Below are 56,611 nucleotides of genomic sequence, written 5' to 3'. Positions count from 1 at the left end.
TTCACGCTCGTCGATGATCTCGACATAGGCATAATATTGGCACAGGCGCATCAGGTGGTCGCGAAGCAGCGCCGCGCACCGTTCGGAATCCCCACTGATGTTGTCGCCGTCGGACGCTTGAGCGGCGTAGATGTTCCACAGATGTGCCGGATAGCGTTCCTCGATGACACGAAGCATTTCCTCGAGGGCAGTGGAAACGACCGTGCCGCCGCTCTGCTTGCTGTAGAAGAACGTCTCTTCGTCGACCTCGCGCGCCTCGTCGGTATGACGGATGAAAACGATATCGATCCGCTCGTAACGGCGGGTCAGGAAGAGGTGGAGCAGCACGAAGAAGCGTTTAGCGAGGTCCTTTTCGCGTTCGCCCATCGAGGCTGACACGTCCATCAGGCAGAACATCACCGCGCTGGCATTGGGAAGCGGCTGGCGCTCGAAACGGTTGAAGCGAATATCAACCGGATCGACATAGGAGATGCGCCGACGCCTGCGTTCCAATTGTTCGAGCTCCTCGCGCAATGCCTGCAGGCGCCGCCGCTCCTGTGCCGACAGGTTCGGTTCGGCCTCCAAGATGGCGATCTGGTCCGCAATCGCCTTCACCGCCGCTTCGCTCGGGCGTTGCAGCGCGATCCGGCGGCCGAAGCTGTTGCGCATCGTGCGCCCGACATTGATGTTCGTGGGGGTGCCGGCCGTGCTGAAGCCGACGCGGTGAGGCTTGTAGGTCACCGTCTCCTTCAGGTTCAACTTGACCATGTCGGGCAGTTCCAGATCCTCGAAGAAAAGGTCGAGAACCTCGTCGCGGGACAGGATGAACTGAAAGTCATCCTCGCTCTCGCCGCGGCCGGCGCCCTTGCCACTTCCACCGCCACCGCCTTGCGGTCGCGAGAGCTTGTCGCCCGCCATATATTCCTTGTTTCCGGGCAGAATATACTCGCGCGATCCACTCCCGGAGGCAGGCTGAAAAGTCGGCTCGCCGGCGCCGCGTTTCGGCATCGGAACGCCATGGGCGGCGTCCACGTCGGCAATCCTATCCGATTTGACCTGCTCCTTGATCGCCCGCTTGAGCTCCTCGCGGGCGCGGTTCAGGAAACGCTGCCGGTTGCCGAGGCTCTTATCCTTCGGGTTGAGCCGGCGGTCGATAAAATTCGCCATCTGCCAATCCCCCGGTTCGGCATCGTCAGCCGGCCTTGTTGACCCGCATATACCAATCGACGAGCCGCCGGACCTGGCGAACGGTGTAGCCGCGTTCCGTCATGCGCTCGACGAATTCCGCGTGCTGTTTTTCCGTTGAGCTGTCCTTCTTGGAGCCAAAGCTGATGACGGGCAGGAGGTCTTCGACCTGGCCAAACATGCGCTTCTCGATCACTTCGCGAAGCTTTTCATAGCTCGTCCATGACGGGTTGCGCCCATGGTTCTTGGCGCGGGCACGCAAGGTGAACTTCACAACCTCATTTCGGAAGTCCTTGGGGTTGGCAATACCCGCCGGCTTCTCGATTTGCGACAACTCGCTGTCGAGAATTTCGCGGTTGAGGATCTGGCCTGTGTCGTAGTCCTTGAAGTCCTGGTCTTCCAGCCAGGCATCGGCATAGGCGATGTACCGGTCGAACAGGTTTTGTCCATACTCGCTGTAGGATTCCAGATAGGCTTTCTGGATTTCATGACCGATGAATTCGGCATAGCGTGCTGCAAGCTCGGACTTGATGAAATCCAGGTAGCGCGCTTCGGTTTCCTTCGGGAACTGTTCGCGCCGAATTGCCTGCTCCATGATGTACATCAGGTGTACCGGGTCGGCGGCGACCTCCTTTGTATCGTAGTTGAAGGTTTCCGACAGCACCTTGAAGGCAAAACGCGTGCTGACGCCTGTCATGCCCTCATCAACACCGGCAGCGTCGCGATACTCCTGCACAGATTTGGCCTTGGGATCGGTGTCCTTCAGGTTCTCGCCGTCATAGACGCGCATCTTCGTGTAGAGCGGCGAATTTTCATGAACATGGAGGCGTGTCGCAACAGTGAACCGGCTAAGATTCTCGAGCACTTCAGGGGCGCATGGGCTCTTTGCCAGCTCGCTTTCGCGAAGCAGCTTTTCATAGATTTGCCGTTCTTCGGTGACCCTCAGGCAATAGGGCACCTTGACCACGAGAATGCGGTCGAGGAATGCCTCGTTGTTCTTGTTGTTCTTGAATTGCAGCCACTCGGATTCGTTGGAGTGAGCGACGACAATGCCCTGGAAGGGGAAGGCGCCGAAGTTCTCCGTACCGTTATAGCTGCCCTCCTGGGTGGCGGTCAGCAGGGGATGCAGCACCTTGATAGGCGCCTTGAACATTTCGACGAACTCAAGAAGCCCTTGCGTCGTTCTGTTCAGCCCGCCACTGTAGGAGTAGGCATCAGGATCGGCCTGACTGAAGTTTTCAAGTTGACGGATGTCCACTTTGCCGACGAGCGCAGACACATCCTGGTTGTTTTCGTCACCCGGCTCGGTCTTCGCAATTGCTATTTGTCGCAGACGCGAGGGCGTCAGTTTGACCACACTGAATTTCGAAATGTCGCCGCCGATCTCGTCGAGCCGTTTCGTCGCCCAGGGCGAGATAAGGCCCGTAAGCCTTCGCGGCGCAATCCCGTACTTGTCTTCCAAGAGACCCGCCATCCGTTCCGGGTGGAACAGGCCGAGAGGGGACTCGAAGACGGGGCTGACCTTGCCATTGACGGCCAAAGTGTAGATCGGGCGCTGCTCCATCAGTCTCTTGAGGCGCTCGGCGAGCGACGATTTGCCGCCTCCCACAGGACCGAGAAGATAGAGGATCTGCTTTCGCTCCTCGAGCCCTTGCGCGGCGTATCTGAAGTAGCCGACAATCCGCTCGATTGTATCTTCCATTCCATAGAAGTCGGCGAAGGACGGGTAAATCTTGACTGTGCGGTTGGCGAAAATCCGCCCTAGCCGCTCATCGGCGCTCGTATCGATTAATGTCGGCTCGCCGATCGCTTCGACCATTCGCTCTTGCGCGGTCGCATAAAGGCTTTTGTCATCACGGCAGGCTAGCAGGTATTCCTGTAGACTTAGTTCTTCTTGCGCGGCGCTTGTGTAAATCTCCGAGAAAAGATCAAAGACGTCACTTTCACCTTTTTGCATGATGCTCTCCCGCGGCCTGTCGGTTGAGGCGGGATTGCCGCCCCGTCGGCGCGCTCATTGAGACAACGGCACAAACTAGCATTCGTTCCTTCAAATACTTACAGGAATTCGAATTTGGCTCGAGTAGGCCATGTAGCATCTCATCGTCTCCATTCTTGCGCCAGATTGCGACTCAAATGTTGAACTGTGCTGATTGCTAATATGGCACGAAAGACGTGCAATAACCATGGCTAAGGTAATCACGCTATCGCTATGAACAGCGCATTTCATCCCGAGCCAATGCTATGTCGGCGAACAAAATCGCAGCGCTGAGCGATCATGCGCCGATGGACGGCTGCTCCAGAACCCGTGCCGCCCATGGCGAAGGAGCGGTAAAGGAAATTGCGAGCTGGCCCCCGTCGGGCGCTAGCTGATGCCGCCGAGGCAGACGTATTTAATTTCCATAAATTCTTCGATCCCGTATTTGGAACCCTCACGGCCAAGGCCGGAGAGTTTGACGCCGCCGAAGGGAGCTTCCGCCGTCGAGATCAATCCTGTGTTGACACCAACCATGCCGTATTCGAGGGCCTCGGCGACGCGGAAAACGCGAGCGAGATCCTTCGCGTAGAAGTAAGAGGCCAGGCCAAACTCGGTATCGTTTGCCTGCTGGATGACATCGGCCTCATCCTTGAAGCGGAACAGCGGCGCCACCGGCCCGAAGGTCTCCTCGCGGGCAACGGCCATCTCCCGCGTGACATTTGAAAGCACGGTCGCCTCGTAGAAAGTGCCGCCGAGCACGTGGCGCTTTCCGCCCTGTACGACGCTCGCACCCTTGGCGAGCGCATCGGCAACGTGTTCCTCGACCTTCTCCAGCGCTGGCTGGTCGATCAGCGGTCCCAGAATGACACCCTCGTCGAAGCCATTGCCGGTCTTCAATTTGCCGACGGCTGCCGCAAGCTTCTGTGAGAAAGCATCATAGACACCTTCCTGCACGTACAACCGGTTTGCGCACACACAAGTCTGGCCATTGTTGCGGAACTTGGCGATCAGCGCACCTTCGACAGCGGCATCAAGATCAGCGTCGTCGAAGACGATGAAGGGTGCATTGCCGCCGAGTTCCAGGCCAAGTTTCTTGATTGTCGGAGCACTCTGCTTGTAGAGCTCGGCGCCGATTTCCGTGGAACCGGTGAAGGTCAATTTGCGGACGGTCGGATTGGCGGTCATTTCGGCGCCAATCTCGCGTGCCGAGCCGGTGACAACCGAAAACAGGCCCTTCGGAAGCCCAGCGCGTTCCGCAAGCACGGCAATCGCAATGGCCGAGAAGGGCGTCTGGCTGGCCGGCTTCAGCACCATGGCGCAACCGGCAGCAAAGGCAGGCCCCGCTTTTCGCGTGATCATGGCGTTCGGGAAGTTCCAGGGGGTGATCGCGGCAACCACGCCGATAGGCTGCTTCATGACCATGATGCGCTTGTCGGGCTGGTGGCCGGGAACCAGGTCGCCATAGACCCGCCGTCCTTCCTCTGCGAACCATTCGACGAAGCTTGCGCCATAGACAATCTCTCCGGTCGCTTCGGCAACCGGTTTGCCCTGTTCAAGCGTCAGGATACGGCCGAGATCGTCCTTGTTTTCGACCATCAGCTCGAACCATTTGCGAAGAATGCCCGAGCGTTCCTTGGCGGTGCGTGCTGCCCAACCCTTTTGGGCGATGCGTGCCGCCTCGATCGCGGCTTTTGTCTCGGGCGCTCCCAGCTTGGGCACGCGGCCGATGATTTCACCGGTCGCCGGATTGTTGACTTCGATCGCATTCGCCGGATCGGCCTCGATCCATCTGTCGCCGATCAGGGCTGCCTGCCGAAAGAGTGTGGGGTCCTTGAGGTTCATGTTGTCCATCCCATCGAGAAATTGTGCCGTTCCGCATCTCCGCGGCCGCCTCGGCCAAGCCTTACGACAATGTCGCCATCCTCTTCCGCCCTGTCAAACGCGTTGTGGTAAAAGGTCGCGGACAGTGCCGAGGCGCAATCTCGAAAATGGTTGGAGGTTTCCAACACCGGCGCGCAATTTTCGGGAACCTTTGCCGTCGAGCTCCATCTATATCAATGCCGAGGAAATGACATGAAAGAGGTGACGATGTCGCAGATTCAAGCAGATGGGGCCGAAGCACTCGATACGCTCGCCGATGTCGAGCTGGCGCGCCGCGCGGTCGCCCGCGATCGCCACGCTTTTCGCGCGATCATGAAGGCTCACAATCAGAGGCTCTACCGTCTGGCAAGAAGCATTGTTCGCAATGACAGCGAGGCGGAGGACGTTGTTCAGGAGGCCTATGTGCTCGGATTTGCGCATCTCGATCGTTTCCGGGGAGAGTCCTCGCTCGGGACCTGGCTTTCGCGCATCGTAATCAACGAAGCTCTCGGACGTCTGCGCAAGAAACGGCGGGCGGCGAACGTCGCGCGTTCTGCCGACGAAAACAGAGGAGCGATGATCCTCCGATTTCCTGTCGACAACACCGGCGATCCGGAGCGCACCATGGCACAGCGGCAAATTCTGCAATTGGTCGAGCAGGCGACCGACGCCCTGCCGGATATCTACCGAACCGTCTTTGTCGCAAGAGTGATCGAGGGGCTGAATGTGGATGAGACCGCGGCGTTGCTCGGCCTGCGGGCCGAGACCGTCAAGAGCCGGCTGCATCGAGCCAGGCGCCTGGTAAGGGAGCGCCTCGACGAGCAGATCGGTCCCGTGCTCCTTTCCGCATTTCCCTTCGCGGGCCGCCGTTGCGAACGCCTGACGACGGCGGTGATGAGCCGTCTCGGGTTTCTCGACTGAATCCGGGAACCTTCTCATTCGGCTGACATCCAATGTCTGTTCCAGAAAAACAATGCCCGGCCATGCCGGTTCGGGCAAAGGAGGTTCCTATGCAGACTCGACAGATTGCGACCCTGACCGCGCTTTGCCTGTTCGGACTTGCGCCATCCGCATGGGCGGCGGACAAGCCGACGGACCCGCAGATCGCGCATATCGCCTACACGGCCGGTACCATCGATATCGAGGCCGCAAAACTCGCGATCTCGAAATCCAAGAACAAGAACGTCGTCGCCTTCGCGCAGGACATGGTGCGAGACCACGAGGCTGTGAACAAGCAGGCTCTTGCACTGGTCAAGAAGCTCAAGGTTACGCCGGAGGACAACGAAACGAGCAAGACGTTGACCAAGGCTGCAACCGATGAGCGAGCAAAACTTGCCAAACTCAGCGGAGCGAGCTTCGACAAGGCCTATGTCGACAACGAGGTCGCCTACCACAAACAGGTCAATGGCGCGCTCGAGACGCTATTGATCCCGTCGGCGAGCAACGCGGAGCTCAAGGAGTTGCTCCAAACCGGCCTCAAGGTCTTCCAGGGCCATCAGCAGCATGCCGAGCATGTCGCTGCCGAGCTTAAATAGGAGATACCAGCATGCTGAGACGGCATCTGTGGATCGTTGCGGTACCTGCGTTGACCATCGGTGTCGTTCCGGTACGGGCGGAAACAGTCACGGTAACAATCGAGAAGATGATGTTTTCGCCCGCGGAGATCAGCGCAAGGCCAGGCGACACGATCGAATGGATCAACAAGGATCTTCTTGCCCATACGGCGACCGTGAAGGGTGACTGGGAGGTGGTCATTCCTCCCGGGAAATCCGCAAGTGCCGTGCTGAAGGCGACCACGTCGGTTGATTACTATTGTCGCTTTCATCCGAACATGAAGGGTCGTATCTCGATACCCTCTCAATAGTAAGGCGGCGCAGCGCTGCGTGGAGACACCCTCCGCCGCCATATCCGACAATCGGCGGATAGAATCCGTCTTCGCTCGGCCTTCGCGCTGCCCTATACAGCTTTCATGTATTCGCTGGAACGCCCTGTAGCCCTTGAGCAAATCGTGAAGAAGAGCCGGTTTCTGGCGATTGGTGTTCCGATCGCCAGCGAGCTCGACGCGAAGGAGGCGCTTGCTGTACGCAGCCATGGCGACGCCAACCATAATTGTTGGGCCTGGCGCATCGGCCAGACCTACCGTTTCAGTGATGACGGCGAGCCAAGCGGAACAGCAGGAAAACCCATACTGCAGGCGATCGATGGCCAATCACTCGACAAGGTCATTGTCATCGTGACGCGCTGGTTCGGAGGTGTGCTTCTTGGCACCGGTGGTTTGATCCGCGCCTATGGCGGTGCGGCGGCCGCCTGCCTCCGGTCCGGCGATCTCATCGAACTCGTTCCAACTTTGGAAGGAACGATCCGCGCTGGATTTTCCGACCTTGCGATCCTCAGGGCAAGGCTCGCCGCCTTCGAAGGGGTGCACGTCCTGAGCGAGGTTTTCTTCGAGGCTGGCGCGGAGATCGCGGTGAGCTTTCCGCAAGCACGGTCGGATGAGATTTCCCGTTTGATTGCCGACACCACAAGCGGACGCAGCGCGCTCGCCCTCAAGCAATAGGGCGAGCGCGAGCCTTCAGGTCAGCATCGCGTAAGCGCTCGAGCAAGCAATCCGGTGCCTGACTTAACGCCAGCCTAGCGCCGGTGCCACATATTTGAGGATCGCCTCGATCACATGAGCGTTGTATTCGACGCCGAGTTGATTGGGGACTGTCAGCAACAGGGTGTCGGCTTCGGCAATGGCTTCGTCTTCGGAGAGCTGCTTGACCAGAGCCTCAGGTTCGGCCGCATAGGAGCGACCAAAGATCGCCTTGGTGTTTTCGTCGATATAGCCGATCGAATCCTGTTCCTTGCCGCCGCGGCCAAAGTAGGCACGGTCGCGATCGTCGACGAGCGCGAAGATGCTGCGGCTGACTGACACGCGTGGGGTGCGAGTATGGCCGGCTGCCTTCCATGCCTCCCTGTAGGCGCGGATTTGGGCGGCCTGCTGGACATGGAAGGGTTCGCCGGTTTCGTCGTCCTTCAGCGTCGAACTCTGCAGGTTCATGCCGAGCTTGGCTGCCCAGATTGCAGTTGCATTGGACCCCGCGCCCCACCAGATGCGCTCGCGCAATCCTTCCGAATAGGGTTCAAGGCGCAGCAGGCCGGGTGGGTTAGGAAACATCGGACGCGGGTTCGGTTGGGCAAAACCTTCGCCTTTAAGTGCTTCCAGGAACACCTCGGCATGGCCACGGCCCATGTCTGCATCGCTCGAACCATCCTGTGGCTGGTAGCCGAAATAGCGCCAGCCATCGATGACCTGCTCCGGAGAGCCGCGGCTGATCCCCAGTTGCAGGCGGCCACCGGCAATGAGATCGGCAGCACCGGCGTCCTCAGCCATGTAGAGAGGGTTCTCGTAACGCATGTCGATGACCGCGGTGCCGGTCTCTATGGTCTTCGTCTTCGCGCCGACTGCCGCCAGGAGCGGAAAAGGCGACGCCAGCTGCCGCGCAAAATGGTGGACGCGGAAATACGCGCCGTCCGCACCGAGTTCTTCGGCGGCAACGGCAAGATCGATGGATTGGAGCAGCGCATCACCCGCGGAGCGGGTTTTTGATTGAGGCGAGGGCGCCCAGTGGCCGAAGGAGAGAAAGCCGATTTTCTTCATGATTTTACCCGTTGGATATCGCGGTTTGCGGTGGGAATTTTGATGGGCATAACATGGGGAGCAGCGTCTGCCACGAAAAGACGATTGAACGCTCTGTTCATCCTTTAAGATTGACGTCCACCAAATGAGCGGCCGCTACGGCTGCGATGCGGTCAGCCGTCTTGCAAAAGGCAGGAAGAGCAACGCGCAGCCTGTCAGTATGGCGACGATCAGCCAAGCCTGGTTGATCGCCTGGACGCTTGCTGCCGTCTGTACGAGCGGATCCAGCGCAGCGATCGTGTCCGGTGCGAATTCGCCGGTGCTGCCGGTGATCGTTCCCGCCGGAGCCCCGATAAACGCCGCCGTGGCTGCATCGCCGGCCCGCAGTTGATCCCATAGTCTCTGCCCAAGCGGTTCCGACCTCGTGTAGATGATCGTATCGATCATGGCGATGCCGATCGCCCCGCCCAGATTGCGCATCAGATTGAAGAGGCCGCTTGCGTCGGGCACCCGCGATGCCGGCAAGGTTCCGAGGGCGAGGCGTGTCGGCGGCAAAAGGCAGAACATGATCGCGGCACCGCGCACGACCTGCGGCCAGAACATGGCATCGAAGTCGGAGCGCGGATCATGGAATGCGCTCATCCCCAGTCCGATCGCAAACAACCCGAAGCCTGCGGCCGAGAGCAGACGCGGATCGGTCCGCTTTTCCAGCGCAACGGCGATCGGTGCAGTGAGTAGCTGCGTTATGCCTGTGACCAGCATCGTCATCCCGATTTCCAGGGCATTGTGCCCCCTGACGAAGGCAAGGAACACCGGCATGAGATAGACCGAGCCGAACAGGCCGATCCCGAGCACGAAGCTGAGGGCCGACCCGACCAAGAAATTCCGATCTCGGAAATGATGCAGGTCGACGATGGGACGCGTTCTGCGCAGCGACCGGGATGCGAATGCGGACCCCGATACCAGGCTGAATGCCAGCAAGCTCAGGACGTAAGGCGAGATCCAGCCACTCGTCGGCGCCTCCTTCAATCCCAGTTCCAGGCTCGCCAGCGCCAGCGCCATCATAAGGAGCGACAGACCATCGAGGTGCCGCAGTTCGGACACGTCGCCCTTCTGCCGGGGCAGGAACTGCCACGCCACCAGCGCCGAGACAATGCCGGGAACGATATTGATGAGGAACAGCCAATGCCACGAATAGGTTGACGTCAGCCAGCCGCCGATGATCGGTCCAACCGTCGGTGCCAAGACCGCCAGCACGCCAGCGATTGTCGTGGCGAGTGCCTGCCGCTCATTGGGAAAGAGGATGAAAACGGCCGAAAAAACCGCCGGGATCAGCGTTCCACCGGAAAAGCCCTGTACGACCCTCCAGGCCACCAGTTCGCCAAAGTCGTTGCTTGCCGCACAGCCAGTGGAAGCGACGACAAACAAGCCTATGGAGGCGACGAACAGCCATCTCATGGTCAGGACACGCGTCAGCAAGCCGGTCAACGGTATCGCGATCACCTCTGCGATCAGATAGACGGTCTGGATCCAGCTCATCTGGTCAGGATCGATATTGATGGCCTGCTGAATTGTCGGCAGGGATGTCGCGACCACCTGGATGTCCAGGATCCCCATGAACATCCCGATGCACATCGCAATGAAGCCCACCCAGATCACCGCCGAAGGCGGATGAGAGGAGGCGGGCTCAAGGTGTTGCGACATGCGGTTGCCTTGGGATCGGGATGGTTCAAGACGGCCCGCGCTGCGGGCCTTCACTCAGGGCGGCGGAAAAACGCTTCCAGGCGATAGCCGTCCGGATCGATGACAAATGCCGCGTAATAGAATGATCCGTACTCGGGGCGTATTCCCGGTTCTCCGTTGTCCGTCCCGCCGCCGGCCATGGCGTTTGCGTGGAAGGTCCTGACGCCTTCCTCGTTGGGGGCAACAAAACAGAAATGCAGGCCCGACTCCATGTCGGGAACGACAGGCCGCTCGGCGAGCTTTATCCAGAGCTGGGGCTGTTCAGCACCGTAGCCCAGCCATCTGTCACTCGTTGAAAGCCTCGTATAGCCCAGCGGCTCAAGTGCTGCGTCGTAGAATTTTCGTGCACGCTCGAGATCGGACACGCCGATAGAAACATGATGAAACATCATTCCTCCTTCTATGCTGGCGCTCGTGTTTGATAAGCCGCAGCCAATCGGGCCGCTCGCGACTGTACAGCGTCGCATCAGTAAAGCAAATGATGGAGCTCAATTGTCGAGCCCGGTGCTACCCCGAGGACCGACGGGCAGCCAGGAACATTGCCAAAGCAGGCTGAAGTCTTTGAAAAGAAACTGATGGATTGTGACGCCAAGCGAGTCTGACAAGTCGTCAGGAGCGCTTAGCGTCGGCTCAACGACCGAGGCCCACCGCTTGCAACAGTGCAAAGCGGTGGGCCCCGGACACGCTGAAGAGATGCTGGCATTTCGCGTTCAGGTGGTGCTGCACGCGAAAGGTACTCGATGCTAGTTCGCCTTAACCCTTCGCGCGAGAGCCATTACGTAATCGTCGGCGATATCGGCCAAGGTCAGAGCGACCTCGGTTTCCTTCCATCCCGCAGCAACGGCTCGTTGCACGAAAGCTCGAAAAGCCTGTGCAAGGACTTCCTCACGCTCGACGACGCGGTACGGATCATTCGTAGAATATTGAGGGTTGCTGATCTGGATCGTAGGGTTGGTCGGTTCCATGATATGCCCCTGAAAGTTGCCCCATCTGATGACGGGCGCATTTCCTTGTGCGTTCCGTCTCACTGCCTGCACTGCGATTATGCTTCTTTATTAAGGGGTTACCGGGATCTTGTCGTTAGCTACGCATCCGGAAACTTGCAGCAGCGTACATTTCTGCGGGCTCAAGGGACTCCCAGGTGCTCTCGCTCTTGAGCGATATTGGCACAGCCGTGGGTGCTCGCCTTGCACGAGGCATGACCCAAGAACGCGGGAATTTGCGGTAGCGGGCATTCAGCGCGAAAGGGTGGCGATCGACGAAAGGCGTTAACGCGAGGACCGCGCTCAGGCTCGACGGTTGTGCCCAAGCGTTCTCAGCCATGTGTCGAAGGACTGACCAGTTTCAGCCTCGGCTACCGGCTCGACGGAATAGCCAATATTGGACGGCATGCCCGAAGTCCTCGCCTCACGCGGGCTGTAGCCGAATTCCTTGCTGAAGGCGCGGCTGAAATGTGCGGCTGAGGAAAAGCCAGCCGCGAAGGCGATATCGCCGATTTGTTGCCGGTTGGAGGTATCGCTCAATGCGGCGTGCGCGGACAAGAGCCGGCGTCGCTGGATATAGTGATGCACACCGCCGTCTGTCTCGAATGCCTGGTAGAGCCGCGTGCGGGAAACGCCCAGTTCCCGGCACAAACGGTCGGTCGTCAGGTCGGGTGACATCAGATTGTGCTGGACGAAGCGGTGGACGCGTTCCTTCAGTGGCAAGGCGCTGCTTTGTTCTGGCGACGAGACATGTGCTGACGATGATGCAACACAGGCCAGGATCAGATCGCGGACGGTCTGTACCACGTGAGAAAGATCCGCCTCAGCAAGCAGCGCCAGCTTCGTCTCGACGCCATCCAGATAGTCGATCAGCAGTTTGGCGCGTGTTCCGACGAGCGCGATGTTGTTCTTGATTTCGACAGCGGAGGCGGGATGGAGCAATTCGCGAGGCAGGTAGAGGGACAGGGTTTGGGCGTCCGTCGATCGACCGCGAAAGGGATGCCCCAGACTGCGCAATTCGACATTTCCAGGCTCGCCCTCGGAAACATGTCCGCCAACTTCCGTCCATGTTCGGCCGCCGCGCAATACAGAGATATGCCAGTGATCGATCGGGCTTGATCGAACCTTCGCTTCCGAACGCATATAGCTATGGGCGGGCGTGCTTTGCTGAACGACAAGCATGCCGCCGAGGTTCCAGACTGCATGGTCGGCCACAAAACCCGTATCGGTGGGAATGCTGTCCGGGCGCCTGATATCGACAAGTGGCGCGACATAAGACTGCCAGGCGGAAAATTGCTGTGCCGGCTCAAGGTCGCGCGTGGAAAATCGCAGAGGTTTCAATGCCGGAGGAGGCGCAGGGTGCTCGTCCGACGGTTTGGTTTCGCGAGGAAAGCGACGGCGTTCCACCTGCACGGTCTTGCTATCGTCGTGCTTGCCGCCATCAGCGTGTGGAGGGAAGGGGCGAGATCGTTCATCGTCCGGCAATTCGGTCTCCATAGCGGATCAGGGAGCACGGCCTAGCTATCCCACCAGAATTGAATCAACTGTTTGCGTCAAAGCTAGCGCATGCCGCGTTGTAGTCAATGAAAACGCTACCATAGGACGCTGTTATGCACACTCGCGCGATTGTGGATGCGTGCTGCATACAACGGTGCCGTTTCGGTGATACGTGGGGGACGCCAGTCGAGCTGACGGGCGCGGCTATTTGCGAGCCGCCTGCGCTATTCCTGCCAGCCCTCCAGGGTCTGAACGAAAGACGTCAACCAGGCATTTGTCTGGTGGGCGTCCAGCGCGCGATGATCGATAGTCAACGAGACATAAGCCATTGGTCGAATCTGGATGGTGTCGACGCCGTCGATCTCTCGTACGACGACGCGCTTCTCCATTTTTCCGACGCCAAGAATTGCCGACTGCGGCTGATTGATGACGATGGGCGTAGCGACCAGCGAGCCAGACACGCCATGGTTTGAGATGGTGAAGGTGCCGCCGCGCATGTCGGCGTTGGTCAGGCCACCCGAACGCCCGCGATTGGTCAGGTCTTGAAGTCTGGCGGCGACAGCCGGTAACGCGAGGCTCTGCGCTTTCTGGATCACCGGGACGACCAGGCCCCTGTCGCCGAGGGCCATGCCGACGCCGATGTTGATATCGTCGAAGACCTCCAGATGATCCTCATGCCAGCGGCTGTTGATCTCCGGCACTGCCCGCATCGCCACGACGCAGGCGACGATGATGTAGGCCGTATAGGAAAGATTGATGCCATCGGCGGCCATTGCCGCCTTGTTCCTTTCGCGATGCCTGATGACTGCCGTGAAATCGGCCTCGAAGATCGACGTGACATGGGGGGCGGCCGTAAGCGACTCCAGCATGTGCCGGGCGATGGAAAGCCGCATGGGCGTATGGGCGACCATACGCGATCCGTGACTGATCTGATCGCGGGCGAGAATGGTCGGCTCGGAGCCGGTCGGTGTGTTCACGGACGACGGTACCCCGTCGCGTCGCTGTTTTTTTTCGAACGCGGCATCCATATCCGTACGCGTGACACGTCCGTCCCTGCCGGTGCCAAGCACCGCAGCCGGGTCGATGCCGTATTGCTCGCCGGCACTGCGAACCGCCGGCGAGAACCGGTCCCCGCCTGCATCGCTTGTCTCGCGGGACGGAAAGCGTGGAGCATCCCGCGCACGGTCATCACCGGGAGCGGTAGCTATCAGGCGAATACGGCCGAGAACTGCGCCAGGCGTCGCATCCGTGCCCGATCCCATGACGATCTCGTCAAGTATCCCGGCTGCGGGTGCGGAAATCTCCTGCGTCACCTTGTCCGTCTCAAGCTCGACGAGGGGATCATCCAGGGCGACAGTCTCACCCGGTTGCTTCAGCCAGTTGCGAACGACCGTCTTCGTGCCCTCCTGTTCGACGGGAACGAGGACTTCGGCGAAATCGACCATGATCTAGTACTCCACCAGGGCGGTGATCTTCTGCCGGATGCGGTCCACGGACGGCAGTGCCCATTCGAGCAGGGACGGATTGTGCGGGCTTGGGATGTCAGGCATCGTCAACCGCGAGACCGGGGCGTCGAGATCCAGGAAAGCCTCGTCAGCAACGACGGCGGCGATTTCTGCGCCGAAGCCGGCTGTTCCAAGATCCTCATGGACGACAAGGCAGCGTCGTGTGCGACGAACCGACGAGATGACGCTCTCGCGGTCCCACGGCATCAATGTACGCAGATCAATGACATCGGCGGATATGCCTTCTGCCGCTTCCTCGCAGCGTGGAACCATGGCACCCCAGGTCACGATCGTGATTGCGTCGCCCCTTTGTGTAAAGCGTGCCTTGCCAAAGGGAAGCGCGAAGTTGTCGCCGGGGTAGGGGCGACGGGCCCATGGATGGTCGAGCATGGCGCGATGCTCGAAGTAGATCACCGGATCGTTCCCGCGCAGGGCCGTTCGCAACAGCCCGACGGCGTCTTCGGCGTTCGAGGGAACGGCAACCTGCCAGCCTGGTTGATGGACGAAGGCGACCTCGTTCGTCTGGCTGTGCCACGGATCCCCACATTTGAAAAAGCCGCCGGGCACGCGCAGCACGACCGGCGCGGCGAACCGGTTATTGGTGCGCCAGCGGATCGTGCCGCAATCGTTGATCTGTTCCGTCGCGGGCTCGGCGTATTTGCGGAACTGGATCTCGGGAACGGGAACGAGGCCCGCGAGCGCCATCCCGACGGCGCGACCGACGATGCCTTCTTCCGACAGCGATGTGTCAAAGACACGGTCCTTGCCGAATTTCTCCTGGAGTCCAAGCGTGACCGCGTGAACGCCGCCCTTCGGACCAATGTCCTCGCCAAACAGCACCACGCGTGGGTTGGTGGCCAATTCGTGGTCCAGTGTGCGCCTGATCGCGGTGACCATATTGATGCGTTGGCCATCTGGCGCGGCCTCGTTGCTGCATTCCGGAGCCTGGTAGCCGTCGCAGTGCTGACCGCCCATCGACTGCATTTCCCCGTCGAAAAACACATGACGGGTGACGGTTTCGGGAGACGAAAAGGCGCGGCTTTCAGCCTCGGCGCGTGCCTTTTCCGCGGTGTCGCCGGCCTCAAGCCTGCAGGCTTCCCACTCGTCAGCGCTGATTGCCAAGGGAACCAGATAGTCTCGCAGACGGGGCAACGGATCGCGGGCCCATTCCGCCTTTACCAGCTCTTCACTCTTGTAGGACTGGGTGTCCTGGAAGCTATGACCCTCCAGCCGCGGAACCGTCAGCCGCAGGAGAGCCGGCATTCTCTGCTCGCGGACGAAACCGACGGCGTTTTGCGTGAGGCGAGCCACGTCAGCGGGATCGCAGCCATCACCTTCAAATATGGCAAGGCCGCGCCAGCTCGCGAGATTGGCTGCAATGTTTCCGCCCGGCGTTTGCATATCGGAGGGAACTGAGATGCCGAAGCCGTTATCCTCGACGTAAAACAACATCGGCAGCTTCTGCGTTGTAGCGATTGTCAGCGCCGACCAGAAGCCATTCGAAGCGACCGAACCATCTCCACCAAGGACGACCGCTACCGCGTCACTGTAGTCATGCTCCCCGAGGACCGTTGCATGGTAGTGAATAGCCTGGGCCCAGCCCGCGGTCGGGGTGTACTGGGCTCCGACACCGCCGCACATCGGCAGAGCAGAGGCGCCGTCGCGGTTCGGATAGTTGAAGACGACGCCGATATCGCGACCGTCCGAATAGCCGCCGGCGCGCGCCATCGCCGAGCCGAGCGCATCGGCCGGATCGACGCCGAGCGACAAAAGCAGCGGCCGTGACCGATAGTAGCCGCAGGTAGCATCGTGGCGGTTCGTCAGCTGCAGCCCGAGCATGATCTGCGCCATGTCGTGGCCGCGGGCGGAAAACTGATAGAGGATCTTTTTCTCGGGAACGAGCCGTGTTTCCTCCATCTCATCAAGGATGCGCGAGAGATGCAGGAGATAGGTGACGCGTTTCCAGTCTATTCCCTCATCGGGTGCGTTCCTGCCATGCATCAGAAGCGCGGTCGCCTGTGCCATCTTCGATCCTCCCAAATCTCTGATCCACGGGGAGGTTAGTACAGCCTTGGAGAAATTTCGTTTCAGCTTTCCACGAAGGGAACGGTGATGTGAAACATTCATTTCACCAGACGGCGATATTTCACACCATCAATTCGGCACTCTCGATAAGGTTCCGATTTGGCCGGTATTGCCGGTGGCTGCGTATCGAATCGCCGGGCAGATGTGCGTGTCGCCGAGGGGATCGTGCAAGTTTCCTTCGCAACCTGCATCTCGAGGCTGCAAATTCCAGATGCCTCATATGCACTTTTCGAAATGCTCATTCATGAAGCAATGAGCTATATAATTGTGCATCGCACAAGGAGATATGACATGAAAATCGGCAACAAGATCGGAGAGTTCCTTCAGCTCCGCAAGGCATACAGAGATCTTTCCAGACTTGACGACTCGGCGCTGAAGGACATCGGCGTCAGCCGTGGCGACATCAAGCGGCTGGTTTACGGTCGCTAAGGCGCCGAACGAGATCCAGACCTCAAGGCCCGCCCAAGCGGGCCTTTATTGTTTCAGGGATTGCCTGGCAGGTTCTTGGCGTCCGCTGCCAGCGACACCAGCCCCCCTTTGTGAGAAGGCATCCTCGCTTACCCCAGAGTGGCGATCCAAGATGCCTGCTGTCAGCGCATCAGGGGCTAGTGGCTTCGAATTTGCGGTGAGAGGATTTGCGATCTGTTAATGATCTGGGCGCCCGAAATTAACTATTTGTTAACCAAATCAGACATAGAAATAGTCAACGATTTCTTAACATAGATGACCAAAGTGCTAACTGACGCTCGCTCGATCCGTATCAAGGGCCGCTCTTTTCTGGCGGTCATGCTTTCGCCAGATCTTCCCTTCGATGACTGGCTCGTAAGACTAGATGATCTTGCCGCGCGCTCCGCCGGCTTCTTCCTGGGGCGACCGGTCGTGCTTGACGTCGGCGATCTCCAGATCGACCGGGCGCAGCTGAAGGGCCTGATTGCCGAGCTGGCGCAGCGCAACGTCAGCATCATGGGCATCGAGGGCTGCCGCCCGTCGCTGATTGGCCCCGGCATGCCCCCAGCCCTCAAGGGCGGGCGCCCGGTCTCGGATTTCGAGGTTCCGCAGCAGGAGCCGGTCATCGATGTTCGCGCCACCCAGCCCGAAGCCGTCGAGGCCCGACCTGCGCTGCAGTCGATCGTCATCCGCGAGCCTATCCGTTCAGGCCAGTCGCTGATCTTTCCAGAAGGCGATGTCACGGTCATCGGGTCAGTCGCTTCCGGTTCGGAAATCATCGCCGGTGGCTCGGTTCATATCTACGGGACACTGAGGGGGCGGGCCATGGCGGGCTCCGTCGGAAATACATCGGCCCGAATCTTCTGCCGCAAGCTTGAGGCAGAGTTGGTGGCGATAGATGGCATCTACAAGATGGCGGAAGACATTGCGCCGAACCTTCGCGGACAGCCCGTTCAGCTTTGGCTGGAAGGCGAATCGATCAAGGCAGAGAAACTTATCTAGGCCCGAAGCTGGCTATCACACAGGAGAGAAAGATGGGGAAAGTCATCGTCGTCACTTCGGGCAAGGGCGGAGTGGGCAAGACCACATCCACCGCAGCCCTCGGAGCAGCCTTGGCTCAAAGAAACGAGAAAGTCGTTGTTGTCGACTTTGACGTCGGACTGCGCAATCTCGATCTCGTCATGGGCGCTGAACGAAGGGTTGTTTACGATCTGATCAACGTCATCCAGGGGGACGCGAAGCTTTCGCAGGCGCTGATCCGTGACAAGAGACTTGAGACGCTCTTCCTGCTGCCGGCATCCCAGACGCGCGACAAGGACAACCTGACCGCCGAAGGCGTGGAGCGCGTTATCAACGACCTGAAGCGTCATTTCGACTGGATCATCTGCGACAGCCCGGCCGGGATCGAGCGCGGTGCAACGCTTGCCATGCGCCACGCCGACGTCGCCGTCGTCGTGACCAATCCCGAAGTCTCTTCAGTGCGTGATTCCGACCGCATCATCGGGCTGCTCGACTCGAAGACCGCGAAGGCCGAAAGCGGAGAACGGATGGAAAAACATCTGCTCCTGACGCGCTACGACCCCAACCGTGCAGAACGCGGTGACATGCTGAAAGTCGATGACGTGCTGGAGATCCTCTCCATCCCACTTCTCGGCATCATCCCAGAAAGCTCGGATGTGCTTCGCGCATCCAACATCGGTGCCCCCGTGACCCTGGCCGATAGTCGCAGCGCGCCGGCGATGGCCTATTTCGATGCTGCGCGCAGGCTGGCGGGCGAGGAGCTTCCAGTCGTAGTTCCGGGAGAAAGGCGGGGCATCTTCGGTAAAATCTTCGGACGGAGGGCCGCTGCATGAGCATCTTCAGCATCTTTGGCAAGCAAAGGACCGCGCCAGCGGCCCGGGAACGACTACAGATTCTACTCGCGCATGAGCGCGTTTCGGCAGGATCCGATCTCGTATCGTTGCTGCGCGAGGAGATCCTCGCCGTTATCGCCAAACACGTGCAGGTCGACAGCGAGCGGGTTCGTGTGACGATGGATCGCGACGAGCATATGTCGATCCTCGAGATCGACGTCGAAATCCCACTGGGCGCGACCGTCCGGGCAGCATGAGCAAGGGGCGGCGCCACGAGCGCCGCCTCCCGCCTGGCGCAAAGCCTGGCAAGGGCATTACCTTTTCGTCCGCAACCCATCCATCAAGAGACCGATAAGCCGGTTCGAGCGATCCCGCCACTCCGCAGATGCCGGTAGCGAATAGATGCTCGAAAGGGCGTGCAGAAGGTCGCTCGTGTCGATATCGTTTCGAATGAAGCCCTGATCGGCTGCCGCTCTCAGGAGCCGTTCAACGGCGCCGCGCAGGATGCCGCTGCCTTCGGCAAACAGCGAGGCGTTGGAGTCCATCAGGATTTTCAAGCTGCTTGCCATCCCCCGCTTTGCGGCAATGTAGCCAACAAAGCGGCGCATCCATTCTTCCAGCGCAGCGTCAGGCGCGTGGCTTGCCGCGAGATCCTCCGCCGCCGCGGCGAGGCTTTCCAGTTCCCGCCGATAGACCACCTCAACAAGATGCTCGCGCGTTGGAAAATGCCGGTAGAGCGTTCCAATGCCGACGCCGGCCCGGCGGGCAATGTCTTCCAGCGATGTTTCAACGCCAGCTTCCGCAAAGACTGCGGCGGCGACTTCGACGAGCTTCTCACGATTACGGCGGGCGTCGGCGCGCAGTGGTGGCGGTGTCGAGTGTGCTGTCTTCGGCGGTGCCGAGGCCAAAATAAGCTCCAAGCGCATTCCGGACTTGACGGCAACCGGCAAGTCACTAGATTAAACGGAGGCTCCTCCGTTTGTGAGGAGGTGCCTTTTACCTCTTAATCCAGAAGGGAGCAGGATGTCATGTCGAAACGTGCCCAGACTTGCTTCCCGCGAGTTTAGGTAGCGCTCCTATTCCCGGCGGCCACCCTCTTTCTGGATTTACATCCAATCTCGTGACGATAGCAGGAGCTTATCATGACACGAACGGTTCATCTTTCCCTGGACATCAACGGACGGCGGCATGATCTCGATGTCGAACCGCGCGTGATGTTGCTCGACGCACTGCGGGAGCAACTTGGCCTTACTGGCACGAAGAAGGGTTGCGACCAGGGGCAGTGCGGCGCATGCACCGTCCACGTCGACGGCAAGCGCGTGCTCGCCTGTCTGACGCTCGCCGCCCAGGTCGAAGGGCGAAGCATCACGACGATCGAAGGACTTGCGGCCGAAAGCGGCGACCTGCATCCGGTACAGACCGCCTTCCTGGAACATGACGCCTTCCAGTGCGGCTATTGCACGCCGGGCCAGATCATGTCGGCCGTCGCCTGCATCCGCGAGGGGCGAGCGGGCTCGGACGACGAGATCCGGGAATACATGGCCGGCAATCTCTGTCGGTGCGGCGCCTATAATCATATCGTGGCGGCGGTCCGCGAAGCGGCGGAGATGGTGTGATGAGGGACTTCAGCTATTTCCGGGCAGGTTCGCTCGACGACGCCCGCCAGCACGCCACGCAACCAGGCGCGATGCTGCTTGCCGGCGGCACGACGCTTCTCGACCTGGCAAAATGTGGTGTTGCGGAACCCGATTCAGTCGTCGATATCAGTCACCTTTCGGGTCTGTCGCAGATTGCGGCGGATGCTGATGGGGTTACCATCGGCGCGCTGGCGAAAATGGAAGATGTGGCCCGCAGCCCAGGGATACGCGCCGACTATCCGGCCGTTTCGCAGTCGCTCTTGCTGGCGGCCTCTCCACAGTTGCGAAATATGGCGACGATAGGCGGCAATCTTCTGCAGCGGACGCGGTGCCCCTATTTCCGTGACCCTGCGACGTTTTCTGCCTGCAACAAGCGCAACCCCGGTTCCGGCTGCGCGGCGATCGGGGGAGTGACCCGAAATCATGCGGTGCTGGGAACGAGCGAGGCTTGCATTGCTGTCTATCCGGGGGATCTCGCCGTTGCGCTGGTTGCACTGGACGCCACGATCGACCTCGGTGGCCGAAAGGTGACTGCTGTCGAATTCTTCGTGCTTCCCGGCGACACACCCGATCGTGAAACGATCCTTGAGCGCGGCGAGATGGTGGTTGCGGTCCTCATTCCGGCGTCGCCAGTCGCCAGACATTCGACCTACCTCAAGATCCGGGACCGCCAGTCCTATGAATTCGCAGCCGCAAGCGCTGCCGTCGGTCTCGAGATGGAGCCAGACGGCAGGACGGTCCGCGACATCCGCGTCGCGTTGGGTGGCGTTGCCACCAAGCCCTGGCGTGCACGAGCTGTCGAGGAGGCTTTGATTGGGAAGTCCCTCGATGCCGGTATCATCGAGAAGGCAAGCCGACTGGCAATGGATGGCGCCATCGCGCATGGCGCCAATCGCTACAAGATCGAACTCGCGCCGCGCGTCATTGCGCGCGCCATCCTCAATCTGGGAGGTCTTGCATGACCATCATGGAACCCCGAAACAAACGTGGTGATGCTTCCGACGGTACGATCGGCGGTCGCCTCTCGCGCTTCGATGGAAAGCTGAAGATCACCGGTAGCGCTACCTATGCTTTGGAACAGCCAGTCGAGGGCTTGGCCTATGCTGTCCTGGTGCAGAGCCGGATTGCTGCCGGTCGGGTTGTACAGGTCGACACGACGCGGGCAGAGGCTGCTCCAGGCACGCTACTGGTGCTGACACCCGATATCGATCTCGGCCTAAAGGTGGCGTCCGATTGGTACGGAAACCGGCCGGACAACCAGCCCTACCATCCCCTTTCGCACAATGTCAGCTTCAACGGTCAGGCGGTTGCTGCCGTGATCGCGGAAACACTGGAGCAGGCAACCGAAGCGGCAAGGTTGGTCGACATCACCTACGAGGAAGGGCCGGCGTTCGTCGATCTCGATGACCCCGAAGCCGGAGAAGGAAAGCTACTCGATGCGCTAACGGTGAGCTGGGGCGATGCCGAGACCGCGCTCGCCGCCTCCGCGGTGCGTGTCGAGGCAGAGTATCGAACGCCACGCGAATATCACGTGACGATCGAGCCGCATGGCCTGATTGCCAAATGGGACGGTGATCAGCTGACCATCTGGGAACCGAGCCAATGGACGCACGGAATGGCCCGCACCTATGCCGAGTGGTACGGACTGCCCCCTGAAAATGTGCGTATCGTCTCGCCCTTTATCGGTGGTGGCTTCGGCTCAAAGGCAACAGCCTATGCCTACGGCGCCGTTGCAACCGCAGCAGCGCGCAAGCTTGGGCGCGCGGTAAAGCTCGCTGTTGCGCGCCCGCAGACTTTTACGGCCTATGGTGGTCGTGCCGCGACCAGGCAGACAATCGCTCTTGGCGCCAACGCCGACGGCGTGCTGCAGTCCATCGTGCATCGGGGTGCCAGCGAGACAGCGACTTACGCCGATTTTCCCGAGCAGACAAACGCGGCGACACCACTGATGTACGCTGTGGAGAATTTCAGCGCGAAACACAGCATCGTTCCTGTCAATACGGTTGTGCCGGGAGCTCTGCGCGCTCCTGGCAAGAATCCAAGCGCCTTCGGCCTGGAAAGCGCCATGGATGAGCTCGCCTATGCGGTCGGGATCGATCCTGTAGAACTCAGGTTGCGCAATTACGCCGAGGCGGACCCACAGTCCGGCAAGCCGTGGTCGACCCGCCGCTTGCGCGAGGCGCTTGCCGAGGGCGGCAAGGCGTTTGGATGGTCACGCCGCAGCTTTGAGCCACGCTCGATGCGAGATGGCAGACAACTCATCGGCTGGGGGGTGGCGTGCGGAACCTTCCCGGTTCTGCGCGCTTCGAGCGAGGCACTGATCCGAATTCTCGCCGATGGTTCGGTGGAAGTCGTCAGTGGCGCGATCGACATGGGACAGGGCACTTACACGATCCTCGCCCAAACCGCGGCTGAAGTGCTCGGTGTTCCGGTCGAAAGCATCAATGTCCGGCTTGGTGACTCATCGCTTCCCGGCGCTACGGTTGCTGGCGGCTCAATGCTTGCCGGCGCAATCACCGGGGCCGTCCACAAGGCAGCATCGGCTGCCCGCGACGAACTGATCGAGCTTGCCCTCAACGACAGTGCCTCTCCTTTCCGTGATACCGGCGCCAATACGTTGACACTCGCGAGCGGTCGGATTTCAGTGCCTCGCGACGGGGGGCTTTCGGTCTCCATACCGGAGCTGATGACAGCTCTTGGCCGCGACAGCGTTGAGACACGGCGAAACACTCTTCCTGACGGAGAGCAGGGGCCGGAAGGTCACCGGAAAGCCTGGACCACGATGACAAGCATCAAGGGGCCGACTGCGGGCGAGTTCGCCATGCACAGCTGGTGCGCGCATTTTGTGGAGGTGAAGGTGGATGAGGATTTCGGTACCGTCCGTGTCTCCCGCATGGTCTCGGCCTTCGATTGCGGCAGGATCTACAACCCCAAGCTTACCGAAAGCCAATGGCGTGGTGGGATCATCATGGGGATCGGTCAGGCGCTGCTCGAGGAAGGCCTGGTTGACCCGCGCAACGGACGCGTCATCAACAACAACCTCGGCGACTACCTCGTTGCGACCAATGCCGACATTCCGCCGATCCAGGTAATCTCCGTTGGCATCCCCGACCTCAACGCCTCGGTGCTCGGGGGCAAGGGTGTCGGCGAAGTCGGCATTGTCGGCGTTGCGCCGGCAATCGCCAATGCCGTCTATCACGCCACCGGAAAGCGGGTTCGCGACCTGCCGATAACGCTTGAGAAGCTGCAGTGACGAGTGGCTTCGTCGGCTTGCGTTCTTCGCAGGCGACGGGCCGTGCAGCGTAAAGTGCGTATGGCGGGTTCCCGCGCATCCGTGATTGGATTGCGCGGGAATGATTCCCTTATGGAAAAATACATCCGCGACCGCGTGCCTGGTGCCTGGCCGGTCGTGAATTCGCATCTCCCGTAAGGATGTCGAATGACAAGGCTTCGCCGATATCTCAGCATCGACGGCAGCCATTGGCATTCAGGTACATGAAGCCGCTTCAATGCCGCTAACCGCACCCGCAAATTTTGAACCCTATCAGCGCGCCTTGTTCCCGGAATTGAGCATTTGCTCATCCGTGGAGGTAGATGTCACGCAACGGTTATCTGCGCTCACTATACCGGGCCGCTAACGCTGCCGTTAGGCGGCTAAAGCGCAGACCGAGGGCCCCGCGCGATGCCAGCTTCTGGAAGCGTCGATACTTCGCTCCTGCCGCCTTGGCCGCAAGACGTGACGGTGCCTGTCACATTGCGGGCAGACAAGCGTCGCTTCCGGGAGGCGGCACTTTCGACCAGTTGATCTTTACGGAAGGTATTTCCCATGACGAAAATCGTTGGCCATCGCGGAGCACGAAATAAATGGCCCGAAAATTCGATTGAGGGTTTCAGAAAGACCTTGGAACTCCCGGTCGATGCGATCGAATTCGATGTGCATTTGACCGACGCCGGGGAACTTGTCGTCATTCACGACGCCACGCTTGAGCGTTCGACCGAGAAAGCGGGCAAGGTCCGGGCGTTGTCACCTTCCGATCATCAGGCGACCCGCCTCAAAGGATCGCAGGAGGTAATCCCGACCCTTGACGAGGTGCTTGCTCTGTTTGCTTCCTCGAGACCCGTCGAGCTTCATGTCGAGCTGAAAGCCGACGCGGATGGAGCGCACTATGAAGGGCTTGAGGCCTTGGCGGCGGCGGCCATTCGACGTCACGGGCTTGCCGGGCGCAGCCTGTTGACAAGCTTCAATCTGGGGGTTCTCGCGCGGTGCCAAGAGGTTGCTCCCGAAATCGGCCGCCTGTGCTCGATCAATGCCAAGTCCGCCGAGGCGCTGGGCGCGGCTGCGACCTTCGCCAAAGCTGCGGAAGTCGCCGGCCTCGTTGCCATCGAGAAGTCGCTGCTGGCCGCAACCTTTCACGACGTTGCCGCGGTCATTTCACGCGATCGTCTCTGCTGCTGGGTGTTGAATGAGCAAGAGGAGATCGAACACTGGCTCGGGCAGGGCGTCGGCTGGATCACCAGCGATGATCCAGCCCTGGCCCTGGCGGTGTGCGCCGGATCGCAGGATTCGGTCGCTTGATCACTTGGGGCCCTCCCAGCAACGGCCTGTGCATGCAGACGTGCGAACCACGGAATACCCTGAATAGCGAACCTATGAGTAGTTTGGATCTTCTGATATTTGATTGCGATGGCGTGCTGATCGATAGCGAACCGATTGCGGCGCGCACGCTTGCCCATGCCATAACCCAGGCCGGCATGGAGATGACGCCGCGCCAGGTGCTCGTCGAGTTTACCGGAAAGTCGGAGGCTGACTTGCGGCGGATTCTGGCCAACCGCATCCGCGCCGACCTCGATTCCGTTTTTGCCGGATGGCATGCCGAAATATTTGCTGCTTTCCGCCGCGACCTCCTGCCGATGGAGGGCATCAGCGCCGTTCTCGATGGGCTCGACGTTGCAAAATGTGTCGCATCGAACAGCACGGTCGAACGCCTCAGAAAGAGCCTCGGCCTTCTCGATCTGTGGTCACACTTTGCCCCGAACATATTCAGCGCCGAGATGGTCGCCGCCCCAAAGCCCGCGCCAGATCTCATCCGGTTCTGCCTGTCCAAAATGAACGCGAGCAGCGCGCGCAGCATCGTCATCGATGACAGCGCAGCGGGTATTCAGGCGGCAGTTGCTGCCGGCGTACCGGCAATCGGCTTCGTGGCGCCAAACGATCCGCGTTCGGGCAGGCGCGAGGCGCTGTTTGCGGCAGGAGCCGAGGAGGTCGTTCTCGGTGCCAAAGAGCTGCTGCATGTCCTGTGCCGACGAGTCGGCAACCAGCACCCGGCCCGGCAATCGGTCGAGGTGGGGGCGTGACCTCGATCGACGCCGTGACGCAGATGAGGATGAACCAGCGGGGAGGCGGGCGACATGATTGCGAGGCGAGATGACCATGGCAGCCGGCTCGATTTCACGGCCAAGGCTGGCTGGCTTTATTACATAGGGGGGCACAGCCAGGACGAGATCGCGCAGAAGCTCGGCGTTTCCCGGCAAACCGCCCAGCGTCTCGTATCGCGCGCTGTCTCGCAAGGCTTGATCAAGATCCGGCTCGATCATCCGGTTGGCCACTGCATGAGTATGGCAGCAAGGCTGAAGAGCAAGTTTTCGCTGCAGTTCGTGGAAGTCATTCCGTCCGGCGATCAGGCTCAGGGCTTGAGCGGTGGCCTTGCCCAGGCGGCGGCTGCCGAAATGGAGCGCCGGCTGGCTTGCGACAAGCCTGCCGTGATCGCCATTGGTACCGGTCACACGTTGAAGGCCGCGATCGAGGAAATGGTGCCCATGGAAGCACACCAGCACAAGATCGTTTCCTTGACCGGCAATATCACCCGCGAAGGCTCGGTCTGGTTCTACAATGTGGTCTTCAAACTTGCCGACCTCATCACGGCGAAATGCTTTCCGATGCCGGTTCCGGTTATCGCCTCGTCGCGACAGGAACGGGTGGTCCTTCACAACCAGCCCGTAATCCGCCAGACGCTATCGCTTGCCGCACGCGCTGACGTTGCCTTTGTCGGTATTGGGGACGTCGGCGTTCAGGCGCCTCTTTTCCTTGATGGTTTCATCCTGAAGGACGAACTGAAGCTCCTGCATCAGGCAGGCGCAGTCGGAGAGATTGTCGGGTGGACGTTCGACAAGGACGGCAAGCTGATTGAAGGCATTACCAACGATCGCGTCGCGAGTGCGCCCATTCCATCCTGCAGCAGGACATTGGTGATCGGCGTGGCGAAGGGTCAACAGAAACTGGCGGCGATCCAGGCTGCCCTGAAGGGACGCCTGATCAACGGTCTGATGACCGACGAGATTACTGCGCAGAGCCTGCTGGGATCATAACGGTCGGGGCGCCCGAAAGGGCGACTTGATCGGCGAATTGTGCATCGCTCGCCTTGGCTCGACGAAGAGCCCGTGAACCAAAATCCGGACGGATTGGGGGCGGAATTCGATGCCTGGACAAGTCGATATAAGTTAACAAATACAGCATCTTAAATGTCACGTAAACTTCATCGTTTCATCAAGAAACCGACATGCAGTCTGCCATAAAACACCGCGACATTATGACCGATCCATTTCCGTCAAAACTTCGTCAAAGGGAGACCTTCATGCTTTCTATCAATCGACGCAGCGTCCTGGGGCTGCTTGGCGCAACTGCAGGCACAGCGATTTTGCCACGCTTCGCGTTGAGCCAAGGCAAGCGGCCGTCCGTGACGATCGCCGTCCAGAAAATCACCAATAACAACACGCTTGATATCTGGAACGAGCAGTCGAATGTCGGCGAGCGAGTTTTCTTCCCCAACCTCTGGGAAGGTTTGATCCTGCGTGACTGGATGGGCAATCAGGGTCCAGTTGCCGGTCTCGCCACAGAGTGGAAGCGCATCGACGACAAGACGCTGGAACTCAAGCTGCGTCACGGCGTGAGGTTCCACAACGGCGACGAGTTGACTGCTGACGATGTCGTCTTCAGCTTTTCCTCCCAGCGCGTGTTCGGCAGCACGCAGCCGGCAGGCGGCAAGACGATCTTCGAAAACGACAACAAGCCGACCTCCGTCAAGGAATTGCCGGCAGCGGTACCGGGCGTGGGCCGTCGTCTGTGGCCGGCGCTCGCTGGCGTCGAAGCCGTCGACAAGTACACGGTTCGCTTCCACAACGCGACGCCTGACGTGACGCTCGAAGGCCGCCTCTACGCTTTCGGCAGCCAGATCGCCAATCGTCGTGCCTGGGACGAAGCTGGGACCTATGTCGATTGGGCCCGCAAGCCGGTCACGACAGGTCCTTACATGGTCGCCGAGTTCAAGCCCGATGTGTCACTGACACTCGTGGCCTTTGACGAATATTGGGGCGGTCGCCCGCCGCTCGAACAGATCCGCTTTGTTGAAGTTCCAGAAGTCGCCTCGCGCGTCAACGGCCTGCTTTCCGGCGAATATGATTTCGCCTGCGACCTTCCGCCCGACCAGATCGCAGCCGTTCAGGCGGCTCCTGGCTTCGAGGTGCAGGGTTCGACGATCAACAATCACCGTATCTCGGTCTTCAATATCCAGAATCCGATCCTGCAGAACCCGCTGGTCCGCCGCGCCATGACGCATTCGATCGACCGCCAGGCGATCGTCGACGCGCTGTGGGCTGGCCAGACGAAGATCCCGGCAGGCCTGCAGTTTCCGTTCTACGGCGACATGTTCGTCGAAGGCTGGTCGGTTCCGGAATACAATCCGGCTCTCGCCCAGGACCTCCTGAAGCAGGCGAACTACAAGGGCGACGCGATCCCCTTCCGCCTGCTCAACAACTACTACACCAACCAGACCGCCAACGGTCAGATCATGGTGGAGATGTGGAAGCAGGTCGGTCTCAACGTCGAGATCGAGATGAAGGAGAACTGGGGCCAGATCCACGATCCGGCAGGCATCAAGGGGGTACGCGACTGGTCCGCCTCAGCCAACTTCAACGATCCCGTCTCCTCGATCGTTGCCCAGTTTGGCCCGAACGGCGAAGTCCAGCAGAAGAAGGACTGGTCGAATGCCGAGGTCAACCAGATGTCTCAGATCCTGGAAACCAGCACCGACCGAGCGCAGCGCAAGAAGGCCTTTGCCCGCATGCTCGAGATCTGCGAGCGCGAAGACCCCGTCTACCAGGTCTTGCATCAGAACGCTGTCTTCACCGGCATGAAGTCGTCGCTCAAGTGGAAGGCCGCTCCCGCCTTTGCAATGGATTTCCGCGCCAACAACTGGCCGAGCTGATCACAGCGATGAACCGGATCCGGCGGCAACCAGCCGCCGGATCCATTTGGTTTGTTACGAACGCAACCGCCGACAGGAAGGGTGAGCCGATGGGCACAGCTGCCGCCAAGCTCGTGGAAATGCGCGGGCTGAAAGTCGCTTTCGATAGCGTGCAGGTACTGCATGGGATCGATCTCGACATTGCAAAAGGCGAGGCAGTCGGCCTGGTCGGTGAATCTGGCTGCGGCAAGTCGGTGACATGGCTTGCGGCGCTGGGTCTGTTGCCCGGCAAGGCGAGCGTCATGGGATCGGTCAAAATCGACGGGCAGGAATTGCTCGCCGCGCCTCGTTCCGCGCTGGAGCAAGTCCGAGGCGGACGCGTCGCAATGATTTTCCAGGACCCGTCAAGCTCTCTCAATCCGGTTCTGAAGATCGGGCGCCAGATCACCGAGGCGCTTCTCATTCATCGCGGCCTTCGCGGCGAGGCGGCAAAGACTGAAGCATGGCGGCTCATGGATATGGTCGGCATCCCGGATGTGCGGCGCCGTTTTGACCTTTATCCGCATGAATTCTCTGGTGGACAGTGCCAGCGGTTGATGATTGCGATGGCCCTTGCCGGCGAGCCGGATCTGCTGATCGCCGACGAGCCGACGACAGCGCTCGACGCGACAATCCAGGCACAAATCCTGGACCTGTTGACCTCTCTCAGGACCGAGACGGGTATGGCGACCGTTTTCATCAGTCACGACCTCGGCGCGGTGTCGCAGGTTTGCGAGCGAGTCTGCGTCATGTATGCCGGGCGCATTGTCGAGGAAGGGATGGTGGCCGAGCTTTTCGCTGAGCCTCGCCATCCTTATACCCGCGGTCTCTTCGACGCCATTCCAGGTATCGATGGTCCGCGGCAACGTTTGATCCCGATCACAGGGACTGTGCCGGATCCACGGAACCTACCCAAAGGATGCTCCTTTTCGCCGCGCTGCCCTCGCGCTGTCGAGGCATGCAGTCACGAGTTGCCACCGCTTGTTTCGATCGGCCGTGGACGCCAGCTCGCATGCGCTCGCCCGGTCCCGCCAGCGGCGATTGCCGCCGAGACGAGAGACCGCATCGCAGAGGGGATGATGCATTGACGCCGTTGATTGAAGTCCGCGACCTCGTTCGCATCTACCATGTCCGCCGTGGACTGTTCGGTCGCCCGACACCGGTGCGCGCCGTCGACGGTATCTCGCTGGCCGTCATGCCCGGCGAGACCCTCGGCATCGTCGGAGAGTCTGGCTCGGGAAAGTCGACGCTCGGCCGCATGCTGCTCGGGATCGACGCCGCACAGGAAGGTGAGGTCGTGTTTGATGGCAAGCACATGCCGGCAAGCAGAACCCCGGAATGGCGCAAGCTGCGGGCCAAGATGCAACTTGTCTACCAGGATCCGCTCGCTGCCCTCGACCGACGCCTGACGATTGCCACGCAGCTGTCCGAACCGCTGGAAATCCACCGGCTGATTCCAAGGGAACATCGCGCCGCACGGGTTGCGGAACTGATGAACGCGGTTGGCCTTCGGCCGGATCAGGCTACACGCTTCCCGCACGAATTGTCAGGTGGTCAACGCCAGCGCGCCGTGATCGCGCGCGCAATCGCTTCCCGCCCGAAGCTTCTGGTGTGCGACGAACCGGTTTCGGCACTCGACGTCTCCATCCAGGCCCAGATCATCAACATGCTTCGCGATCTTCAGCAGCAGCACAACATCGCAATGGTGTTCATCAGCCATGACCTCAAGGTGGTGCGCAACATGGCCGATAAGGTTGCCGTCATGTATCTCGGCCGTGTCGTCGAAGAGGCATCGGCTGACGTGATCTTCCACTCGCCGATGCATCCCTACACGCGCGCTCTGGTATCGAGCGTACCGCGTGCAGGCATACCGCTGCAAGGACGCACGATCCTTCAGGGCGAGCCGCCCAATCCGGCAAACCGACCGTCAGGCTGTGCCTTTCATCCGCGCTGCCCGCTGGCGCGCGATCGCTGCCGTATCGACGCGCCCCAGCTGAAGACCATCGGGCACGGGCGGACAGTGGCGTGCCACGTGACAGCGGGCGAAGACGCCCGGATTGCAGCATAGGGAAGGCTCAGATGATCCGCTTCGTTCTCGTGCGGCTGTTCCGGGCGCTGATCACGATCTTCGCTGTCGTGACGTTTGCCTTCGTCGTTTTGCGCATGTCGGGTGATCCGGCGCAGGTCATGCTAGGACCCGACGTGCCGCAGGATTCCATCGACGCCTTCAGAAAGGCGTGGGGTCTCGATCAGCCGCTCTGGATTCAGTATATCGCTTATCTAAGATCGATATTCACCGGCGATTTTGGCGTGTCGATGCGCGATAAGGCGTCAGCTCTGCGTCTCGTCATGGAGCGCGTTCCGGCCACCCTGCAACTGACAGTGCCGGCGTTGATCCTGAAACTTGTGATCGGCATTCCAGCGGGCGTCTACGCGGCGCTCCATCGGCAGAGTTTTGCCGATCGCGGGGTCATCCTTCTGGCGATCTTTGGCTTCACAATTCCCTCCTTCGTGATGGGGCTCGTGCTGGTTCTGATTTTCTCCGTTATGCTCGGGCTTCTACCATCCGGCGGTCAGGACACGTGGATGCATGGCATCCTGCCGACGATCACGATGAGCATTGGGGGGATCGGCATCCTTGCCCGCTTTTCGCGCAGCGCAATGATCGAGGTGATGGGGCAGCCCTATATCCGGACGGCGTCCGCCAAGGGGCTGAAGTGGAGCGACGTCGTCTGGAGCCACGCGCTCCCCAATGCCGCCGTCCCAATCGTTACCATCGTCGGCTTCATGGTCGGATCGCTGATCGCGGGTGCCGTTGTCGTGGAGTCGATCTTCTCCTGGCCGGGCATCGGTCGTTTGCTAGTCGTGTCTGTCAGCAATCGAGATCTGGCGGTCGTTCAATGCATTCTCCTGATCATCGCAGCCACGATGGTCGTCTCCAATCTTGTTGTCGATCTGCTCTATGGCTGGCTCGATCCGCGGTTGCGCTCTCACACAGGACATTGAGGAAAGAAGCATGGCTACTGCCGAACTTGGTCAAGCGCGGACTGTCCGAATGGCAAATGGCAGGACGCCGCGGCTGCTGCAAACCGTACCGCCGCTCGTTTCCCTTGGCATTCTGTGGCTTCTCACAATGGTGGTGGTTGCCGTCTTTGCCGACCACATGCGGCCCTACAATATTACCGCCATGGACCTCACCAGCCGGCTTTCCGCGCCCGGCTCCAGCAAACATTGGCTTGGCACAGACGAGCTTGGTCGCGACGTTCTCTCGCGCCTGATCCAGTCGATCCGCCTCTCGTTGATCATCGCCTTTGGCGCGACGCTTCTATCAGCGGTCTTTGGCACGCTTCTCGGCTTCGCCGCTGCCCGTTTTCGCGGTGCAGTCGAGCACGTCGTGCTCGTGCTGGCGGACTTCCAGGCGGCCTTGCCTTTCCTGATCATGTCGCTTGCTGTGCTCGCCTTTTTCGGCTCATCCATGGTGCTCTTGGTTTGTCTCATGGGCTTCTATGGCTGGGAGCGTTATGCCCGCATTGCTCGCGGCCTGGCCATTGCCGCTGGCGCGCAGGGATATGCGGCGGCAGTTGTGCATCTCGGCGCGACCCCGACGCGGGTCTATCTCCGCCACATCCTGCCCAACGTCGCTTCGACCCTCATCGTCTCGATGACGCTGACCTTTCCGGAGATCATCCTGATGGAAAGCGGCCTGTCGTTCCTCGGGCTGGGTGTCCAGCCGCCTGAGACCAGTCTTGGCAACATGGTCGGCTTCGGGCGGGAATACCTGACGCGCGCCCCCTGGATCATGCTGGCACCGGCCACCGTCATCATGCTGACAACGCTTTCGATCTCGCTTGCCGGCGACTGGCTTCGCGACAAGCTGGACCCGACCGTCAGCTGAGGCGGACTTAGGGCTCAAGTGCCGCAAGCCAGACCTTTCCATTCTGCGGCGACACCGCCGCAGTTCACACGCCCTCAATAAAGGACATGCCCATGAGCAATATCATCTCGACCGGCTTCAATTCCGGCTCCACCGACGGAGAACTCGACAGCCTCGAAGCCGATCTGCGCCGCCTTGCAGGCCTCGGTGTGGAGACCGTCGAACTCGGCCTGACGACCATCGACCTGATCGCCGGCGGCCGCGTCGTCAAGGAGCGCGCAGAACGCCTGGCCGCACTGACCGCCCAGTTCCCATTCCGCTACACGGTCCATGGGCTCGTATCGTCCAACTTCATGGATCCGGCAACCGCGCGCTATCAGATCGATGCCGCCAAGGCGCTCGTCGAGGTCTGCGATCGGATCGGTGCAAGGGTGATCGTACAGCATGGCGGCCACTTGCGCGCCGACCAGCTGTTCGAGCGCGCCACGGCTGATCAGCGCGAACGCGAGGCTCTTTTCGAGCTGGCTGAACATGCCAAGCGCTACGGCGTGCGTATCGCCTTCGAAAACATCTTCACCACGGAACCGGGTCAGTACCGTCAGACGCCGGCCGAGGTTGCCGAGACGGTCAAGGCGGTCGGCCATCCGAACCTGGTGGCGCTGATCGACTTCAGCCATGCCTATATAGAGGCGACCTATCGCGGCCTGAACTTCCGCGAACAGATCCGCGCCATGGCGCCCGTTGCCGGCCACCTGCACGTCCATGATTCCTTCGGTCGTCCGCAGGCTTTCTACAAGCCCTATCATCTTCAGGAATCGACCGCGCTCGGCATCGGCGACCTGCACATGCCGCTTGGCTGGGGTGACATTGATTGGGAGGATATCTTCAGCGAGCTTGAGTTCCTGCCCGGCACCGTTCTGATGATGGAAATCGGCGCCCGCTATCGCAACGAGCAGAGCGCATCGCTTGAGCGCGCAAAGGGTCTCATTGCATTGAACAGCAACCGCACTGCCGTAGCTGCGGAATAACGGCCGCGAGACGGGCGTCTCGAGAAGATTGAACTGGGAGGCACACATGAGAAATCCAGAGGGCCGCCCAGTATTCCGAGTTGGCCGGCGGCCTGACCCGGAGCCTCAAGGCGCCTTCATCTCGTGCTATGGTTATGCAAACAATGGAGCAATTATTGAAACTCGGTTGTAGGTCGGCTGAGCCGCCTGAAATCGCATAACCAGATGGCAATATCTGCGCACTGATTTGGTGGATGTACAGTGCGCAGAGCAGCGGTCCACCGCGGTTCCCCAGCAAACCGCACGATGGAAGAAATGCATCTGAATAAGGCCAGGACGCCTTCTCTCACCCTACCACGAATTCACGCTCAGATCCTTTTTGCCATTCATAACGTGAACAGAATTTTTGCCAGCCTTATTCCAAGTCTCGCAAATTTCTTTTCCGGCGTCGCGCCCGCCTTTCCAAGTTCGACAAAACTTATTCCCGGACAAGTGCCAGACTCCATCGATCGGAAAGACCGTGCCGTCCTGCGCGAGTCTACCGCCGCCAGCTGGTGCGTCGCGTGTCGACAATACGCCCATCCCCCTGGCGGATTGAGACTTCGTAGCGAGCGCCGTTGCGCGTTGCGCGATAGGTGTAGTACCTGCCACGGCAGTTGACCATTGTGACATCCCGAAAACCACGAGTACGAAGCAGGCGCGCACCCTGGTTACATGTTACCGGTCGTCCGTGGTTTAGGCTGCTGCCGCCTCCAATGATGATCTGAGCGCTTGCTTCCCGGGGGACCGCTACCGGTGAGGCGACTACAGCAAGCGCAAGCATAAATGAGGCAAGAGAAGACCGAAGCATTTGTGGGGTAAGGTTCATCATTATCTCCAAGGCTAAAATGCGAGTCTTGAACATGCGCGGGACTGGACTGCCGTCAATACCACTAACCACTCGCACGCGGGTCACCCGTTGAGACGTCGACGGTCGTTTCTTCAGATCGACCCGACGATGACGCTAGGTACAGTCCCGGGCTAGCAGTAATCTAAGCAACCTAACGTCTATAAGCGGCACAGCGGTCGTCCATGCTTGCATGACAGCCCGCCACCCTCCATCGGTGAGCGGGCTTCTGATTTTCTCAGCTTATCGCATCGCCTTCCGCCAGCCAGCCGCACGAGCATCGGCCTCGCTGCAGAACCATCGCTCGCCGTGGCTCCGCGATACCCTGGTCTCGTCGTAATATTCCTGACCAGGGACGTGATAGATCCGCTCGCCGTTGTTGAGACTGATGTTGCCTTTGATGTTGCAGGCGCTTGAGAAGGCCGCGAATGGCGTTGACGTCGTTAACACCTCAGTGCCGATATAGCCAGCCATACCTGCAGCAATAATCGCCGCGTAGAACGTCTCCATGGCAAACAACGGCGGTCGCTGCTTTTTCGTCTGGTATCGCGGCGGTGGAAACGAGCGGTGTGTCGGCATGCTTTAGCAAAGCGGAATCCAGGCGCTTGCTCAAGTGGAAGTCGTGCGAAGGGTGAAGCGTCCTCTTCGGCGATGAATAAAATTCGAGGCAATGAAGGCGTCGAAACCTTATGGCAAAGAAGAACACCCAAAAGCAATAGGGCGCCCAAGCTGAGTCACCCAGGAGATAGCGGACGCGATTTGCGAACGTCTCTCGAACGGTGAGAGCCTCCGCGCGATCTGCTTGGCCGGAGACATGCCGAACACCAACGGAATCGTTCTCCCGCAAATGCCAGCGCATTTTGCGCTGGGTGTGTGGATGCTTCCTGAATCTGAGAAGCTTGGGAATATCAAATTCAAATTTCGTGCACGGATGCTGGGCACGAGGCAGATCTCATGTCAGTCGACGGTGAGGTGGAGATTGTAGACTTGGAAAACTGGCCTCCTATGGGGTTCGGCTCACCAATTTTTATCGAGCAGCCGGGCAAGTTGACCATCGAGGCAATGTTCGATGATGAAAACGATTGGACACTTCTGCGAACTCTTCATGTGGCGAAGGGGCCGGTGATCGGTCCAACCTAGCTGGTAGAACACGTCACGGTAGCATCGTCGATAGGTCTCATTTACATCTTTGCGCTAACATCAGCGGCGACCCCGAGTGTCCTATGGCATGAGCGCCGATTAAAACAGGGAGGTTCATGAGAGGGTCGAACCTCCCTGCCACTATTTCTGAAGTGAAGTCTCGTTGGCGGCGGGGATCCGCGAGACGAAGGCTTCGCTCCGTCACATCCCAGGTTGCGACGCTCCTAATATACACTTACCCGCAAAGGTTTCTATCCGCGCAAAAGTACTAAGCAGCTAGTATAAATCATTGCCCCATCTTCCGTTTGTCCCGCTTCGGTGGAAGCTCGAAATGCCCTAGGCTTGCGTCCATGCTGATTGGATGCTTTCGCAGCCGTGACGTTGTGGTGCCCCGACCTAAATTCCGGCAGAAGTGGGAGATTCCGGGAAGGGGTCCAGCCGACCACGGAACCTCCCTGTCTCTCCATGGGAGGCAGACACAGAAAAATTACACCAACCACTAAAATCAGTCAGCGACAAAATACACGCCGGAACCTCAGTGTTGTGGTTCGAGCGCTCTCGCTGCGGGTTGCGCTATGAGGCCGGCTCCGGAAGCTCCGAGGGGTTTACACACGAGGGGCGTGCCGGAGCATTCCGGTGTCCGGTGGGGTTGGACGGCACAAGTTATGCGGGATAGGGCTGGCTTGAACAGTCGGACAAAGGTCCTGAAGCCACCAGACCGGAGTCCGATCCATCTCGGACTTAGGTCCGATGTTCAGGAACAACGCTAATGACGTATTAAGACCGAAGCGTGAGACACCGCCTTGCCAACGTCTATGCGCAAACCGGAATGGGAATAAGACATGAAGAAGCTCGCTATCGCAGCGCTGGCGTTCGCGACTACGCTGTCAGCGTCGCCGGCATTCTCTCAGATCTACTTTGAGTATGGCACCGGCCCTCGCTACTACGATGATCCGCCAGCGCCGCGGTATTATCGCTATTCACCACGCTACGTGTACGATGACGACTACGATGGCCCGGGATATCGCGACGCCCAACGCTGCTGGACACAGAGATACTACGGATACCGCCACGGCCACCGGGTTGTGCGATACAGGAACGTCTGCGACTAGGCGCTGGCGTGGCCCCTCGATCAGATCACCGTCGGTTCGGGATCAGGGTCGATCTCGTCGATGATGTCCGCCGTATCGTTCCTTGGCGAGCCGACCTTTCTGTCGACCGGCCACATCTTCATCAGTTCGGCGGGGAAGGGCCTCATGAGGTCGTCCGGGTCTGGCTCCGGTGATAGCCACCGGTCGTAATCGCCTCGATGCAGGATGACGGGCATTCGGTCATGGATTGCCGCCATCATCTCGTTTGGTGGGCACGTAATGGCAGCGAAATTGCGGATCTCAACGCCGGTGGTTGGATCTCGCCATGTGTCCCATATGCCGGCGAGCGCGAATGGGCGGTCATCGGCCATGGCAATCGCGTAGGGCTGCTTGTTCTTGCCCGTCCCAGAGATGTCCTTCCATTCGAAGTAGCCCTTGATTGGCACGAGGCACCGACATAATCGATACGCCGACTTGAACAGGCCATTGGTGGCGATGCCCTCGCGACGTGCGTTGATCGGAGGCGGTCGGCCTCCCGGCTTCATCCAAAACGGTTGGAGGCCCCAACGAGCTGAAATGAAGACCCGCCCCATGATATCAGGCTCGCGCACCATGTCGCGAATGATGATCGGATAGTCGAGGGAAGGGGCGCCGTTATACCTCGGGAACTGGTTGCTGAGGCTCCGGACGTCACCGCGGTCGGCGAACGCGAAGTTCTGCAGCATCTCCTCGAGAGTTGCCTTGATGTAGATGCGTCCGCACATTCCCAAACCTCCCTTCAGTCTCGCGACAAATGCCTCACCATCAAGCGGGCGCCCTTGTGCCCACACTTGCAGCGCATGAGGCCGGCGAGTTGACCGAGCGTCAATCCCTTCCCGATCTTCTTCTGTATCCCCCAGCGATCGATAGGCTTCCGGCGATTGCACTCCAGACATAGTGCGAACAGCGCCTCATGCTGCGCCAGTTCGCCGAGCGTTCTTTCGTGATCGGCCTTAGGCGGCGGCACCTCGATGCCCAGCATCTTCTCTGTCGAGCTGTCGTACATTATCGCGCACTTGTCATTGAATGGTGCGTCGGGTCCGCGCTCGCATCCGAATTCCCGAGCGAAGTCATAGCGAAGCTCAGGCAACGCCTTGTTCCCGTAACGGGCGAGGGCATCCGCGGCGGGCATCGATCCGCTGCGTTGGCATTTGGTGCAGGAGTACCGGAGTTCATGCCCGATGAAGTCGGAGGGGTGATAGGCCATGCGCACAGCGCCTCTCCTTGAAGAGGTTGCCGACAGCCGCATGCCGACAGGTTTGGGGTTCGCACCCGCCCGAGCGCGGAGATGAAATGGCGTTGAGTGCTCGCTGCGTCAAGTTCATTCACCACTTGTCCCCAACGCCAGCACAAGAAGCCGGAGTTCAACAAGCAGCCGTTCATCGGAGGTTAATGCCCATTACCCCAGACTCGCATCCCGAAAGGATGTTCCGATGATGAAGAAGCTCATACCCGCACTCGCCGCCATGATCATGGCTGGATCGTTCGCCCTGCCGCTTAACGCTGCGCCGATCGTTGTGCCGAATACAGTACATATGCAAGCCACTGACGTCGAGCAGGTCGACCACCGCGGCCATGGGAATGGACATGCGTACGGCCACTACAAGAACCGGCGCTACGCCTATCGCGATTGCCGGTATTACGGGTCGTGCTACCGTCCACGGTACTACGGCCATCAGCGGTATTACGGGTATCCGCGATATGGCTATCGCGATTACTACCCCTACCATCGCAGGTCCGGTGTGGGCGTGTATTTTAACTTCTAGCCCCGGATGCCATCCCGGCAACCACACAAAGAGTGGTCGGCAGCGCTTATGCCGGCCGGTGCAGCTAAGGGAACAGCAGAACGCCTCGCCCATTGGCACATCATGCTCCAGAACTCCCTTGGCGGTCGGGGAGGGAAGCTGCCGGTCGGCAACGCTATCATGTTCGCCTTCGACCTGCTGTACTTCGACGGCCACGATATTCGCTTATCGGAAACCATTGACGGCGACGGGCGCGATGTCTTCGAAGCGGCCTGTGAGCATGGTCTCGAAGGCATTATCGCGAAGTACAAATATGCCCCTTATCGCTCTGGCCGGTTCCGCGAGTGGATCAAGGTCAAGTGCACGCAGTCCGACAGCTTGTTGGTCGTGGGCTGCGAGCACTCCATGGTGGCTCGGTCGGGTATCGGCAGTCTTTTGCTCGCTGCGCGCAAGAGAGATGACTGGGTGTACGTCGGTTCGGTCGGGACGGGCTTCAACGAGCGCAGTGCCGAATACCTGCGGAAGACGCTGGGCCGGATAAAACGCAAGACGCCACCCTCAAATATGAGGGAGAGGCAAAAAATCTCGCGTGGGTGCAGCCGACGCTGATAGCCGAGATCGAGTACCGCGCGTGGACGCATGACGGGAAGCTGTGTCACGCATGAATCGACTGCGGTCACAGCCTAGGAACAGATGTGATCACGCCCCGTACGACGCTGTTGCCGTCCACTTTTATTTTGCAAACTGCCTCAATTCTCGCGCCCGGCAAATCGCGCACTTTCATCGTTTCGTCGAGTTGCTTTTGTTCTTTCGTGTTGGGCGGGGAGCAAAACGACCACGCCTTCTCCAGGTAAAATGGAACGTCCGACGGAAATCCCATGTAACGGCGAGTTTTCCTCTCGTTGGGAATGTTCACCATGATTGCCCGCAATCCGCTTGGATAGGAGAGTGAAAACGCTCCCTCGGGCATCGTCGGCCTTGCAAAGTTGCCCGCGCGATACGCCTCATAGGCCCACCAAGATCCGGCCGTGACGATAGCCGTAACGATAATCCGGTCTTTCAACTTCCCCATCTGCCTTCCAAAGCGCTCCGCGACTGATCGTGACGGCTGTCGCATCGCAAGATGGGGTAGCTACATGCGCTACACTTGCGCTTAGGTGCCAAAGTTTTGCGAAGAGACGCCAGAGAGGGGCTTGCTGGGGAAAGCCAGAGCCTTGAGCTGCGAGTGCACGAGGTCAAGCCGTTCGAACTGGCGGCAAAGCTCACGGAGGATGAAACGACCGAGCTCCCTGCCGTCGCCAGTTCGGATATTTGAAAGCGCTTCCCTCCAGCGCCCTCCCCAAAGACCGGCAACCGATCGAACGCCGTGGAGTACCAACAATGCGCGGATGCGATTGACGTGGTGCGTGCGCTCCTTCTTCAACTGGGTGCGTTCTCGGGACAGGCTTTTGGCGTCCTCTTCGTCGACAGTTGTAGCCGCACGGGCGGCAAACCACCTGTCTCCGAGCAGATAAGCCTTCAGAGTGAACACCATTGCTTCGACGACGGTTGTATCGATGCCGCGGTTGAGGAGAAAACGGGCAAGCCAAAAACCATCATAGCCGGCCTCGAAACAAACCCGCAGCGGCCCCGCGGCACATCCGGCCGGAGAGCGCTCTATGGTGCTTTGAATTCTCAAAAGAGCCAACACGAGAGCCTCGGCGTTGCCGCCGGCAACTGAGGTCGTCTGCACCTTGTCTGAGCCAGGCAGAAGGTAGCCGATCAGCCAAGTTCGGTGGCTGAGTTCAAGGGCGATATAGCAATCGTTGAAACCTACAGCGCTCATGATCATCCTCCATGGAAAAGGGGAGGCGAACTATCGAGCTCCGCGGCGAGCTTGCATAGGATCTACAACTACGATCCATCGAGCGCAGCCCACCGCCACCGAACCTTGTCCAGTGATCGATACCGCAGGGACTCCTGTCATAATCGCCTCGCTTCCCACTCGGGCCGCAATATGCCCATGACTGCCGTGTCCCACCTCTCATCGCCAACCCGGACGGATGACCGCCTCACTCCCTCATGAGAAAAGCCGACTTTGTTGTAGGTTCGGACAGCTGCCGTGTTCCAGCTATACACGTTGAGTTCAGTTCTCTCGATCTCGTCGTAGGAGAAAGCTTGCTTCACCACCGACTCCAATAGAGCGGACGCATGCCCCCTTCCGCGAACCTCAGGCGCAATTATGACCCGAGCCACCCGCGCGACGCCATTCTTCCAGTCGAGAGCAAGCTGGACATGGCCCACCAAGGTTTGAGCAACGTCAACCGCCATCCAACACAGCCGTGATGGTGGTGTTGTTTGCCCTTCCTCTACCATCTGCTCAAGTTGATGGTCGCTTAGTGGATAGGTCAGATCAGGCCCGCCCCATTGCACCAGGTCGCGCTCGCTGCGAAGCCAACTGGCGACCGTTGGGAAATGCTCACGCCCGAACTCGATCAGCCTTACCATTGCATGCGGTCGCATCTCATAGGACCCTCAAACGATTCCCGTCGAGGAGTTCTACCACCTTTTGCTCATGCATCGCATAGAGCGCGGCAACTACCTCGTACTCGGTGCCAACGACCGTATGTTGTCGATGACTTGGAGCTCTGTCCCCGGCCGCGAAATGCCGCGGTCCGTCTTCCGGCTTGAACGCGTGACCGTTCAATCTCATTCAGCATCCGGACATCGCGACGGCAATACGCAGGGATCAGGGAGGATTTGGCGGGATCGTAGTCGCGGTTCCAGTCGGCGATCAAAGTCGTGATCGCGTCGTCCCCGGTCACCCGGTCCGGACCACGCCGCGCTGCCCGTAACCTTCGAGCGCGGCCGACACGTTTCCGCGTGCCAGATCAAGAGAGGCATCCCCATCCACTGTTCGCGCTGGCTCCTATGACTGCCCTTTCCAAAGGGGACGAGATGGATTGCGCAGCTGTGCAATATTTCTCCTAAATCGGCCCTGCTGTCATGAGTCTGTGACGCGCCGGGCGTAGCACGGCCTTCTACACGCGAGCCAATGGAGAGGGCTATGAACAGACGCGACTTCCTTGTCACCACAACCGCCGCCGCCGGCATGCTGATGCTGCCACGCCTGGCATCGGCCGCGACAAAGACGATCGATCTCTATAGCGGATCGGACGCGAATATCATCGACTTCTGGAACAACATCGTCCGCCCCGCCTTCGAAAAGGCTCATCCGGATGTGGCCCTGAAGATTACCGACGCCGGTGACAACACCGGTTTGCGCGCGATTGCAGACCGCGCTCTGGCAGCGCTCAAGACGAAGACGGATCCGCAGGCCGATCTCTTCGAGAGCTTCGATCCACGTCTTCCGCCGACAGGCGCTGAAGCTGGTCTCTGGGTAGAATTCTCGGCGCAGAACGTCGAAGGCTTCGGCCACGTCAATCCGCTCGCATTCGACAGCAAGTATTCGCTTCCCTATCGTGGCTCGCAGGTCTTGCTGGCCTACGACAAGACCAAGCTCGATCCGAAGGACGCACCCAGGAGCTGGGAACAGCTGACGGCTTGGATCAAGGCCAATCCGGGCCAGTTCATCTATAATCGTCCCGACAAGGGTGGCTCCGGCGGAAACTTCGTTCGCCGCGCCATCCACGAAGCCAACGGTCGTGACCCGAAGAAGTTCACGATCGACAACTTCACGGCCGATTACGCCAACCAAGCCGTAACGCCGGCCTGGGCGATTCTCAACGATCTGGCGCCGTCCCTTTTCGAGAAGGGCGCCTATACGGCCGGCAACACGCAGTCGATCCAGCTTCTGGCGCAAGGCGTCGTGACGATGACGCCCGTCTGGTCCGACCAGGTGCTGCAGGCGATCTCGCAAGGTGTTCTGCCGGAGACGACCGGTCTCGTTCAGCTGGGCGATCTCGCATTGTGCGGCGGCTTCTCCCGCATGACCGTGTTCTCGAACGGTGCCAACACGGACGCAGCAATGAAGCTCGCCGCCTTCCTGCTGACCAAGGAAATGCAGGAAGCGATCATCACCGAGATCGGCGGTTTCCCGGGCGTATCCTGGGAGCACATCTCGGACGAGCTACGACAGAAGTATGCCGATGTCATTCCGGCGACCATCCCCACCTTCCCGGGCGGTGATTGGGAAACCACCATCAACGACGGTTGGTATCGCAACGTCGCACCGGGTATCAGCCGCACCTGATGCGCAGGTCAATGTCACTTCCGCTGCTGGCGCGATGGTCCGCGTCGGTGAGAAGCCAAGGTTGGGTGGGGCTTGGTTTGGTAGCCCTGCCTGTGCTTCTCTTGGCTTGGCTGATCATCTACCCGTTCCTGTCGGCGGTCGCGAGCACGATCTTCGTCGCGCAGCCGGGTGGCGCATCGGCGATATCCTTCGCCTCCTACCAGTTCTTTTTCAGCGACCAGTACAGTCGTGCAAACCTTTGGATCACGCTCTGGACGACGCTGGTTTGCGGAGTGCTGCTTCTGGCGATCGGCCTGCCGATCGCGCTCTATCTCCGGTTTTCCCGCGGGTCGCTCTCGGCCTATGTGCAAGGGCTTGCCATCTTTCCGATGTTCGTGCCCTCGATCATTCTGTCGTACGCGCTGATCCGCACGATTGGTCCGAATGGCGCCGCCGACGTACTGCTGAATGCCGTTGGGTTGCCGAAGCTGCCGTCGCCCTACCTGACGCCGTGGGGGCCGGTCATCGGTCTCGTCTGGGATAACCTGCCGCTCACGGTCCTCATGCTGACGGCCGGACTGGGAAATATTCCGAAGAGCTCCATTGAAGCCGCGCGGGACGTCGGCGCTTCGCCGCTGCGCGTCTTCCTGTCGATCATCATGCCGCGGATGGGCAATTCCCTGCTCGTCACCACTTCTTTCGCAATCCTCGGCATCTTCTCGTCCTTCACGCTGCCTTATCTTCTCGGGCCGGCATCGCCGGAGATGATGGGGCCCTTCATGCAGCGGACGTTCTCGGACATGAACGACCCCGTCAACGCTCTGACGCAGGCTGTCATCGCCTTCGGCTTCTGCCTTGTCTTCGGAGTGCTTTACGTGCGCTCAATCGCCCGCAACAGGGGAGGCGTGTGATGCGGCACGCAAGGCTTGCCATGGCGGAGATGGATTGGATCGGCGCCTTGCTGGCATTGCTGCTGACGCTGTTCATCGCTTTGCCGCTCGTTGTCGTCGGAACCTGGGCTTTCAGCGAGGTCTGGCGCTACCCGGCTGTGATCCCCCAAGAGTTCGGACTGCGCTACTGGTCGCTGACATTGTCGCGAACGGATGTGTGGGACGCCCTTTTTCTCAGCCTTCGTCTGGCGACGACGGTGACCATTCTTTCAGCGGTAATCTGTCTCCCGGCCGCCTATGCCTTTGCGCGTATGAAATTCCCGGGCAGGGACGTTCTCTTTCTGTCGTTCCTGGCGTCGCATGCCTTCCCGAAATTCGGGCTTCTGGTGGCGATCGCCGGGATCTTTCTTCAGATCGGATTGATCAGCACGTTCTGGGGCGTCGTCCTCATTCAACTGGTCGGAACGCTGATGCTAATGATCTGGATTCCCGTGGCGGCTTTCAAGAACGTCGATCGGCGAATGGAAGAGGCCGCGCGCGATGCCGGGGCAACCCCTTTGCGTGTCTTCTGGTCGATTACCCTTCCGCAGGCAGCGCCAACGATCGCTGCTGCCCTCCTGCTGACCTTTGTCGGGACGTTCTACGAAACCGAAGGAGCGTGGCTGATCGGCGCGCCGCAGATCCGCACGATGCCGGTCCTCATGGTCACCTTCATCAACAACCAGATCGTCGTTCAGTATGGCGCGGTCCTATCGGTGATGCTGTGGGTTCCCTCTTTCGTCGCACTGATGTTTGCCCGAAGAGTGGTCGGCACCGGTACCTTCGCAAGGGGGCTGGGAGCATGATGTTCATTGCGGCGGATGGCACCAGGAAGGGCTTCAGATGGCACGCTTGACCATAAAAGGGATATCCAAGAGCTTCGGCGCCACCTATGCGGTCCGCGATGTTTCCCTCGATGTCGAGGATGGTGAACTGGTCTGTTTGCTTGGTCCCTCCGGATCAGGCAAGTCGACATTGCTGCGCATGATTGGCGGCTTCGAACGACCGACCGCGGGAAGCATTCTGATAGATGCAAAGGATGTTACGTCACTGCCGCCGGAAAAACGTCCGACAGGCATGGTGTTCCAAAGCCATGCCCTGTGGACGCATATGGACGTCTTCAACAATATTGCATTCGGCCTCAAGCTTCGCCGCCTTCCCAAAGCGGAGATAAAAGAGCGCGTCGAACAGGCGCTGGCGCTCGTTGGTCTTGCCGACTACGGCAGGCGCATCACCACGCAGCTTTCCGGTGGCCAGCAGCAGCGTGTGGCGCTGGCCCGCTCGCTGGTGCTCGAACCCAAGATCCTCCTGCTCGACGAGCCCTTCGCCAGCCTCGACCAGCACTTGCGCGAGCGGTTGCGTGAGGAGGTGCGCGACATCCAGCAGCGGCTTGGCATCACGACGCTCTTCGTCACGCACGGACAGGATGAAGCGTTGGCGCTCGCCGACCGGATCGTCGTGTTGCGCGATGGCTACACCGAGCAAATCGCGCCGCCCGATCGCATCTACCGCGAGCCAGAGACCGAATTTGTCGCCGGGTTCATCGGTTCGATGAACTTCATTCGCACCACGGTCAGGAATGGCATCAGCCAACATGCAGCCTTTTCGCTCCCTGTTCCCGTGGCGGACGGAGAAATCGTACTTGCGATTCGACCGGAAGCATTGTCACTTGTTGCCGCGAAGGAGATGGGTGCCGGCATCGTTCACCGCAGCATCGATTTTGGCACCCACAAGATCGTCGACGTCGATCTCAACGACGGAACAAGAATGAAAGCAATGACATCAAGCAACAGTGACTGGACCATGGGCACGTCGGTGGAACCGGTGGCGGCCGCCTTCAGGGCGTTCCGAGGCAACCGGCTCGTTCACGAGTCCGTCGCGGTCCCGACACAGGAGAACAATCGGGTGTTTGGTCATGCTTGAGGGCCGTGGAATTGCGATCGACAGAGCAGGGCATCGTACCTGGCTGAAGTGGCACCGGGGACATCGATTTGCCGGCGACATCTCCTTTACCGGCGCGCGCATCGTGGAAGGCATGGAACTCGGCGCCAGCGTCGAGGTCGATCTGATGCGCTTTGCCGGTGATGGTTTTGCGGTGCTGCACGACGAGACGCTTGATGCCGCGACAACCGGCACCGGGATGGTTCGATCCGCATCCGAGGCTTACCTGCGTGGCTTGCATCTTCGCGATCCTTTCGGGGCGCCGAGCGAACACAAGGTCATGATGCTTGCAGATCTCGGGCGCCTGTTGGCTCAGGTCGGCCGGGATCCGAGGGCGGGATTGCAGCTTGACCTTAAAGAAAATTCGGACGTCATTCGCGACGCCGACATCGCCGCATTCGCGGCGGCTATTTCGCCTGTTGCCGACTCAGTCATTCTTTCAGGCGGTGACTCGCTTGCCGTCGAGCGGCTTTCGCAAGCGGTGCCTGACATGGCAATCGGCTACGACCCCTGCCACGATGGCGCCATCGAGCGGCTGATGGAAACACGCGATTTCGTGGGTTTTGTTGCCGGTGCGCTACGAGCCGTGCCGCGCGCGCAAATGATCTATCTCGATCGCCGCCTGGTGCTATTTGCGGATCAGGCGGGCTACGACCTGATCGGCGCATTTCAGGGGGCAGGGCGGCTCGTCGACGCCTATACGATCAACTCCGCCGTCCCCTCCGCATTGCCGGGGGTCAAACGGCTCCTGGAACTGAAGGCTGACCAGATCACGACGGATGATCCGGTCGGGCTGGAACGGCTTCTGATCGAAGATCAGGCCTGAAAGCCTTTGACAAGCCAGGGATGGAGGACGGGATTGCCGGCAACGATGTCTCCGTTCGCGGTGACGGGTCCACCATCAAACGCCGAGATCCTACCGCCTGCCTCGCGCACCAACAGGGCGGAGGCGCCGTAGTCGTGCAGTGACAAGCCATCCTCAAAAAAACCGTCCAGGCGACCACAGGCGACATAGGCGATCGACAAGGCCGCCGAACCCAGCCGCCGCACGCCCGCGGTTGTGGCCATCAACCGCTTGAGCGCGTTGAAGTACACGTCTTCCGGCACGGCCTTCAGTTGTCCGGGAATCGGCAGGCCGGCCCCTACGAGCACGTCTTCAACTCCCTTCGAGCTCACACACCGGATCCGCTCGCCATTCAAATAGGCTCCGCCGCCGAGCTCCGTGCTGAAAAGCTCATCCAGCATCGCATCGTAAACGACGCCGGCGACAAGTTCGCCGTCCTCGACGATCGAGATTGTCATGCCGAAATGCGGAATGCCCCAGGCGAAATTTGTCGTCCCGTCAATGGGATCGATATAGATGACCGGCACGCCGACCTTTGCGTTCCGGTTGCCGACTGCTTCTTCGCCTTTGATCGCGTAGGTGGGAAAGGATCGGTTCAACTCATCGACGATGATGCGCTCGACGGCAACGTCGATCTCGGTCTGATAGTCCCTCGGCGCTTTTGCGACCAATTCGCCATCAAGGCGGCGACGCAGCGATGTTCGTGCTTTCGCGCCTCCAAGGAAAACGGCTTCCGCCAATGCCGCAAGGCGCGGTGAGGCAGTCGGGGAGATGCGGGATGACACGGGACGGATTTCGGCGGGATTTGGATTCGACATCGTCATGAGGTGATGGCAGAGCCGCATGAAGCTTTGATGACGGGACGTCGACGCCAGCGTTGGCGGTCGTATCAAGGCGCGTCCAAACGCCAGACGGCGACCCTTGAAAGATTTTGTGTGGCCGACACCCGAACTGGGCGATTATTATATCACCGCCGGACGATCACGCGTGTTCCCGGACGGACCATCTCGTAGAGCTCCTCGACGTCCTCGCGGTACATGCGAAAGCAACCGCTTGACGCATTGGTGCCGATCGAGGACGGATCATTGGTGCCATGGATGCGCAGCAGGCCGTCCGCAAGATAAATGGCCCGTGTACCGAGCGGATTGGAAGGGCCGGGGCGCACGACCATTGGCAGTCTCGGATTCTTCTGGCGCATGCTGGCCGTCGGTCGCCACTCGGGATATTTGCGCTTCGACGTGACATGCGTCGTGCCGTACCATCGTTTTCCCTGGCGCCCGACCGCAATCGGATAGGCGAGCTGTTCACCTTGAGGCGTCGTATAGACAAGTGTGTGCTTGCGTGTGGCGATGACGATTGTCCCGCGCCTTTCCGTTCGGGGTTGGCGCTGCGGCACCGGCTCGCCATAGTCGGGCGGCGGTCCATATGGACCATACGGATCGTAATAGCCGTAGTCGCCATAGTCACCGTAGCCGTCATACGGTCCGTAAATCTGCGCCTCGGCCTGAAAGGCCGCAAACAAAAGCACTGCTGCAAATAGAACCAGGAACTTCATTGTCCGCTATCCGCTTGTTTTGATGCAAGATAACCGCGAAAATCTGTGGCGCCACTGTGGCGGCTGATGTTCCGACGCTACACACGACGTCGATGCGGAATTTAGGCTTCTTATGATGTCCCAGTCTTATTCCCAGCCGACGTTGCCCCACCGAGAGCTCACAGCAGCCTGCTGATCGATGGCCACAGAAGGAAGAACTAGAAACCTAATTCCGCATTATGACCCTCTGCCGCTGGAGTCCTCGCCTTTTTGGTTTGCGGCTCTTTATTTTTCCTAAGTCAGACTAAGTATTTTCTGCTTTTTTCAAACTGGCTTCGTTTGATCATATGCTATTTTTATGACTGAGCGAAAAGCCGGAAGCTGAACCAATTGGGGAGAACGCTGGCCGAGGGCCTGCTTGCCGACGCGGCCTGGATGGAGGCGCACGGCTATTCCAGCAGCTTGCGCACAAGGGGACAGTACGGGCGCTATGTGAGGACGAGCGCGCCTTGACGGTCTCGACGCCCGAGCGCTTTCCTGGAGCTGTTCGACGAGCTTCCCGACCGGCAGAGCTTCCACAACGTCGATATGATCGCCGAGTGGCGGAGCTCTCTGAGCCCGCGCCGCCTCAACCTGCTGCAAAAGGACTGCCGCAGTATCAAGGTCAAGCGCCTGTTCTTCTGGTTCGCCGACCGCCACAGCCCGTCTTGGCTCAGGCAGATCGACAGGAAAGGCGTCGATCTCGGCAGCGGCAAGCGGATGCTCCTCAAAAGGGGACGTCTCGACCCTACCCTATCAGATCACCGTGCCGGAGGAACTCAGTCGCTCTGTCTAAAACGGCAGACATATACGGTGTTCCAATCTTGCCGAGTTGGACAGGCTGGTGTTGAACACCGAGTTGGGTCCGCCCCAGATCTGATTTGGATTCCTCACGAATGAATTGTCGCCGCCCCAGATCTGACCGGGATTGCGCACAAGCGAGTTGTTCCCGCCCCAAATCTGATCCGGATTGTTTATGACAGAGTTCGGCCGCTCTAGTGTCGCTGGATTTGTCCAATCGATTGGTGCCCGCACTTGCTATCACCAGTTCGATGCATAGCGCAGATCATTTGAACGTGGATCGTACCCGGTGAGACTTGCGGAGCTTTCGAGCACGCGGCTGGAAACGCAAATCCGGACACAAATTGCAACCGGGATCTTATATAAGTCATAAAATGCCCTCACAAGTACTGCCGAATCGCTCAGCAATCGCGCTGTCTCGGTTCGAAAGAAGACAGTCATTCGACGACGTGACTGGAACACGACTTCGCGCTTAACGGCTGATTTGGCGACTTAGCGCGGAATGAAGAGACGCCGCTGTTTGCGGTCGTCATTCGGTCTCTTTTGCCTCAGTCTAGGCAAGCGATCTCGATTTCTCGACCACCGAAGCCTCGGCGATGGTGTGTCTGCGCTACGACCACAAGGAGCCCATTTGTCTGAAACCGGATCCCTCTCGCAGCCGCGACCCTTCTTTGGGCTCTTCTCGTCGTTGCGCGTTGGCGCTCTGGGGCTTGGTGTAACCAGTTGCCTCGTCAACATCCTGGCGCTCAGCGGCTCGTTCTTCATGCTCCAGGTCTATGACCGCGTCATTCCCAGCCGGAGCCTGCCGACCCTCGTCGGTCTGGTCATCATCGTTGTGTCCCTCTTTGCGTTCCAATGGCTTCTGGATCTCACGCGATCCCTGCTTCTGGGGCAGATCGGACGGGCGGTGGATGAGCGGTTCTCAGGGCGGGCCTTCCTCTCAGTCGCGCTGTCGGCATCGCGCAAGCCGGCGCCGGGAGACGGTCTGCAAACGATCCGCGATATCGATACGGTGCGTGGATTTCTGTCCGGCCCTGGCCCGGGAGCGTTGTTCGATCTGCCCTGGATGCCCTTCTACCTCGCCCTCTGCTTCCTGTTTCATCACTGGATTGGCCTCACGGCCGTGGCTGGCGCGCTTCTCTTGACGGGGCTGGCGCTGCTTGCGGAGCTGAAGTCACGCGGTCCGACGAGGGAGACGGCCACCATCCTTTCTGAGCGAATGGCTTTCGCCGAAACCGCGAGGCGCAATTCGGAAGCGGTCGTCGCAATGGGTTTTGGTGGAATGCTCTCGGCGCGCTGGGCCGAAGTCAACCGGCGCCACCTCGACAGTCACTTGCGCACGGCCACGTTCGTCAACTCGCTTTCAACCCTGTCGCGATCCGCGCGCATGTTGCTGCAGTCCGCCGTACTGGCCGTGGGCGCCATACTCGTCATTCGACAGGAAGCAACTGGCGGCATCATGATTGCGAGCTCCATTCTCGTGAGCCGCGCGCTCGCCCCGATCGAGCTTGCCATCGCGCACTGGCGGGGATTTGCGGCTGCCCGCCAGGCATGGGCGCGCCTCGACCGCGAGGTCCAGCTCTCCGACGGGCGGCTTCACGACGTCGCGCTGCCGGCGGCGCGGCAATCACTGGCAGTGGAGAACCTTCATCTGGCGGCTCCGGGCTCGAAGATACCGATCATTCGCGGGCTGTCCTTCGAGGTCCAAGCCGGCGAGGCAGTTGGCATCGTCGGTCCGAGCGCCTCGGGCAAGTCTTCGCTGGCGCGGGGCATCGTCGGCCTGTGGCCGGCCCTTGCCGGGGATATCAGGCTTGATGGAGCGTCGCTGTCACAATGGACTGCGGAAGCACTCGGCCGCAACATCGGTTACCTGCCGCAGGACGTGTCGCTGTTTGACGGAACCATCGCCGACAACATTGCCCGGTTCGATCCGGAGGCCTCTTCGGAGTTGATCATCGCGGCCGCCAGGGCCGCGGGTGTCTACGATATGATCGTGAGCTTTGCCGATGGCTTCGATACGCGGATCGGCGAGCAGGGCAGAACGCTGTCCGCGGGCCAGCGGCAACGCATCGGGTTGGCCAGGGCCCTCTACGCAGATCCGTTCCTCGTTGTGCTCGACGAGCCGAATTCCAATCTCGATGTTCAGGGCGAGCTGGCACTCTCGCAGGCAATCGAGTCCGTTCGGTCGCGGCAAGGGGTGGTGTTGATCATCGCTCACCGGGCAAGCGCGCTTTCCGTGGTCGACAAGGTGCTGGTTCTTGAGGGCGGTCGGGGCAAAGCGTTCGGCCCGAAGAACGATGTTCTCAAGACGGGACCAAAGTCAGTCGCTGCCACCGGTTCCTTCGTCCGACTGCTTCGCGCCGGCGGGGAGTTGTCGTCATGACCGGGGCTGTGACATCGACGGAACGAGCAATCCGCCGACTGACGTTGCTTGCCCTTGCGACAGCTGCCCTGCTCGTCGGGGTTCTTGGCGGGCTTGCCTCTGCGATCCGTATAAACGGCGCGGTGATTGCCCAGGGGACACTGGTCGTCGACAGCTATGTGAAGCCGGTGCAGCACCAGAAGGGCGGCACTGTGGGACAGGTCTTCGTCCGCAACGGCGATCGCGTCACGGCTGGCCAAATCCTCGTTCATCTCGACGACACCCAGACGAAAGCGAATCTTGCGATCGTATCGCGGCGGCTGCGAGAGCTTGCAGCGCGATCAGCCAGGCTTTCTGCAGAGCGCGACGGCGGGAACGCCATTCTTTTTCCAGCTCTCGTCAGAGATGCCGATGCCACTCAGGCTACCGCCCTCATGAGCTCCGAGCTGCGGCTGTTTGATGACCGCCGCGCATCGCTCAGTGGAAGGACGGCGCAACTGCGTGAGCGCGTCCGCCAGCTCGACCAGCAGGCCGAAGGACTGTCGGCCCAGCAGGCGGGCAAGCGTCGCGCCATCGGCATCATTGACAAGGAGCTTGCAAGCCTGGAGCCGCTGCTTCGGCAGGGAGTTATTCCCGCAACCCGCGTCTACACCCTGCAACGTGATGCGGCCGATTTGACGGGAGAACTCGGCAGCCTCGTTGCCTCGACCGCGGAAATCAAAGGCAAGATCGCCGAAACGGAGCTGCAGATTATCCAGGTGGGTGACGATCACAGAAGCGAGGTCTCCGAACAGCTGAGGCAGGCGGAGGGCGACAGTGGCGAATACGCCGAGCGGCGTGTTGCGATAGAGGACGAGCTACGACACGTCGACATAAGGGCGCCGCAAGACGGCATCGTCCATCAACTTGCTGTCCATGCGAAGGGTGCCGTGATTACGCCAGGCGAGGCCGTCATGCAGATCGTGCCCGATCACGACATGCTCACGCCCGAGCTGAAATTGTCGCCACAGGACGTCGACCAGGTCGCGGTCGGCAAGGAGGTCAGCCTGCGGTTCTCCGCGTTCAGCTACAGGACAACACCGGAATTGAAGGGACGCGTTGCATCTGTCTCCGCTGACCTGACAACGGACACGCATTCCGGCCAATCCTACTACACGCTTCGGGTCGCGGTGCCCGAAAGCGAATGGCAAAGGCTTGGCAAGCTGGCACCGGTTGCCGGGATGCCCGTCGAAGCCTTCATCGAGACAGGCGAGCGCACGGCGCTCGGTTATCTCGCCAAGCCGTTTACGGACCAGCTGGTCCGTGCATTTCGGGAGGAATGACGACAGCCATCGGAGGAGGGAGACCATGAGAAGCACGAAAACCCGAAGGAGTTGATAATGGCAAAATCTATACAAAACGCTGTCGGCCAACCGCTGTTCTACAGTGGCGCCTCGACCGCATGGTTCTCCGCAACCGGTTCCGGCCCCGTGCTGAATGGTACATCCGGCAACGACTCCATATGGGGTGACAGTTCCGTCAACGTGACCATGCACGGCGGAACCGGCGATGACATCTACTATCTCTATTCCGCCATCAACCGTGCCGCGGAGGCGCCTGGCGGAGGAACCGACACCATCAACACCTGGATGAGCTATACGCTCCCTGAGAATTTCGAGAACCTGACCGTAACAGGCGCCGGGCGCTATGCTTTCGGCAACGCTCAGGACAACATAATCTCTGGAGCCTCGGGAAGCCAGACGATCGACGGCGGTGCCGGCAACGACGTGCTGATCGGCGGAGGCGGAGCCGATACATTCCTCGTCACCAAGGGCCACGGGAGCGATCTGATCGTCGATTTCAGCAGTGACGATACGGTGCGACTGAACAGCTACGGGCTTTCGTCTTTCGAGCAGGTGCTGGCTCATAGCACGCAGGAGGGCGCCAACCTGCGGCTGGATCTCGGCAGCGGTGAAAGCCTCGTCTTCGCCAATACCCAGGCGTCGGATCTGCACGCCAGCCAATTCCAGCTGACGCTCGACCGCTCACAGCTCGCGCTGAGCTTCGATGACGAGTTCAACAGCCTGTCCCTGCGCAGTGGCGACCAGGGCACGTGGGATGCCAAGTTCTGGTGGGCGCCGGACCGCGGCAGCCCGTTGACCGGGAACGGCGAGCTGCAGTGGTACATCAACCCGTCCTACGCGCCGACCGCATCGGCAAATCCATTCTCTGTGAGCAACGGCGTATTGACGATTTCGGCAGAACCCGCCTCGCAGGCGATCCAGGCGCAGATCAACGGCTACGACTACACATCTGGTCTCCTGACCACACATTCATCCTTTGCCCAGACCTATGGTTATTTTGAAATTCGTGCCGATATGCCGTCAGAGCAGGGCGTTTGGCCGGCCTTCTGGCTCCTTCCGGAGGACGGCTCCTGGCCACCAGAACTCGACGTTGTCGAGATGCGCGGTCAGGAGCCAAATGTTGTCAATGCCACAGTCCATAGCGACCATGGCGGCGCACATACGATCACGTCTTTTCCGGTCAAAGTGGGAAGTACCGAAGGCTTCCACAACTACGGCGTTCTGTGGGACGAAGATCACATCACCTGGTACTTCGATGACGTCGCCGTCGCGCAGGCGGACACACCCGAAGACATGCATGATCCCATGTACATGCTGGTCAACCTCGCCGTCGGCGGCGCGGCTGGAACGCCGTCCAACGGCCTGGCGAACGGCTCGGAAATGCACATCGACTATATCAGGGCCTATACCCTCGCGGACAGCCCGTTGCACGCTGCCACCGAAGCCACTGCGAGCAACGATTGGCACATCTGACGAGGTGAAAGCCGAACGGGATGAGGTCGTAGGGTCATGATGACGACAGTCGTCCCAGGCCCGTTGAGCATCCTTATCCGTTAGCTTGCTTCGACGATGCTTTGATATCGCGTGCGCCGATCCCGCAGGCGTTCGCGATATCGCTCCTGGCTTGCCGATAGATGAGCGCGCATGGCGTCGCGCGCACCCGTGGCGTCGCCTGCAGAAATTGCGTTGAGGATGGCAAGGTGTTCCCGTTGCAATCCGGCCTGGTAGCTGACCGAGAGAACCTCTTCGGTGGCGTAAGGAGAGGTGACGTCACAAGGAATGGTTCGCGCCCCGAGGGCGTCGAGGACTTCAACATAAAAAGGGTTGTTGGTTGCCTCGGCGATCGATCGGTGGAATGCAAAGTCGGCCTGGCCGGTGGGCTTGCCAAGCTGCAGGAGCCGATCGAACTCGAAAAAGCACTCCTGAATCTGCGCCTCCTGCGAGGCGTTTCTGCGGGTGGCGGCCAGCGCCGCACCTTCAGCTTCAAGCGCGATGCGAACTTCAAGCACGTTCAGGGCGTGCGATATGTTGCTTGATCGGTCCTGTCTTATGATCGGAGCGGACGACTGGTGACCAATCACGAAGATGCCTGCCCCTTGTCGCGTTTCCAGCAACCCATCGGCCGAGAGAGCCGCGATCGCCTCGCGAATGACGGTCCTGCTGACGTCGAAGGATTCTGCGAGTTGGGCCTCCGTCGGCAACTTCTGTCCGACGGAGATCTGGCCTGAAAGGAAGTCCTGGCGGAGGGAGTCGGCGATCCGTTCAGAGAGCTTCTGTCGTCGTGATGGACCACCATCGACCGGAGGAGGAATTGCGTTCAAGGGTGTTGTCGCCTTTGCAAAATGATGTCCGAGCATACCGCCAGTGCTCCATTAAGACAACAATTGTGGATGTTGTCATACAAAATTGCGGAATTCGAGCCGATCGACGAAAAGTCCTTATAGTTCAGCGTTTCTGACATCTCTCCGGCTACCGACAGTTGATCGGAATGAAGCGATTGCGGTTGCTCAAGTATGATCAATATGTATGATGACTCTGAATGACATGGGAGGCAACGTGACTCACACTGACTACACCAATCGCTTCGCGATTGATCCGCGGGCCGCAGCGGGATTTGGGACCGCCGAGCTTCGCGAAAACTTCTTGCTGCCACCACTGTTTCTGGCTGGCCGCATCCAGCTTCACTACACCAACTACGACCGGATGATCGTCGGCGGCGCCATGCCGACTTCGGAAGCGCTTGACCTGGAAACGATCAAGCCGGCGGGAACAGAAACCCTCCTGACGCGTCGTGAACTGATCGCGGTCAACATCGGCGGTGCCGGCATCGTCGTCGTCGATGGCGAAGAATTTCAGGCCGGTACCCGCGACATGGTCTATGCCGGCATGGGGGCTTCGGTGACATTTCGGTCCGTATCGGCCGAACAGCCGGCAAAATTCTACCTGCTCAGCGCCCCCGCGCATGTTCGGCACCCTGCGAAGCATATCGGCATTTCAGATGCCAAGCGCGTCGATCTCGGGGCACAGGCAACCAGCAACGAGCGCTCGATCTTCCAGTTCATCCATCCGGACGGTGTCAGAACCTGCCAACTCGTCGTCGGCATGACGACGCTTGCGGCCGGCTCCGTCTGGAACACCATGCCCTGCCACGTGCACGACCGGCGCATGGAGGCCTATCTCTATTTCGATCTGCCGGAAAAGGCCCGCGTCGTGCATCTGATGGGAGAGCCGAACGAAACGCGCCACCTCATCGTCAAGAACGAGGAGGCGATCCTGTCGCCGGGTTGGTCGATCCATTCCGGTGTCGGTACATCAAGCTACACATTCATCTGGGCCATGGCCGGCGACAATGTCGACTATACCGACGTCGACCTTGTCGCCATCGAAGATCTTCGGTGAGGAGGGGGACTATGGCAGTGAGTGATCTTTTCGTGCCGGCCAAGGATGCCGAGTGGGCCAGTCCGGAACCGGGCGTGACCCGTCGCATCATGGCCTACCTGCCTGAGATGATGATGGTCGAGGTCGTTTTCGAGAAGGACGCCGTCGGTGCGCTTCATTCCCATCCCCACATCCAGGCAAGCTATGTGGCTGAGGGCAGTTTCGAGGTGACGATCGACGGCAGGACGGAAACCCTGCACCAGGGAGGCAGCTTCATCGTTCCCCCCGATCTGGTGCATGGGGTCAAGGCTCTCGAGAAGGGCCGCCTGATCGATACGTTTACGCCACATCGCGCCGAATTCCTCAAGTGAGGCCCGCCATGACCATGTTCGATCTTTCCGGGCAGGTGGCGGTCGTCACCGGTGCCAATACCGGCCTTGGTCAGGCAATCGCCGTCGCGCTGGCTGCGGCTGGCGCCACGATCGTTGCCGTCGGCCGCTCATCGATGGACGAAACCGAGGCTGCGGTTCGCAAGATCGGTGCCGGTTTTCACGCCATCAAGGCCGATCTTGGATCGATCGAACCGACAAAGGCAATCGTCGACGAAACGGTAGCGACCTTTGGCAAGCTCGACATCCTCGTCAACAATGCCGGCATCATCCGCCGCGCCGACGCCATCGACTTCACGGAGGCCGATTGGGATGCGGTCATGGACATCAACCTGAAGAGCGTCTTCTTTCTGTCGCAGGCTGCCGCCCGGCATATGCTCGAACGAGGCGGCGGCAAGATCATCAATATCGCCTCGCTATTGTCCTTCCAGGGCGGCATCCGCATTCC

56 protein-coding genes and 1 pseudogene (1 of these 57 cut by a window edge) are annotated in these 56,611 nt (G+C 59.9%); 37 read left to right on the top strand and 20 right to left on the bottom strand.

The genetic code is table 11. The features are described 5' to 3' along the window. From AS026_RS07065 to gabD, 3 genes are all read right to left on the bottom strand, one after another. Positions 1-1,146: the 5' portion of a YeaH/YhbH family protein gene (locus AS026_RS07065; RefSeq protein ID WP_062369155.1), read on the bottom strand. 171 nt of this gene lie to the left of the window's left edge; the window shows 1,146 of its 1,317 coding nt (coding positions 1-1,146); its start codon is at positions 1,144-1,146; its stop codon lies off the left edge, out of view. A 25-nt stretch (positions 1,147-1,171) separates the two neighbouring features. After that, positions 1,172-3,121, bottom strand: a complete 1,950-nt coding sequence (locus tag AS026_RS07060; RefSeq protein ID WP_062369154.1) for a PrkA family serine protein kinase — start codon at positions 3,119-3,121, stop codon at positions 1,172-1,174. Between the two features lie 405 nt (positions 3,122-3,526). Further along, positions 3,527-4,981 (bottom strand): NADP-dependent succinate-semialdehyde dehydrogenase, encoded by a 1,455-nt coding sequence (gabD, locus tag AS026_RS07055; RefSeq protein WP_062369221.1) that lies wholly within the window; start codon positions 4,979-4,981, stop codon positions 3,527-3,529. A gap of 246 nt (positions 4,982-5,227) precedes the next feature. Between gabD and AS026_RS07050 the strand changes: the two genes are divergently transcribed. The 4 genes from AS026_RS07050 to AS026_RS07035 all read left to right on the top strand — a co-directional run bounded on the left by AS026_RS07050 (position 5,228) and on the right by AS026_RS07035 (position 7,556). Next, a complete protein-coding gene (locus AS026_RS07050) occupies positions 5,228-5,920 on the top strand; it encodes an RNA polymerase sigma factor (RefSeq protein ID WP_062369220.1) in 693 nt (230 codons plus the stop codon). Between the two features lie 89 nt (positions 5,921-6,009). Next, positions 6,010-6,534: a DUF4142 domain-containing protein gene (locus AS026_RS07045; RefSeq protein ID WP_062369153.1), complete on the top strand. Its 525-nt coding sequence runs from the start codon at positions 6,010-6,012 to the stop codon at positions 6,532-6,534. An 11-nt stretch (positions 6,535-6,545) separates the two neighbouring features. Further along, positions 6,546-6,863: a plastocyanin/azurin family copper-binding protein gene (locus AS026_RS07040; protein WP_062369152.1), complete on the top strand. Its 318-nt coding sequence runs from the start codon at positions 6,546-6,548 to the stop codon at positions 6,861-6,863. Between the two features lie 105 nt (positions 6,864-6,968). Further along, on the top strand, positions 6,969-7,556 hold the full coding sequence (locus AS026_RS07035) for an IMPACT family protein (protein WP_062369151.1): 588 nt from the start codon (positions 6,969-6,971) through the stop codon (positions 7,554-7,556). Positions 7,557-7,619: 63 nt separating this feature from the next. On the opposite strand, the gene AS026_RS07030 is transcribed toward AS026_RS07035, so the two are convergent. The 7 genes from AS026_RS07030 to AS026_RS07000 all read right to left on the bottom strand — a co-directional run bounded on the left by AS026_RS07030 (position 7,620) and on the right by AS026_RS07000 (position 16,374). Further along, positions 7,620-8,642 carry an LLM class flavin-dependent oxidoreductase gene (locus AS026_RS07030; RefSeq protein WP_025660259.1) on the bottom strand — a complete coding sequence of 341 codons (1,023 nt, stop codon included), beginning with the start codon at positions 8,640-8,642 and terminating at the stop codon, positions 7,620-7,622. A 135-nt stretch (positions 8,643-8,777) separates the two neighbouring features. Further along, positions 8,778-10,325, bottom strand: a complete 1,548-nt coding sequence (locus AS026_RS07025; protein WP_062369150.1) for a DHA2 family efflux MFS transporter permease subunit — start codon at positions 10,323-10,325, stop codon at positions 8,778-8,780. Positions 10,326-10,375: 50 nt separating this feature from the next. After that, positions 10,376-10,753: a VOC family protein gene (locus tag AS026_RS07020; protein ID WP_062369149.1), complete on the bottom strand. Its 378-nt coding sequence runs from the start codon at positions 10,751-10,753 to the stop codon at positions 10,376-10,378. 354 nt (positions 10,754-11,107) lie between these two features. Further along, positions 11,108-11,329, bottom strand: coding sequence for a hypothetical protein (locus tag AS026_RS07015; protein WP_062369148.1), 222 nt, complete (start codon positions 11,327-11,329; stop codon positions 11,108-11,110). Between the two features lie 321 nt (positions 11,330-11,650). Next, entirely contained in the window at positions 11,651-12,832 is a 1,182-nt protein-coding gene (locus tag AS026_RS07010; protein ID WP_245307378.1) for a helix-turn-helix domain-containing protein, read from the bottom strand. 236 nt (positions 12,833-13,068) lie between these two features. Next, complete coding sequence (locus AS026_RS07005) at positions 13,069-14,289, bottom strand: dihydrolipoamide acetyltransferase family protein (RefSeq protein ID WP_062369147.1); 1,221 nt, start codon at positions 14,287-14,289, stop codon at positions 13,069-13,071. A 3-nt stretch (positions 14,290-14,292) separates the two neighbouring features. Then, positions 14,293-16,374, bottom strand: coding sequence for an alpha-ketoacid dehydrogenase subunit alpha/beta (locus AS026_RS07000; protein WP_062369146.1), 2,082 nt, complete (start codon positions 16,372-16,374; stop codon positions 14,293-14,295). A 351-nt stretch (positions 16,375-16,725) separates the two neighbouring features. On the opposite strand from AS026_RS07000, the gene AS026_RS39440 reads away from it, so the two are divergent. From AS026_RS39440 to minE, 4 genes are all read left to right on the top strand, one after another. Continuing rightward, entirely contained in the window at positions 16,726-16,863 is a 138-nt protein-coding gene (locus tag AS026_RS39440; RefSeq protein WP_018858054.1) for a DUF1127 domain-containing protein, read from the top strand. Between the two features lie 294 nt (positions 16,864-17,157). Then, the gene (gene minC, locus AS026_RS06990; RefSeq protein WP_018858055.1) at positions 17,158-17,883 is read left to right on the top strand and encodes a septum site-determining protein MinC; all 726 of its coding nucleotides are present in this window, start codon (positions 17,158-17,160) and stop codon (positions 17,881-17,883) included. A gap of 32 nt (positions 17,884-17,915) precedes the next feature. Beyond that, complete coding sequence (minD, locus tag AS026_RS06985) at positions 17,916-18,734, top strand: septum site-determining protein MinD (protein ID WP_062369144.1); 819 nt, start codon at positions 17,916-17,918, stop codon at positions 18,732-18,734. Then, positions 18,731-18,991, top strand: a complete 261-nt coding sequence (gene minE, locus AS026_RS06980; protein ID WP_018858057.1) for a cell division topological specificity factor MinE — start codon at positions 18,731-18,733, stop codon at positions 18,989-18,991. The genes minD and minE overlap by 4 nt, the downstream gene beginning before the upstream one ends. Positions 18,992-19,048: 57 nt before the next feature. Here the strand turns inward: minE and AS026_RS06975 are convergent, their stop codons facing one another. After that, a complete protein-coding gene (locus AS026_RS06975; RefSeq protein WP_062369218.1) occupies positions 19,049-19,642 on the bottom strand; it encodes a TetR/AcrR family transcriptional regulator in 594 nt (197 codons plus the stop codon). 234 nt (positions 19,643-19,876) lie between these two features. Between AS026_RS06975 and AS026_RS06970 the strand changes: the two genes are divergently transcribed. From AS026_RS06970 to AS026_RS06915, 12 genes are all read left to right on the top strand, one after another. Next, complete coding sequence (locus AS026_RS06970; RefSeq protein WP_062369143.1) at positions 19,877-20,350, top strand: (2Fe-2S)-binding protein; 474 nt, start codon at positions 19,877-19,879, stop codon at positions 20,348-20,350. After that, positions 20,350-21,333, top strand: coding sequence for an FAD binding domain-containing protein (locus AS026_RS06965; protein ID WP_062369142.1), 984 nt, complete (start codon positions 20,350-20,352; stop codon positions 21,331-21,333). The genes AS026_RS06970 and AS026_RS06965 overlap by 1 nt, the downstream gene beginning before the upstream one ends. Next, positions 21,330-23,624, top strand: a complete 2,295-nt coding sequence (locus AS026_RS06960) for a xanthine dehydrogenase family protein molybdopterin-binding subunit (protein ID WP_062369141.1) — start codon at positions 21,330-21,332, stop codon at positions 23,622-23,624. The genes AS026_RS06965 and AS026_RS06960 overlap by 4 nt, the downstream gene beginning before the upstream one ends. Before the next feature lie 573 nt (positions 23,625-24,197). Further along, a complete protein-coding gene (locus AS026_RS06955) occupies positions 24,198-24,947 on the top strand; it encodes a glycerophosphodiester phosphodiesterase family protein (RefSeq protein ID WP_062369140.1) in 750 nt (249 codons plus the stop codon). Between the two features lie 74 nt (positions 24,948-25,021). Next, the gene (locus tag AS026_RS06950; protein WP_082728463.1) at positions 25,022-25,726 is read left to right on the top strand and encodes an HAD-IA family hydrolase; all 705 of its coding nucleotides are present in this window, start codon (positions 25,022-25,024) and stop codon (positions 25,724-25,726) included. A 54-nt stretch (positions 25,727-25,780) separates the two neighbouring features. Further along, complete coding sequence (locus AS026_RS06945) at positions 25,781-26,737, top strand: sugar-binding transcriptional regulator (RefSeq protein ID WP_062369138.1); 957 nt, start codon at positions 25,781-25,783, stop codon at positions 26,735-26,737. 266 nt (positions 26,738-27,003) lie between these two features. Then, positions 27,004-28,632, top strand: coding sequence for an ABC transporter substrate-binding protein (locus AS026_RS06940; protein WP_062369137.1), 1,629 nt, complete (start codon positions 27,004-27,006; stop codon positions 28,630-28,632). An 89-nt stretch (positions 28,633-28,721) separates the two neighbouring features. Beyond that, the gene (locus AS026_RS06935; protein WP_062369217.1) at positions 28,722-29,738 is read left to right on the top strand and encodes an ABC transporter ATP-binding protein; all 1,017 of its coding nucleotides are present in this window, start codon (positions 28,722-28,724) and stop codon (positions 29,736-29,738) included. Continuing rightward, positions 29,735-30,718, top strand: a complete 984-nt coding sequence (locus tag AS026_RS06930; protein WP_062369136.1) for an ABC transporter ATP-binding protein — start codon at positions 29,735-29,737, stop codon at positions 30,716-30,718. The genes AS026_RS06935 and AS026_RS06930 overlap by 4 nt, the downstream gene beginning before the upstream one ends. Positions 30,719-30,729: 11 nt before the next feature. Further along, entirely contained in the window at positions 30,730-31,656 is a 927-nt protein-coding gene (locus AS026_RS06925; protein ID WP_062369135.1) for an ABC transporter permease, read from the top strand. A 49-nt stretch (positions 31,657-31,705) separates the two neighbouring features. Continuing rightward, positions 31,706-32,545: an ABC transporter permease gene (locus AS026_RS06920; RefSeq protein ID WP_100248132.1), complete on the top strand. Its 840-nt coding sequence runs from the start codon at positions 31,706-31,708 to the stop codon at positions 32,543-32,545. Between the two features lie 92 nt (positions 32,546-32,637). Next, positions 32,638-33,552 (top strand): TIM barrel protein, encoded by a 915-nt coding sequence (locus AS026_RS06915; RefSeq protein WP_062369133.1) that lies wholly within the window; start codon positions 32,638-32,640, stop codon positions 33,550-33,552. Positions 33,553-34,660: 1,108 nt separating this feature from the next. On the opposite strand, the gene AS026_RS06910 is transcribed toward AS026_RS06915, so the two are convergent. Further along, entirely contained in the window at positions 34,661-34,927 is a 267-nt protein-coding gene (locus AS026_RS06910) for a sunset domain-containing protein (RefSeq protein ID WP_062369132.1), read from the bottom strand. A 235-nt stretch (positions 34,928-35,162) separates the two neighbouring features. On the opposite strand from AS026_RS06910, the gene AS026_RS44165 reads away from it, so the two are divergent. The 3 genes from AS026_RS44165 to AS026_RS06905 all read left to right on the top strand — a co-directional run bounded on the left by AS026_RS44165 (position 35,163) and on the right by AS026_RS06905 (position 36,669). Further along, complete coding sequence (locus AS026_RS44165; RefSeq protein WP_342587552.1) at positions 35,163-35,402, top strand: terminase small subunit-like protein; 240 nt, start codon at positions 35,163-35,165, stop codon at positions 35,400-35,402. Next, positions 35,372-35,557 carry a hypothetical protein gene (locus tag AS026_RS41645; RefSeq protein WP_131815289.1) on the top strand — a complete coding sequence of 62 codons (186 nt, stop codon included), beginning with the start codon at positions 35,372-35,374 and terminating at the stop codon, positions 35,555-35,557. Before AS026_RS44165 ends, AS026_RS41645 begins: the two co-directional genes overlap by 31 nt. 842 nt (positions 35,558-36,399) lie before the next feature. After that, positions 36,400-36,669, top strand: a complete 270-nt coding sequence (locus AS026_RS06905; RefSeq protein WP_062369131.1) for a hypothetical protein — start codon at positions 36,400-36,402, stop codon at positions 36,667-36,669. A 20-nt stretch (positions 36,670-36,689) separates the two neighbouring features. On the opposite strand, the gene AS026_RS06900 is transcribed toward AS026_RS06905, so the two are convergent. Beyond that, positions 36,690-37,412, bottom strand: coding sequence for an SOS response-associated peptidase (locus AS026_RS06900; RefSeq protein WP_062369130.1), 723 nt, complete (start codon positions 37,410-37,412; stop codon positions 36,690-36,692). A 14-nt stretch (positions 37,413-37,426) separates the two neighbouring features. Then, on the bottom strand, positions 37,427-37,894 hold the full coding sequence (locus tag AS026_RS06895; protein ID WP_245307375.1) for a hypothetical protein: 468 nt from the start codon (positions 37,892-37,894) through the stop codon (positions 37,427-37,429). 229 nt (positions 37,895-38,123) lie between these two features. Between AS026_RS06895 and AS026_RS06890 the strand changes: the two genes are divergently transcribed. Both AS026_RS06890 and AS026_RS06885 read left to right on the top strand, forming a co-directional pair. Beyond that, positions 38,124-38,453, top strand: a complete 330-nt coding sequence (locus AS026_RS06890; protein WP_062369216.1) for a hypothetical protein — start codon at positions 38,124-38,126, stop codon at positions 38,451-38,453. A gap of 105 nt (positions 38,454-38,558) precedes the next feature. After that, positions 38,559-39,097, top strand: a pseudogene (locus AS026_RS06885) (ATP dependent DNA ligase); the annotation flags it as partial. 11 nt (positions 39,098-39,108) lie between these two features. Here AS026_RS06885 and AS026_RS06880 read toward each other — a convergent pair. The 3 genes from AS026_RS06880 to AS026_RS06870 all read right to left on the bottom strand — a co-directional run bounded on the left by AS026_RS06880 (position 39,109) and on the right by AS026_RS06870 (position 40,919). After that, positions 39,109-39,504 (bottom strand): hypothetical protein, encoded by a 396-nt coding sequence (locus tag AS026_RS06880; protein WP_062369128.1) that lies wholly within the window; start codon positions 39,502-39,504, stop codon positions 39,109-39,111. 81 nt (positions 39,505-39,585) lie between these two features. Continuing rightward, entirely contained in the window at positions 39,586-40,257 is a 672-nt protein-coding gene (locus tag AS026_RS06875; protein ID WP_062369127.1) for a hypothetical protein, read from the bottom strand. Positions 40,258-40,394: 137 nt separating this feature from the next. Next, positions 40,395-40,919: a GNAT family N-acetyltransferase gene (locus AS026_RS06870; RefSeq protein WP_062369126.1), complete on the bottom strand. Its 525-nt coding sequence runs from the start codon at positions 40,917-40,919 to the stop codon at positions 40,395-40,397. A 559-nt stretch (positions 40,920-41,478) separates the two neighbouring features. On the opposite strand from AS026_RS06870, the gene AS026_RS06865 reads away from it, so the two are divergent. The 5 genes from AS026_RS06865 to AS026_RS06845 are packed head-to-tail and all read left to right on the top strand — an operon-like array spanning position 41,479 to position 46,299. Then, a complete protein-coding gene (locus AS026_RS06865) occupies positions 41,479-42,624 on the top strand; it encodes an extracellular solute-binding protein (protein WP_062369125.1) in 1,146 nt (381 codons plus the stop codon). A gap of 11 nt (positions 42,625-42,635) precedes the next feature. Continuing rightward, positions 42,636-43,514: an ABC transporter permease gene (locus AS026_RS06860; RefSeq protein ID WP_062369124.1), complete on the top strand. Its 879-nt coding sequence runs from the start codon at positions 42,636-42,638 to the stop codon at positions 43,512-43,514. Next, complete coding sequence (locus AS026_RS06855) at positions 43,514-44,338, top strand: ABC transporter permease (RefSeq protein WP_062369123.1); 825 nt, start codon at positions 43,514-43,516, stop codon at positions 44,336-44,338. Before AS026_RS06860 ends, AS026_RS06855 begins: the two co-directional genes overlap by 1 nt. Before the next feature lie 37 nt (positions 44,339-44,375). Beyond that, complete coding sequence (locus AS026_RS06850) at positions 44,376-45,455, top strand: ABC transporter ATP-binding protein (protein WP_062369122.1); 1,080 nt, start codon at positions 44,376-44,378, stop codon at positions 45,453-45,455. Continuing rightward, positions 45,448-46,299 (top strand): glycerophosphodiester phosphodiesterase, encoded by an 852-nt coding sequence (locus AS026_RS06845; RefSeq protein ID WP_062369121.1) that lies wholly within the window; start codon positions 45,448-45,450, stop codon positions 46,297-46,299. The genes AS026_RS06850 and AS026_RS06845 overlap by 8 nt, the downstream gene beginning before the upstream one ends. Here the strand turns inward: AS026_RS06845 and AS026_RS06840 are convergent. Together AS026_RS06840 and AS026_RS06835 are read right to left on the bottom strand one after the other, a co-directional pair. Then, complete coding sequence (locus AS026_RS06840) at positions 46,290-47,135, bottom strand: inositol monophosphatase family protein (RefSeq protein WP_062369215.1); 846 nt, start codon at positions 47,133-47,135, stop codon at positions 46,290-46,292. The two genes, AS026_RS06845 and AS026_RS06840, sit on opposite strands and share 10 nt — an antisense overlap. Before the next feature lie 149 nt (positions 47,136-47,284). Then, on the bottom strand, positions 47,285-47,872 hold the full coding sequence (locus AS026_RS06835) for a L,D-transpeptidase (protein ID WP_062369120.1): 588 nt from the start codon (positions 47,870-47,872) through the stop codon (positions 47,285-47,287). Between the two features lie 567 nt (positions 47,873-48,439). Here AS026_RS06835 and AS026_RS43110 point away from each other — a divergent pair. The 4 genes from AS026_RS43110 to eglC all read left to right on the top strand — a co-directional run bounded on the left by AS026_RS43110 (position 48,440) and on the right by eglC (position 53,869). Continuing rightward, positions 48,440-48,790, top strand: a complete 351-nt coding sequence (locus tag AS026_RS43110; RefSeq protein WP_062369119.1) for a type IV toxin-antitoxin system AbiEi family antitoxin domain-containing protein — start codon at positions 48,440-48,442, stop codon at positions 48,788-48,790. 532 nt (positions 48,791-49,322) lie between these two features. After that, positions 49,323-51,074: a type I secretion system permease/ATPase gene (locus AS026_RS06825; RefSeq protein WP_062369118.1), complete on the top strand. Its 1,752-nt coding sequence runs from the start codon at positions 49,323-49,325 to the stop codon at positions 51,072-51,074. Then, the gene (locus AS026_RS06820; protein ID WP_062369117.1) at positions 51,071-52,375 is read left to right on the top strand and encodes an HlyD family type I secretion periplasmic adaptor subunit; all 1,305 of its coding nucleotides are present in this window, start codon (positions 51,071-51,073) and stop codon (positions 52,373-52,375) included. The genes AS026_RS06825 and AS026_RS06820 overlap by 4 nt, the downstream gene beginning before the upstream one ends. Before the next feature lie 57 nt (positions 52,376-52,432). After that, the gene (eglC, locus tag AS026_RS06815; RefSeq protein ID WP_062369116.1) at positions 52,433-53,869 is read left to right on the top strand and encodes an endo-1,3-1,4-beta-glycanase EglC; all 1,437 of its coding nucleotides are present in this window, start codon (positions 52,433-52,435) and stop codon (positions 53,867-53,869) included. A gap of 80 nt (positions 53,870-53,949) precedes the next feature. Here eglC and AS026_RS06810 read toward each other — a convergent pair whose 3' ends face one another. Then, on the bottom strand, positions 53,950-54,717 hold the full coding sequence (locus tag AS026_RS06810; protein ID WP_062369214.1) for a FadR/GntR family transcriptional regulator: 768 nt from the start codon (positions 54,715-54,717) through the stop codon (positions 53,950-53,952). A 235-nt stretch (positions 54,718-54,952) separates the two neighbouring features. On the opposite strand from AS026_RS06810, the gene kduI reads away from it, so the two are divergent. The 3 genes from kduI to AS026_RS06795 all read left to right on the top strand — a co-directional run. After that, on the top strand, positions 54,953-55,795 hold the full coding sequence (gene kduI, locus AS026_RS06805) for a 5-dehydro-4-deoxy-D-glucuronate isomerase (RefSeq protein ID WP_100248131.1): 843 nt from the start codon (positions 54,953-54,955) through the stop codon (positions 55,793-55,795). 11 nt (positions 55,796-55,806) lie between these two features. Next, the gene (locus tag AS026_RS06800; RefSeq protein ID WP_062368932.1) at positions 55,807-56,145 is read left to right on the top strand and encodes a cupin domain-containing protein; all 339 of its coding nucleotides are present in this window, start codon (positions 55,807-55,809) and stop codon (positions 56,143-56,145) included. Between the two features lie 8 nt (positions 56,146-56,153). Then, positions 56,154-56,611 (top strand): SDR family NAD(P)-dependent oxidoreductase (locus AS026_RS06795; RefSeq protein ID WP_131815288.1); only part of this gene is annotated, 458 nt, incomplete at its 3' end.

Source organism: Rhizobium altiplani, from assembly GCF_001542405.1.
Lineage (GTDB): Bacteria > Pseudomonadota > Alphaproteobacteria > Rhizobiales > Rhizobiaceae > Rhizobium > Rhizobium altiplani.
Note: the sequence above shows the minus strand (reverse complement) of the source record. Positions and strands in the feature narration are given on the sequence as shown.

Bases quoted from the DNA above. Each gene is read 5' to 3' on its own strand.
- AS026_RS07060 (WP_062369154.1), bottom strand. From the start codon at position 3,121: ATGCAAAAAGGTGAAAGTGACGTCTTTGATCTTTTCTCGGAGATTTAC.
- gabD (WP_062369221.1), bottom strand. From the start codon at position 4,981: ATGAACCTCAAGGACCCCACACTCTTTCGGCAGGCAGCCCTGATCGGC.
- AS026_RS07050 (WP_062369220.1), top strand. From the start codon at position 5,228: ATGTCGCAGATTCAAGCAGATGGGGCCGAAGCACTCGATACGCTCGCC.
- AS026_RS07045 (WP_062369153.1), top strand. From the start codon at position 6,010: ATGCAGACTCGACAGATTGCGACCCTGACCGCGCTTTGCCTGTTCGGA.
- AS026_RS07040 (WP_062369152.1), top strand. From the start codon at position 6,546: ATGCTGAGACGGCATCTGTGGATCGTTGCGGTACCTGCGTTGACCATC.
- AS026_RS07035 (WP_062369151.1), top strand. From the start codon at position 6,969: ATGTATTCGCTGGAACGCCCTGTAGCCCTTGAGCAAATCGTGAAGAAG.
- AS026_RS07030 (WP_025660259.1), bottom strand. From the start codon at position 8,642: ATGAAGAAAATCGGCTTTCTCTCCTTCGGCCACTGGGCGCCCTCGCCT.
- AS026_RS07025 (WP_062369150.1), bottom strand. From the start codon at position 10,325: ATGTCGCAACACCTTGAGCCCGCCTCCTCTCATCCGCCTTCGGCGGTG.
- AS026_RS07020 (WP_062369149.1), bottom strand. From the start codon at position 10,753: ATGTTTCATCATGTTTCTATCGGCGTGTCCGATCTCGAGCGTGCACGA.
- AS026_RS07015 (WP_062369148.1), bottom strand. From the start codon at position 11,329: ATGGAACCGACCAACCCTACGATCCAGATCAGCAACCCTCAATATTCT.
- AS026_RS07005 (WP_062369147.1), bottom strand. From the start codon at position 14,289: ATGGTCGATTTCGCCGAAGTCCTCGTTCCCGTCGAACAGGAGGGCACG.
- AS026_RS07000 (WP_062369146.1), bottom strand. From the start codon at position 16,374: ATGGCACAGGCGACCGCGCTTCTGATGCATGGCAGGAACGCACCCGAT.
- AS026_RS39440 (WP_018858054.1), top strand. From the start codon at position 16,726: ATGAAAATCGGCAACAAGATCGGAGAGTTCCTTCAGCTCCGCAAGGCA.
- minC (WP_018858055.1), top strand. From the start codon at position 17,158: ATGACCAAAGTGCTAACTGACGCTCGCTCGATCCGTATCAAGGGCCGC.
- minD (WP_062369144.1), top strand. From the start codon at position 17,916: ATGGGGAAAGTCATCGTCGTCACTTCGGGCAAGGGCGGAGTGGGCAAG.
- minE (WP_018858057.1), top strand. From the start codon at position 18,731: ATGAGCATCTTCAGCATCTTTGGCAAGCAAAGGACCGCGCCAGCGGCC.
- AS026_RS06970 (WP_062369143.1), top strand. From the start codon at position 19,877: ATGACACGAACGGTTCATCTTTCCCTGGACATCAACGGACGGCGGCAT.
- AS026_RS06965 (WP_062369142.1), top strand. From the start codon at position 20,350: ATGAGGGACTTCAGCTATTTCCGGGCAGGTTCGCTCGACGACGCCCGC.
- AS026_RS06960 (WP_062369141.1), top strand. From the start codon at position 21,330: ATGACCATCATGGAACCCCGAAACAAACGTGGTGATGCTTCCGACGGT.
- AS026_RS06955 (WP_062369140.1), top strand. From the start codon at position 24,198: ATGACGAAAATCGTTGGCCATCGCGGAGCACGAAATAAATGGCCCGAA.
- AS026_RS06950 (WP_082728463.1), top strand. From the start codon at position 25,022: ATGAGTAGTTTGGATCTTCTGATATTTGATTGCGATGGCGTGCTGATC.
- AS026_RS06945 (WP_062369138.1), top strand. From the start codon at position 25,781: ATGATTGCGAGGCGAGATGACCATGGCAGCCGGCTCGATTTCACGGCC.
- AS026_RS06940 (WP_062369137.1), top strand. From the start codon at position 27,004: ATGCTTTCTATCAATCGACGCAGCGTCCTGGGGCTGCTTGGCGCAACT.
- AS026_RS06935 (WP_062369217.1), top strand. From the start codon at position 28,722: ATGGGCACAGCTGCCGCCAAGCTCGTGGAAATGCGCGGGCTGAAAGTC.
- AS026_RS06925 (WP_062369135.1), top strand. From the start codon at position 30,730: ATGATCCGCTTCGTTCTCGTGCGGCTGTTCCGGGCGCTGATCACGATC.
- AS026_RS06920 (WP_100248132.1), top strand. From the start codon at position 31,706: ATGGCAAATGGCAGGACGCCGCGGCTGCTGCAAACCGTACCGCCGCTC.
- AS026_RS06915 (WP_062369133.1), top strand. From the start codon at position 32,638: ATGAGCAATATCATCTCGACCGGCTTCAATTCCGGCTCCACCGACGGA.
- AS026_RS06910 (WP_062369132.1), bottom strand. From the start codon at position 34,927: ATGGAGACGTTCTACGCGGCGATTATTGCTGCAGGTATGGCTGGCTAT.
- AS026_RS41645 (WP_131815289.1), top strand. From the start codon at position 35,372: ATGTCAGTCGACGGTGAGGTGGAGATTGTAGACTTGGAAAACTGGCCT.
- AS026_RS06905 (WP_062369131.1), top strand. From the start codon at position 36,400: ATGAAGAAGCTCGCTATCGCAGCGCTGGCGTTCGCGACTACGCTGTCA.
- AS026_RS06900 (WP_062369130.1), bottom strand. From the start codon at position 37,412: ATGTGCGGACGCATCTACATCAAGGCAACTCTCGAGGAGATGCTGCAG.
- AS026_RS06895 (WP_245307375.1), bottom strand. From the start codon at position 37,894: ATGGCCTATCACCCCTCCGACTTCATCGGGCATGAACTCCGGTACTCC.
- AS026_RS06890 (WP_062369216.1), top strand. From the start codon at position 38,124: ATGAAGAAGCTCATACCCGCACTCGCCGCCATGATCATGGCTGGATCG.
- AS026_RS06880 (WP_062369128.1), bottom strand. From the start codon at position 39,504: ATGGGGAAGTTGAAAGACCGGATTATCGTTACGGCTATCGTCACGGCC.
- AS026_RS06875 (WP_062369127.1), bottom strand. From the start codon at position 40,257: ATGAGCGCTGTAGGTTTCAACGATTGCTATATCGCCCTTGAACTCAGC.
- AS026_RS06870 (WP_062369126.1), bottom strand. From the start codon at position 40,919: ATGGTAAGGCTGATCGAGTTCGGGCGTGAGCATTTCCCAACGGTCGCC.
- AS026_RS06865 (WP_062369125.1), top strand. From the start codon at position 41,479: ATGAACAGACGCGACTTCCTTGTCACCACAACCGCCGCCGCCGGCATG.
- AS026_RS06860 (WP_062369124.1), top strand. From the start codon at position 42,636: ATGTCACTTCCGCTGCTGGCGCGATGGTCCGCGTCGGTGAGAAGCCAA.
- AS026_RS06855 (WP_062369123.1), top strand. From the start codon at position 43,514: ATGCGGCACGCAAGGCTTGCCATGGCGGAGATGGATTGGATCGGCGCC.
- AS026_RS06850 (WP_062369122.1), top strand. From the start codon at position 44,376: ATGGCACGCTTGACCATAAAAGGGATATCCAAGAGCTTCGGCGCCACC.
- AS026_RS06845 (WP_062369121.1), top strand. From the start codon at position 45,448: ATGCTTGAGGGCCGTGGAATTGCGATCGACAGAGCAGGGCATCGTACC.
- AS026_RS06840 (WP_062369215.1), bottom strand. From the start codon at position 47,135: ATGTCGAATCCAAATCCCGCCGAAATCCGTCCCGTGTCATCCCGCATC.
- AS026_RS06835 (WP_062369120.1), bottom strand. From the start codon at position 47,872: ATGAAGTTCCTGGTTCTATTTGCAGCAGTGCTTTTGTTTGCGGCCTTT.
- AS026_RS43110 (WP_062369119.1), top strand. From the start codon at position 48,440: ATGATCGCCGAGTGGCGGAGCTCTCTGAGCCCGCGCCGCCTCAACCTG.
- AS026_RS06820 (WP_062369117.1), top strand. From the start codon at position 51,071: ATGACCGGGGCTGTGACATCGACGGAACGAGCAATCCGCCGACTGACG.
- eglC (WP_062369116.1), top strand. From the start codon at position 52,433: ATGGCAAAATCTATACAAAACGCTGTCGGCCAACCGCTGTTCTACAGT.
- AS026_RS06800 (WP_062368932.1), top strand. From the start codon at position 55,807: ATGGCAGTGAGTGATCTTTTCGTGCCGGCCAAGGATGCCGAGTGGGCC.